We start from the raw sequence: 57671 nt of genomic DNA, 5'->3' as shown, positions 1-57671 counted from the left end.
ATGCCGCTGGTCACCGCCCTGCTGGGCGTGGGCCTGACCGTCGCGCTGATCTTCGGGGCGACCGGCTTCGCCACCGTCTCCTCGACCACCCCGCTGCTGGCGCTCATGCTCGGCCTGGCCGTGGGGATCGACTACGCCCTGTTCATCACCTCGCGCCACCGCGACCAGCTGCGCCAGGGCATGGACCCCGAGGAGTCGGTCGCCCAGGCCGTGGCCACGGCCGGCTCGGCCGTCGTCTTCGCCGGCATGACGGTGATGATCGCGCTCGTCGGCCTGTCGGTCGCGGGCATCCCCTTCCTCAGCATCATGGGCGTCGCCGCCGCCGTCGGCGTGGCCATCGCCGTGCTCATCGCCCTCACCCTCCTCCCCGCCCTGCTCGGGTTCCTCGGGGCGCGCCTGCGTCCCAAGGTCAAGCCCCCGGTGGAGGAGCAGGCGGCCGCAGCGGCCGAGCAGGCCTCCCAGTCGCCGGCCCGGGCGATGCGTCAGCCCCGCGCTGCCCGGGCCGGTCGGGCGGTGCCGACGAAGCGCCCGCGCGTCGGCCTCGGACGCCGGTGGGTGCGGGTCGTCACGCGCTTCCCGCTCGTCACCGTCCTGCTCGTGCTCGTCGCCCTCGGGGCGATGGCCTACCCGGCGAAGGACCTGCGGATCGCGCTGCCCAGCAACGGCACGGCCGACGCCGGTTCCCCGGCACGCGTCACGTACGACCTCGTCGCCGAGCACTTCGGCCAGGGCTACAACGGCCCGCTCATCGTGACCGCGACGATCGTCGGCTCCGACGACCCGCTCGGCGTCATGGACGGCATGGCCGACGAGCTGCGCACGCTGCCGGGCGTGGCCAGCGTCCCCCTCGCGACGCCGAACGAGGACGCCGACACCGGCATCATCCAGGTCATCCCGGAGGGCGCGCCGGACAGCCAGGAGACCAAGCAGCTCGTCCGCGACATCCGGGCGCTGGAACCGCACTTCCAGGCCGAGTACGGGGTCGCGACGGCCGTCACCGGCTTCACGGCGGTCGGCATCGACATCTCCGACCGGCTCGGGGCCGCGCTGCTGCCCTTCGGGATCCTCGTCGTCGGGCTGTCGCTGGTGCTGCTGACCATGGTGTTCCGCTCGATCTGGGTCCCGGTCAAGGCGACCGTCGGCTTCCTGCTCAGCGTCGGCGCCGCGTTCGGCGCGACCGCGATGGTGTTCGAGTACGGCTGGTTCGGCTCGGTGTTCAACGTCCACCAGACGGCGCCCGTGATCAGCTTCCTGCCCATCCTGCTGATGGGCATCCTCTTCGGCCTGGCCATGGACTACGAGGTCTTCCTCGTCTCGCGGATGCGCGAGGAGTACGTCCACGGCGTGGCGCGCGCGGGCGGCCCGTCCAGGGCCGTCGCCCGCTCAGCGGTCGAGGAGGGCTTCGTGGCCTCGTCCCGCGTCGTCGTCGCGGCCGCGGTGATCATGCTGTCCGTGTTCGGCGGCTTCGTCCCTGACGGCGAGGGGCCGATCAAGACCATCGGCTTCGGGCTCGCGGTCGGGGTGTTCGTCGACGCGTTCGTCGTCCGGATGACCCTCGTGCCCGCGGTCCTGACGCTGCTGGGCACCAGGGCGTGGTGGCTGCCGCGCTGGATCGACCGCCGGCTGCCGTCCTTCGACGTCGAGGGCGAGGGGCTGCACCACCAGGTCGCGCTCGCCTCCTGGCCGTCCGCGGACGACCACCACCTGGTGCTGGCCGAGGGCTTGCGGGTCGGCGGCTGGGAGGTGAGCACCGCGCTGCCGCCCGGCGAGACGCTCGTCGTCGAGGGCCCGGCCTCCCCGGGCCGCACGGCCCTGCTGCTCACCCTGGCCGGCCGGATGCGCCTGCCCGGGACGGGCGAGGGTGCCCCGGCGCGCGTCAAGGTGGCCGGGTTCGTGCTCCCCGAGCAGGCCGGACGGGTGCGGCGGCGGACCGCGTACGTGGACTGCGCCGCCACCGAGGACCTGGCCCGCGAGCTCGCCGCGCTCGGGCGCGCCACGCCGGACGTGCTGTTCCTCGACCGGCTCGACGCCCTCGCCGGCCCCGGTGCCGACCCCGACGCCCGGGCCGCCGTGGCCCGTGCGCTGGACGCCGTCGCCGCGGGCGGCACCACCGCCGCCGTGGTCGCCGTCGCCGACGCCGCGGCCCTCGACACCCTCCTGCGCGGCCCCCGCCGCGTCCTGGACCTGCGCCCCCGCCCGGCGCTCGCCCAGGCCTGATGCCCCGTACGACCTCGCTCAAGGGATCTCGCATGTTCTCGCTGGAACGCGCCGACGGCAGCCGCCGGGTCGGACTCTGGTCGCTGGTCGGGCTGCTGCTCGTCCCGCTCGTCCTGGCCGGCGGCTTCCTGGCCGCGACCTGGAAGTCCACCGACCGCCTCGACCGCGTGCAGGCCGCCGTGGTCAACCTCGACGAGCCGGTCAAGATCAACAAGCAGACCGTGCCGCTGGGGCGCCAGCTGGCCGGCGGTCTCGTGGACGGCAAGACCGGTGACGACACCGGCGACAAGGGCGACAAGGGCGAGGAGCGGGCCGCCGACACGAACTTCTCCTGGATCCTCACCGACGCCGACGACGCCCGCAGCGGGCTCGACTCCGGCCGCTACGCCGCGGTCGTCACCATCCCCAAGGACTTCTCGGCGCGCGCGACCTCCTACACCGACCAGTCCGGCGACTCCGCCGAGCAGGCCGTGCTCGACGTGCAGACCTCGCCGGTGAGCGGCATCTCCGACCCGGTCGTCGGCCAGGCCATCGCCAGTACGGCGACGCGGGTGCTCAACACGACCCTGACCGAGCAGTACGTGCAGAACGTCTTCGTCGGCTTCAACGACACCAAGAAGCAGTTCGCCAAGGTCGCCGACGCGGCCGGGCAGCTCGACGACGGCACGAAGCAGCTTGCCGACGGCCTCGGGCAGACCTCCGACGGCACGGCGAAGCTCTCCGACGGCCTCGACCAGCTCGACACCGGCGGCGGCCAGCTCGCCAGTGGGGCCAAGCAGCTGAGCAGCGGGCTCGGCCAGTACGCCGACGGCGTCGGTACGCTCGCCGACAAGACCGCGGCGCTGCCCAAGGGCGGGCGCCAGATCGCCGACGGCGTCGCCGGGATCGAGTCCGGGCTGAAGCAGTACCAGAAGGCCCTGCGCGAGCAGGCCGACAAGGCGGCGGCGGCGAAGGCGCCGAAGCAGCCGACCCAGGCCGACTTCGCCGCCGCGGCCGCCGCGCTGCCGCCGCCCAAGCTGACGCTGCCGACCTCCTGCGACGACATCGACAAGGGCCTGAGCGTGCCGCTCACCCCCGAGCAGTGCGGGGCCGTCCTCAAGACGGTCGGCCAGGCGGCGGGTGGTGGCTACCAGGCCGGCGTCGGCGGCGGCATCACGGCCGCGAGCACGGTGTTCGCGGGCTACCTCGAGCCGCTCGGGGTCTACGCGGGCAAGCAGGGGGCGGCCCAGGCGCTCGACGGCGCCGCCGGCGGGCTCAGCACCAAGGACAAGAAGACCGGTCAGAGCATCCTGTCCGGCACCGGGCAGCTCGCGGACGGCGCCGACCAGCTCGCCGACGGGCTCACGCCGCTCGCGGCTGGCATCAAGCAGCTCGACACCGGTGCGTCCAAGCTCGCCGACGGGGCGAGCGGTCTCAGCGACGGCGTCGCGCAGTACACCGGCGGCGTCCACGGCGTGGCCACGGGCGCCCAGCAGCTGAGCGGCGGCCTGGTCAAGCTGTCGGCGGGCGCCGACAAGCTGGCCGACGGCACGGGCCAGCTGGCCGACGGGCTCAAGTCCGGCGCGAAGCAGATCCCGACGTACGACAAGCAGGCGCGCGAGCGGCTCTCGACGGTCGTCGCGGCGCCGGTGACGACGCCGGACGTGACCTCGGTCTTCTCCAACGTCGCGACCACGACCCTGCTGGCCGTGCTCGCGCTGTGGGTCGGCGGCCTGTCCAGCTACCTCGTGCTGCGGGCCGTGTCGGCCAAGGCGCTGTCGAGCATGAAGTCGTCCTGGCGCCTGAGCCTGGAGAGCCTGCTCCCGGCGGCCCTCGTGGCCGCCGTGCAGTCGGTGGTCCTGACCGTGCTGATGGACGCGCTGCTCGACCTGACCGCCGGGCAGACCGTACGGTTCCTCGGCCTGAGCCTGCTCGCCGGGCTCGTGTTCGTGGCGCTCAACCAGGCCCTGGTGGCGTGGTTCGGCGGGGTCGGACGGTTCGTGTCGGTGGTGCTCGTCGTGCTGACGGCCGCCGCGGCTCTGACCTCGGCCGTGCCGGCGGTGTTCGACTCGATCACCCCGCTGCTGCCGCTCACCCCGGCCCTGCAGGGCATGCGCGCCGTGGTCACGGGCAACGGCGGAGGTGCCCAGGCGGCGCTGCTGCTCGCCTGGCTCGTCGTCGGGCTCGCCGCCGGCGTGCTGGCGACGGCACGGCGCCGGACCCTCCGCTCCACCGCGCTCGTCGCGTCACCCGCCCGCTAGCCGCGTCCCGCCCCGTACGCCCGCCCCCTGCTCTCGGCGGGCCGGGGGTGTGCCGGTTTCCCAAGAGGTCTTGGGGAACCGGCACTCCTCACGGCGGATACGCCATGAGCAGTGCAGGGTTCCCAAGACCTCATGGGAAACCGACAGAGCTCACGCAACGGCCGAGGGCCGGGGCCTGGGCCTCGGAGCCCAGGGGGGTGCGTCAGGCCAGGGCGCGCACGCACTGCTCGAGCTCGCCGAGGGCGTCGGCGAGCGGAACCTTCGGCGACCAGCCCCAGCCGCGGGCCCGGTCGGTCCGGATCTGGCCGGTCCAGGCCGGGCCGTCCTCCCACACGGGCTCGACGCCGAGGGCGCGGGCGACCGTCCCGAGGTAGTCGCCGATCGTGGCCGGCTCCCCGGCCACGTTCACCGCGGTGCAGCCGCCGGCGACGGGGCCGTGCGCGACGTCCTCGGCCGCCGGGATGCGCGCGGTGGCGAGGTCGGCGACGAGCGCGGCCAGGTCCTCGACGTGCACCCAGCGGAACGTCTTGCGGGCGATGTCGTGCCGGTCCTGCTCGTGGTCGCGGACCTGCTGCGGGCGCAGGGTGTTCCAGACCGAGGTGTCACCCGCCCCGAGGATGGCCGGCGGCCGCACGAGCACCCGGGTGATCCCGTCGACCGCGCAGACGGCGGCGTCGGTGTCGCGCTTGGTGAGGGGGTAGACGTCCGCGTCGTCCCCGACGAGCGGGAAGTCCTCGTCGATGTCGGAGCTGTCGTCGGGCTGGCCGTAGACCGCGCAGGTCGACAGGTGCACGACCCGGTCGACCCCGGCGTCGCGAGCGGCGCGCACGAGGCGGGAGGTGTCCTCGACGCCGACGCGGTGCTGGGTCTGGAGGTCGCTGCCCATCGGGTGCACGGTCGTGACCACGGCGTCTGCACCGGCCACGACCTGTGCCGCGAAGTGCGCGTCGCCGAAGTCGCCCACGCGCTCCTCGAGCCCGTCCAGCCGCGGGGCCGTCCCCGGGCGCCGGACCACCGCCCGCACGGTCGCGCCCCGGCGGACCAGCGCGTCGCTCACCCGCGCGCCCACCAGGCCGTTCGCGCCGGTCACCACCACGACGGGGCTGTGCCCCTGCTCTGACGTCATGCCGCCAGCCTGGCACCCGCGCCCTACGCCCCCGGCGCCGGCGGCGTCGGTCCGACCCGCGGACGGCGCGGTCAGGCCAGGGCGGCCACGAGCACGTCGCGCAGGGCGCTCAGCAGCGAACCGTCCGGGTCGTGCGAGGGGTTCACCTCGGTGACGACCACCGCCGCCAGCCCCACCCCCTGGGCCAAGGTGCGCAGGCACACGGACAGCTCGTCGAGGGCGAGGCCGTTGAAGTGCGGGAAGTTCGCGAGCGGGAAGGCACCGGTGTCCAGCACGTCGACGTCGACGTGCAGCACGACCCGGTCCGCCGCCCTGGCCAGGCGCGACCAGGCCGTCGACGCGCTCCCGGCCGGGTCGTCCCGTACCTCCGGTGCCGGCGTGGCCGACAGGCGCAGCCGGGTGAGCGTCGTCCACTGCTGCTCGTCGAGCTCGGCCGGGTCGAAGCCGAAGAGCTCGACCTCCTCGGGCCGCAGCAGGGGACCGTCCTGCCCGAGGTCGGCGAGCGCCGCGGAACCGCCGCCGAGCAGGTGGGTCGTGCCCATCGTGTCCAGGACGCCCGAACCGCTCAGCTCCGGACGGTTCAGGTCGACGTCCCCGTCGAGGTAGAGCAGCCCGACCCGGCCCGTCCGCCGCAGCCCGGCCACCACGCCCAGGGTGGTCGTGCAGTCCCCGCCGAGCACGAGCGGGACCTCGCCCGCACCGGCCACCCGTGCGACGGCGTCGGCCACCTCCAGGCACGTCGCGCGTACGCGGTCGGCGTCGCGCACGCCCTCGACCCGGGGGCTCGGGCGGTGGGTCCGCACCGCGAGGTCGCCGTGGTCGGTCACCTGGGCACCGGCCCGGCCCAGGGCGTCGACGAGCCCGTGCTCGCGCCAGGCCGCCGGCGCCCGCTCCTGCCCGGCGTTGTGCGAGCCCGCGCTGGTCGGGACGCCGACCAGACCGAAGGTGCGGCGGACGTCCTGGGCGGCCGGCGAGGTCACCGGCCGAGCGTAGGGTCCGGCGGTCCGCCGGCACCAGGCCCGGAGGCGGTCCGGCTCAGCGCGAGCCGGCTCCCAGCCGCCGCACCTCGTCGAGCACGCCGGGCATCGCCGCCTCGACGGCGGCGAGCGTGTCCTCGAAGCCCTCCGGGCCGCCGTACCAGGGGTCCGGCAGCCCGGAGCCCTCCGGCGCGGCGGGGTCGTGGTCGCTCAGCAGCGAGAGGTTGTCGGCCTCGGGCGCCATCCGCAGCATGCGGTCGACGTGCAGGGGCTCGGCGGCGATGACGAGGTCCGCCCCGGCGATCTCGTCGGGGGTGATCTGGTGCGCGGAGTGGCCGCCGGCGCGGTAGCCGTGGGCCTCGAGGACGCGACGCGCCCGCGGGTCGATCGGCTCGCCGAGCTCCTCGCGGCTCGTCCCCGCGCTCGTGAACCGCACCTGGTCGGACAGGCCGGCCTCGGCGGCCATCTTCTCGGCCACCCGCTCGGCCATCGGGGAGCGGCAGATGTTGCCCCAGCAGACGAAGACGACCTCGACCGGGCGCCCGCTCACGCGCGGCCGTCCTCGGGGCCGTCGGCGTCGCCCGCCTCGCCGGGCGCGCGCCCGGACTGCCACCAGCTGCGTACGCGGCTGGCGGCCGCCCCGCCAACGGAGCCGGCCAGGCCGCCGATCCTGCCGACCAGCCCGACAAGCGGGTCGGAGGAGGAGGTGAACGCCGTCGAGTACGACGCGGCGGCCTCGCGCACGTCCTCCGCGATCGGGGCCCCCGCCTCGTCGGAGCGGCGCAGGTAGTCCCCGGCCAGGATCGCGCGGTACTCAGGGCCGGCCGCCCACTGCTGCAGCTCGGCGGCGCGCAGCGCGGCCAGCGGGTGCGTCGACCCGGTCACCTGCAGCAGCCGCAGCACGGAGTCGCGCACGTCGCGGCTGGCCTGGTAGTCCTTGGCCTGGTCGAGGAACCCGGCCACGTCCATGTCGTCGGGGTCGAGCGCGCCGGCCATCGCGGCGTGCACCCGCAGCGCCGTCGTCGGGTCCTGCGTGCAGAGCAGGCCAGCCCGGTCGGCCGACAGCTCCGACTTGCGGAACCACTCGCCGAGCGCCAGCACGATCACCCGCAGCCCCCACGAACCGACGGGCAGCCAGGAGACCGACTGGCTCAGGCTCAGCAGCTGGAGCAGCAGCGTGCGGTAGATCGCGTGGCCCGACAGCACGTGGCCGACCTCGTGGCCGACGACGAACCGCAGGCCCTCGGCGTCCACCATCTGCAGCATCCCCGTCGAGAGCACGATCACGGGCCGGTCGAGGCCGATGGTGACCGCCTCCGGCACCGGGTTCATGGTCACGAACAGCTCGGGCACGGGGTGCAGGTCGAGCGTCGTCGCGCACTCGGCGACGATCGCGTGCAGCTCCGGGTACTGCCGCACCGACGTCCGGATCGAGGTCGCGAGGTAGAGGAGCCGGACGCTGCGCTCGCCGACCACGCCGGAGACCGCCCGCAGCACCGTGTCGAAGCCGGGCAGGGCCCGCAGCGCCACCACGGCGCCCCGGTCGGCCGGGTGCTCGTACGCCCGCGGGCTGATGTCGGGGAAGCGCATCCGGCCCGGGCGCAGGGTCCGCTCGGAGGCGTAGCTCATGCGAGGGCCCGGTTCACGCGCGGGTGCCGCGCAGGCGGCGCGCCGGCTGGTTGCGGTCGGGGAGGAACGCGTTGAGCACGAAGCTGACGACCGAGACGATCACGGCGCCGAGCAGCGCGGTCCAGAAGCCGTCGACGGACCAGCCGATCCCGATCTTGTCCGCGACCCACGAGGTGAGCAGCAGCATCAGCGCGTTGATCACGAGCAGGAAGACCCCGAGCGTGATCAGCACGACGCAGGCGGTGACCGCGGTGAAGATCGGCTTCACCACGGCGTTGACGACGCCGAAGATCAGCGCGACGACGAGCAGCACGAGGACCTTGTCGCCGGTGCCCTGCGCGGTCAGCGTGATGCCGGACAGCAGCCAGGTGGCGACGGCGAGGGCGGCCGCGTTGGCGACGAGCCGGAGGAGGAAGCGCACCGTTCCAGTGTCCCAGCCGCGGGTCCTTCTGCGGACCCGCGGCGTCCCGGCTGCTCCGGAGGTCTTCAGGCGACCTCGTCGTGCGCCCGCTGCGAGGCCGAGACGTCCTCGAGGTGGGTGATCGCCCACTCCTGCAGCGCCCGCAGCGGCTCGCACAGGGTGCGCCCGGCCTCGGTCAGCGCGTACTCCACGCGCACCGGGACCTCCGGGTGGACGGTGCGGCGCACCAGGCCATCGCGCTCGAGCCCCCGCAGGGTCTGGGTCAGCATCTTCTGCGAGACGCCCTCCACGCGGCGGGCCAGCTGCGAGAACCGGGCGTCGCCCTCGGCGAGCACGCCGACGACGAGCACCGTCCAGCGGTCGCCGATGCGGTCGAGGATGCGCCGGGTCGGGCAGTCGGCGCGGTAGGGGTCCCCGAGCAGCGGCACGGGACCCGGAGCGGAGGAGGTGGTTACCACGAAGTGCCTACTTCCCAAAGGAGAGTTGCAAACGTACGGTGATCAGCGTGCGCCGTCCGGCGCCGTCTGTCCAGCACGAAGGGTCGCGCAGTGTCACGCATCGTCGTCATCGGAGGAACCGGGTACGCCGGGTCCGCCATCGCCACCGAGGCCGCCCGTCGCGGCCACCAGGTCACGGCGCTCAGCCGGTCGCTCCCCGAGGAGCCGACGCCCGGGGTCGAGCACGTCCAGGGCGACGCGCTCGACGAGGCCACCCTCGCCTCCGTAGTCGACGGCGCGGAGGTCGTCGTCGCCGCGCTCTCCCCGCGCGGGGCGATCACCGACCGGTTCCGCGAGGTCAACCGGACCATCGCCCGCCTGGCCGACGAGGCCGGTGCGCGGCTGTTCGTCGTCGGCGGCTACACCTCGCTGCGGCCCGCGGCGGGCGCGCCGCGCTTCGTGACCGACGTGAGCCACGTGCCGGAGGCGATCCTGCCCGAGGTGCTGACCGGGGCGGCCCAGGTCGTCGAGGACCTGCCCGCGACGCCCGACAGCCTCGACTGGGTCTTCGTCAGCCCGGCTCTGGCCTTCGGCGCGTACGCCCCGGGCGAGGCGACCGGGGCCTACCGCCTCGGCGACGAGGTGGCGCTCAGCCCCGAGGACGGCGGCGCCATCTCGGCGCCGGACTACGCCCTCGGCTTCGTCGACCTGATCGAGGCCGGCCAGCACCACCGCCAGCAGGTCAACCTCGCGGTCTGAGCGCGCGTCGAACGCCCCCAGAGCGCGTCGAACGCCCCCTGAGCTCGTCGAACGCCCCCTGAGCTCGTCGAAGGGCCTCGTCAGAGGTCGGCTCCTCCCACGCCGACCACTGCGTGGCCCTTCGACAAGCTCAGGGGGCGTTGCCGCGCTCGTGGTGCGGTGCGCCCGCGGGGGCCGCGGCCGGAGGTGGCAGGGTCTGGTGCATGCACATCGTCGTCACGGGTGGTTCGGGCAAGCTCGGCGGGGTCGTGGTGGAGCACCTGCTCTCCCTCGGCCACCGCGTCACGAACGTGGACTCCAAGCCGGTGCCCGAGGGCGGCCTCGGCGCGGGCGCGCGGTTCCTGCGGATCGACCTCACCGACTACGGGCAGGTCGTCGAGGCGCTCACCGGGATCGACGACGCGTACGACGCCGTCGACGCGGTCGTGCACCTGGCCGCCATCCCCGCGCCGGGCCTGACCGCCAACGCGGCGACCTTCGGCAACAACGTGCCCTCGACGTTCCACGTCTTCCAGGCCGCCAAGCTCGCCGGCATCCACAAGGTCGTCTGGGCCTCGAGCGAGACCGTCCTGGGCCTGCCCTTCGACACCCCGCCCGCGTACGTCCCGGTCGACGAGGCGGTCCACGAGCCGAACTCGACCTACTCCCTCGGCAAGGTCGTCGAGGAGGCGATGGCGGCGCAGTTCTGCCGCTGGGACCCCGAGCTGTCGATGGTCGGCCTGCGCTTCTCCAACGTCATGCGCGTCGAGGACTACGCCGCCTTCGGCGACTACACCGCCGACCAGCGCCGCTTCAACCTGTGGTCCTACATCGACGCCCGCGACGCCGCCCAGGCGGTGGAGCTCTCGCTGGCGTACGAGCCGCGCGGCATGGAGGTGTTCGTCATCGCGTCGCCCGACGTCGTGCCCCACGTCCCGGTCGAGCAGCTGCTGCGCGAACGGTTCGGCGAGGTCGAGCACACCCGCGAGCTCGGTGAGTACGAGTCGCCGCTGAGCATCGACAAGGCCCGGAACCTCCTCGGCTACGACCCGCAGCACAGCTGGCGCGACGAGGTCTGAGGTCGGCGGGGGCCGCGCGCGCCGCCGCGCGGCCCGCATGGGGTAGGCAGGACCCATGGACTACGTGAAGCTCGGCAGCACCGGACTCGACGTCTCCCCGGTCTGCCTGGGGTGCATGACGTACGGCGACCCCGCGCGGGGCGGCCACTCCTGGTCGCTGCCCGAGGACGAGGCGCGCCCGTTCTTCGAGCGGGCCGTCGAGGCCGGCATCAACTTCTTCGACACCGCCGACGTCTACTCCGACGGCTCCAGCGAGGAGATCACCGGCCGGGCGCTCAAGGAGCTGATCCCGCGCGAGGACCTGGTGCTGGCCACCAAGGTCTTCAACCCGATGCGTCCGGGCCGACCCAACGGCAAGGGCCTCTCGCGCAAGGCGATCCTGACCGGGATCGACGCGTCGCTCACCCGGCTCGGCATGGACTACGTGGACCTCTACCAGATCCACCGCTGGGACTACGGCACGCCGGTCGAGGAGACGATGGAGGCGCTGCACGACGTCGTGAAGTCGGGCAAGGCCCGCTACATCGGGGCCTCGTCGATGTACGCGTGGCAGTTCCAGAAGGCGCAGAACGTCGCGATCGCGAACGGGTGGACCCCCTTCGTGACCATGCAGGACCACTACAACCTCCTCGCCCGCGAGGAGGAGCGCGAGATGCTGCCGTACTGCGTCGACTCCGGCGTCGGCGTGATCCCGTGGAGCCCGCTGGCCCGCGGCCGCCTGACCCGGCCCTGGGACTCGAGCACCAACCGTTCCGAGACCGACGAGTTCGGCAAGAACCTCTACAACGACGGCGACGCCCAGATCGTGCAGTCGGTCCTCGACGTCGCGCAGGCCCGCGGCGTCGCGGCGGCGAGCGTCGCGCTGGCCTGGGTGCTGCGCCACCCGGCGGTGACCGCACCGATCGTCGGCGCCTCCAAGCCCCACCACCTCGACGACGCCGTCGCCGCGATCGACCTCGAGCTCACCGACGACGAGGTCGCCCAGCTCGAGGCGGCGTACACCCCGCGCGAGAACGCCGGGTTCCAGTGACCCGCTGACCCTTCTGAGCGCGACCGCGCGCGCACGGCGCTCACGCGCGGGCCGCCGTCCGCGATCGCGCGATCTTGTGTCGATCGCGCGTGTTGCAACACGCGCAGACGCACTGAAAGCGAGCAGACGTACGGGCGGCGGTCCGAGTCAGGTGGACCTTCGCGTCACGCCGGCACGGGGCGACCCCGGCCGAAGGCCCGCTCGAGCCGCGCGAACCAGTCCCGAGGGTTCTCCAGGTCGGCCCAGACCCAGCGCACGACCTGCCAGCCGAGGTCGCGCAGCCGGTCCTCGCGCAGCTTCTCGCGCCAGAGCGCTTGGGCGGGGTCCTGGTCGGGTGCGAGGTCCAGGCCGTACTTGATCCTCCCGTCGAACTCGCCGATCACGCCGAGCGAGGGCCACGCGAAGTCCACGCGGGCCACGACAACACCCCGCGCGTCCCGGACGCGCAGCTGCGGCTCCGGTGCGGGCAGTCCGCGTTCGAGCATGAGCACGCGGCTGATCGACTCGCCGTAGCTCTCGCTGCGCCCGTCCAGCAGCTCGAGCGCCCGCCGCGCTCGGCCGACGCCGTGCCGCGTCCCTACCCCCGTGAGAACGGCGGAAAGGTCAGCAGGGTGCAGCCCCAGGCGCAGCGCTCCGTCGCCGATCGCCACGCCGTCAGGGAGCGGCAGGCTGCACGCGAGGTCGACGACCGTGCGCGGCAGGGCGGTCGTCGGCACCCCGTCGACCGCAGCGACGTGCTCCTGCGGCAACGGCAGCCCGTGCACCCGCAGCCACTTCCGCCGCTGCCCGCCGCCGCGTCGGTCGCGGGTGAGGTGCACCGTGTCCAGCGCGACCTGCGGCACCTCGAGACCGTGCAGGACGGCGGCGGAGCCGTGACTCACGACCGCACCCGGGTGCCCCTGCCTGAGGGTCGCGGTGATCAACCGGCGGTGAACCTGGGTGAGGTCGTCGGCCCACTCGTCGGGGCCCACGTAAGCCCCCCGCCGCAGCCGACGAAGGCTTCCGTCGCCCACGGCGGAGCGGATGTCTCCTGCATTCAGCCCTCCGGCCACGAGCTCCCGGGCGAGTCGGATGTCGTCCACGAGGAAAGCCGACCACGGGTGCGAGCGTCCCTGACCCGTTGTGCACAGGGCCTGCTTTCGCGGGCCTCGCGGCCGACCCGGCGCGGCGTAGCCGTCCCCACCCGACTCTCGACTGCGTCTGCTCGACTTTCTGACGTTCGCGCGTGTTTGAACACGAGCAGACGTCACAAGATCGAGCGAACGCAGCCGAGGGGTAGGTCCTCGCCGTCGGGTCAGACGTTCGCGCGCTCGGCGCCGAGGGTGGTGTCGTCGCCGTGGCCGGTCTTGACGACCGTGTCGTCCGGGAGCACGAACAGCCGCTCCCGGATGGAGCGGACGAGCAGGTCGCGGTCGCTGAACGATCGCCCCGTCGCTCCCGGACCGCCGTTGAAGAGCGTGTCGCCGGTGAACACGACCCCGAGGTCGGGGGCGTAGAGGCAGACGCCGCCGGGGGAGTGCCCCGGCGTCGCGACGACCTCCAGGGTCGTGCCCGCCACGTCGATGCGCTGCCCGTCCGTCAGCGAGCCGTCCGGGTCCTGGTCGTGGGTGAGGTGCCAGACCTCGGACTCGGCGGGGTTCAGCAGGACGGGCGCGCCCGTGACGTGCCCGAGGTCCGGCGCGAACCGGACGTGGTCGTCGTGGCCGTGGGTGCAGAGCACGGCGACGACGCGGCGCTTCCCGACGAGCCCGAGGATGGCCTCGACGTCGTGCGGTGCGTCGACGACCACGCACTCCTCGTCGTCGCCGACGACCCAGACGTTGTTGTCGACGTCGTACGTCTGCCCGTCCAGGCTGAACGTCCCCGACGTGACCGTGTGGTCGATGCGCGCCGTCACGACGCGGCCTCGTCCGGGCCCGACGAGTTGGTGGTCCCGCCGATCGACACCGGTGGGGTGTCGTCGAGGACGACGACCGAGCGCAGCACGTCGCCCGTCTTCATCCGGCTGAACGCCTCCTCGACGTCGTCGATCCCGATCTCCTCGGTGACGAAGGTGTCGAGCGGCAGCCGGCCCTGGAGGTAGAGGTCGACGAGCATCGGGAAGTCGCGGCTCGGCAGGCAGTCGCCGTACCAGCTCGACTTCAGCGAACCGCCGCGCCCGAAGACGTCCAGCAGCGGCAGCTCGAGCTTCATCTCGGGCGTCGGCACGCCGACGAGGACGACCGTGCCGGCGAGGTCGCGGCCGTAGAACGCCTGCAGCCAGGTCTCCGGGCGGCCCACCGCGTCGATGACGACGTCGGGACCGAACCCGCCGGTGAGCGACTGCATCGCCTCGACCGGGTCGGCGTCACGAGCGTTGACCGCCTCGGTCGCGCCCAGCGCGCGGGCGACGGCGAGCTTTCGCTCGTCGACGTCGATGGCGATGATCGTGCTGGCACCGGCCAGCCGGGCACCGGCGACGGCCGCGGCGCCCACGCCGCCGCAGCCGATCACGGCGACCGAGTCGCCGCGGGTGACGCCGCCGGTGTTGATCGCCGCGCCGAGACCGGCCATCACGCCGCAGCCGAGGAGGCCGGCGGCGGCCGGGCGGGCGCGCGGGTCGACCTTGGTGCACTGGCCCGCGGCCACGAGCGTCTTGTCCATGAACGCGCCGATGCCGAGCGCCGGGGACAGCTCGGTGCCGTCCTCCAGGGTCATCCGCTGCGTCGCGTTGAAGGTGTTGAAGCAGTACCAGGGCCGGCCCCGGCGGCAGGCGCGGCAGGTGCCGCAGACCGCGCGCCAGTTGAGGATCACGTAGTCGCCGGGCTCGAGGTCGCGCACGTCGTCGCCGACCTGCTCCACGACGCCGGCCGCCTCGTGCCCGAGCAGGTACGGGTAGTCGTCGCCGATCCCGCCCTCGCGGTAGTGCAGGTCGGTGTGGCACACCCCGCACGTGAGGATCCGCACCACCGCCTCGCCGGGTCCGGCGTCCGGCACGACGACCGTCACCTTCTCGACCGGCGCACCCTTGCTCCGCGCGATGATCCCCTGCACCTGCTGAGGCACGTGACCTCTCCTTCCCGCTGTCGGACGGTCCGGTCATCGTAGGGCGGACCTCCCGCGCCGCCGGGCGGGAGCACGGCGCTCCGCGGGCGCCCGGCACCCCGAGTGTCCGCGCGCGTCGGACGCGCTGGGTCGAACCCGTCCCCGCCGCACCCGCGATCCCGTACGGTTCCCCGGACAAGAACGGCGCCGAGACCAGCGACACGATCAGCGCCGAGGCAGGACCGACGACAGGTCGAGGAGGGACGTGGGCGGCTTCCGGCGCGCGGGCGCGGCGGTCCTCGACGACGTCGTCATCCTCGTGCGCGACACCGTCGTGGTCCTGTTCCGGCTCCTGCCGCAGATCCTCGCCGTCTGGCTGCTGGGGTGGCTGGGCGACCGCCTCGCCCTGCAAGCCGCGTCGATCGTGGGCGACACGAGCGGCTGGGGTGCGGTCGTCATCTTCTCGACCAGCTTCCTCTTCGACCTCGTCGCCGTGGTCGTGATCCTCCGGCTCGTCGGCGAGGAGCTGGGCATCCAGGCCCTGGTGCCGACCTCGGGACCGGCGTCGGAGGGCGGCGAGGGCCGTACCAGCCTGACCCGGCTCGTCTCGGTCACGCTGCTGCCCTTCCTGGGTCTGTACTCCGCCTTCGGCCTGGTGAACGACAAGGCGTCCGCGCTGGCCAACGAGCAGTACTTCCGCAACGGGGTCTTCACGGGCGGTCCGACCGTGCTGAGCTCGGTGCGGGGGCTCGCGACGAACCACGCGGGGTGGATGCTGGCCCTGCTCGTCGGCCTCTACCTGCTGCGCCGCCTGATGGACCACCTCCACGAGCGCACCGGCGTCGGGCTGCTCGGCATCGCCACCGCCGTGGTCGAGTCCTTCTTCCTGCTCGTCGTGATCTACGGCGGGTTCGTGCTGCTGCAGCGCCCCCGGAACTGGCTGAGCGACCGCGCGTTCGTCGGCTGGGTCGACAGCGCGGGCGAGGCCGTGGAGCGTGCCCTCGCGTCCCTGGACCTGCACCTGCCGGAGCTGCTGCACCGCATCGGGGGCTTCCTGGCCGACCCGGTGTGGCCGATGTTCTGGACGGTGGTGTCGCAGCCGATCATCTGGCTGGCCGTGGCGGCGCTGGTGTACGGGTCGCAGGTCCTCTCGCTCGCCGACCTGTGGCGGCGCGGCCGCCCGGCGGCGGCCCGGGTGGTCGGGGCCTCGCGCTTCGACCGCCGCAGCGACAAGCGTGCCCTCCGGGCGGCGGCGCCGCGCGGGGTGAAGCGCGTCGGGAACGAGGTCCGCGAGGCGTTCCTCGGCGACATCGACGACAAGTACCTCCCGACCTTCCACTCCCTGCAGCTGGTGCTGCGGGCCGGCGTCAGCTTCCTCGGCGCCTTCGTGCTCGTCTACACCGCGGTCCTGGTCGGGCAGAACGAGGTCCGCCAGCTCTACCGCGCCGTCTTCGGCGGTCGCGACATCGAGTTCTGGTACATGGCCGACCCCTACGTCAGCCTCCTCGAGGGGCTGCCCTGGGAGCCTCTGCGCCTCTGCCTCCTCGCGGTCGCCTTCCGCCGCTGCCTGGAGCTCTTCCAGCGTCGTTCGCAGGCCGGGTCCGACCGGGCCGACGGGGCCGACGGGCCCGGTGCCGGTGAACCGGTCGCGCCCCGGTCGGACGCCGCGTACGCGGAGGTCCCCGCGTGAGCTGGACCGTCTCCCGGACGCGGCTCGCCTCGGTCGTGCTGGCGGTCGTCCTGGTCACCCTCGCCGCCGTCGCCTACCGGGTCACCGACTCCGAGAGCAGGTACGAGCTGGTCCCGGCCCCGCTGGACACCGACGTCTCGTACGAGTCGGGCTCGCTCCGCGTGAGCGACGTCCGGGTGGCCGACCAGATCCAGCTCGGCCGCGCGTTCCTGCGGACCCAGGGGATGTTCGTCGTCGTCCACGTCACGCTCAGCGCGAGCGGTCGCGACAGCCTGCTCATCAGCGACACCCGGGTGCTGAGCTCGAGCGGGACGACGTACGCCAGTGCGCTGTCCCTCGGGCAGGTGACCAAGGCCGAGCCCGGCTTCGAGACCTCGCGCGACTACGTCTTCGAGGTCGACCCGACCCGGATCGACGACCTGACGCTCGAGGTCTGGAACGTGGGCGTCCTCGCCGCGTACTACGAGCGCACACGCACGCCGCTGGGCATCACCGCCGGGAACGCCGCCCGGTGGGCGGAGGCGGGGAGAGGTCGCACCGTGCCGGTGCCCACGGACGAGGTCACGAGGGCCCTGCCGTGAGCGCGCACCAGCCGCAGACGCCGCCGGAGCCGCCCGGGTCGCTCGGGGTGCAAGCAGCTGCCTGGCCGCCGCCGGCAGGACCTCGGCTCAGGACGCGGCTCACGCCCGCCCGGCTGCGGGCGTGGCTGAACGCCCTCCTCGCCGTGCTGCTGGTCGCCCTCTACCTCGTCGCGCAGCACACCTACACGGCCACGCACCTGCCGCCGCCGCGGTTCCAGGTGCTGGCGCCCGGAGCGGTCGCGCACGGGACGTGGGCGGACTTCCGGCTGCTGTCGCTCACCCGCACCGATCGGTGGGGGACCGAGTCGGACGACGAGGCGGGCGAGCCGCAGCCGGGCGCGGAGTGGGTCGTCGCGCGCCTCGAGGTCACGCCCCGCCACCGGCAGGACATCGAGCTCTGCCAGCTGCTGCTCGCCGTCACCGACGGACGCACCTGGGAACCGGCGTCGTTCGACACCCCGACCCACGAGGGTCTGTCCTGCGTGCCCGAGGAACCGCCCGCGCAGACGGGGGTGACCTACCCGGTCGTGGTCGCCTACGAGGTGCCGTCCGTCGACGTCGACGACGTCGCCGGGCTCGCGCTCGACCCCTTCAGCTGGCGCCGCTACCAGCTCCTCCGGCCGCCGGCCTGAGCCGCGCTCAGTCCTTCAGCTGCTCCACGGGCAGGGTCATGGTGCTGGCGTCGCGGCCCGGTCGCCAGGCCTTCTCGTCGCCGAAGATGTACGGCGTCGTGTACTCCTGCTCGAAGACGACGACGAGCAGCGCGTCCCCCGGCGGCTGGGCGAAGGTGAACGACATCGTCCACGGCACGGGCGGCAGCCCGGGGGTGAGCACCGAGACGTCCGACAGCGCCCCGCCCGCGCCGACGGTGGCCGACTGGTACTCCTGGACCTCACGCGTCGCGACCGAGCGCGCGTAGACGAAGGCCGACCCGCCCGAGCCGGGCCGGATGCTCTCGGTGCCGGTCGTGCGGGCCGTCCCGGTGACCTCGACCCGCCACCCGTCGTCGAAGGAGCTGCGCCGCGCGGTGGCCCGCTCGACGGTGACGACGTACGGGCCGGTCTCGATCGCCGAGCCGACCGGCACCGGGGTGATGGCGTCCTGGCGCCGCTCGAAGCCGCCGAGCAGGGCCACGGCCGCGACGAGGGCGACGACGACGAGCGCGACCACGGCGGTCAGGAGCCGGCCGCGACGCAGCAGCTCGGCCTCGGCCTGCTCCTCGTCCCCGGTGCGTTCGCGGGGCCCGGCGTCCGCGGGGGTCGTCACGGCGGCGAGTCTACGGTCCGCGCAGGTCGCGCGCCGAGGGTTCGACGAGCGATGTGCGCGGCTCTCCGCGACCGGCCGTCGCCCCCGTACGGGGACCCCGGACGAGGGGTCGGTCGCCTCCTGGACGCCCTCACGGGCCGCTCCCGCGGAACCGGGTCGCGGGTCGCGGCCCGCCGGGACCGGTTCGGCTGGGGTGTGCGGGTAGACTGTGAACCGTTCAAGGACGTCGTCGGCGGGGCCATCAGGCCCGGCCCGGCTCGTCCGCCGCGACGTCGCTGAGCGAGCCGGTCCTCCCAGGCCGGCCAGGCCCACGCGCGCCCGCGGCACCCTCCGACCCAGGGAGACCAACGCCTGTGCCCGATCAGCAGGACTCGACGCCCGAGCAGACCCAGCCCGGCCAGCCCGGTGAGAGCGCCGACGGCGCGTACGTCCTGCCCCCCGAGGACAGCGCGCCGCTCGACGACGACGTCACCGGCGGCCTGAGCGGCGACGAGGAGGGCATCGCCGGCGTCCCGCACGCCGACGAGGTCGCGGACGACGCGCTCTCCGAGGGCGACATGGCGCGCCTGCGCGCCGCCAACGTCGAGGCCGGCGTCTACGACTCCTCCTCGATCACCGTGCTCGAGGGCCTCGAGGCCGTGCGCAAGCGCCCCGGCATGTACATCGGCTCGACCGGTGAGCGGGGCCTGCACCACCTCGTCTACGAGGTCGTCGACAACTCCGTCGACGAGGCGCTGGCCGGCTACTGCGACACCATCGACGTCGCGATCCTGCCCGAGGGCGGCATCCGGGTGATCGACAACGGTCGCGGCATCCCGGTCAAGGAGCACCCGACCGAGAAGATCCCCGCCGTCAGCCTCGCGCTGACCGTGCTGCACGCCGGCGGCAAGTTCGGCACCGGCGGCTACAAGGTCTCCGGCGGCCTGCACGGCGTCGGCGTCTCCGTCGTCAACGCGCTGTCGTCGCACCTGACCGTCGAGGTCCGCCGCGACGGCTACCGATGGAGCCAGTCCTTCTCGCTCGGCGTGCCCGACGGCCCGCTCGAGCAGCACGAGGCGACCGACGAGACGGGGACCACGGTCACCTTCTACGCGAGCCCGGAGATCTTCGAGACGACGTCGTACACCTACGACACCCTCGTCGCCCGCTTCCGCGAGATGGCCTTCCTCAACAAGGGCCTGACGATCACGATCCGCGACGAGCGGCCGGACCGCGTCGACGAGGACGGCAAGCCGTTCTCCGACACGTTCTGCTACCGCGACGGCCTGATCGACTACGTCAAGTACCTGACGGGCAGCAAGGAGACGCTCAACCCGTCGGTCATCGCGCTCGAGGCCGAGCGCGAGGAGGCGGGCATGAGCCTCGAGCTGGCCATGCAGTGGAACATGTCGTACCAGGAGTCGGTCCACACCTTCGCCAACACGATCAACACCCACGAGGGCGGCACCCACGAGGAGGGCTTCCGCTCGGCGCTGACCAACACCGCCAACAAGTGGGGCGAGACCTGGGGCCTGATCAAGAAGCGCGAGGACCGCCTCTCCGGCGACGACATCCGCGAGGGCCTCACGGCGATCATCTCGGTCAAGCTCTCCGACCCGCAGTTCGAGGGCCAGACCAAGACCAAGCTCGGCAACACCCCGGTCCGCTCGTTCGTCGTGCAGGAGGTCAACGACAAGCTCGGCGCGTGGTTCGAGGAGAACCCGACCGAGGGCAAGATCATCGTCCGCAAGGGCCAGGCCGCGGCGATCGCTCGGATCGCGGCCCGCAAGGCGCGCGACGCCGCCCGCGACCGCAAGGGCCTGCTCGGCCGCAGCGGCCTGCCGGGCAAGCTCTCCGACTGCTCCTCCACCAACCCGGAGGAGTGCGAGGTCTTCATCGTCGAGGGCGACTCGGCCGGTGGTTCCGCGAAGGGCGGGCGCGACCCGCGTACGCAGGCGATCCTGCCGATCCGCGGCAAGATCCTGAACGTCGAGAAGGCCCGCATCGACCGGATCATGCAGAACAACGAGGTGCAGGCGATCATCTCCGCCCTCGGCACGGGCGTGCACGACGACTTCGACGTGGCCAAGCTGCGTTACCACAAGATCGTCATGATGGCCGACGCCGACGTCGACGGCGCCCACATCCGGACGCTGCTGCTGACGCTCATGTTCCGCTTCATGCGGCCGCTCATCGAGGGCGGGTACGTCTACCTCGCACAGCCCCCGCTGTTCAAGATCAACTGGACGAACGCGACGGCGGAGCTGGCGTACGACGACAACGAGCGCGACGCGCTGCTGCGGGCCGGCCAGGAGGCCGGGCGCCGGCTGCCCAAGGAGAACGCGATCCAGCGCTACAAGGGCCTCGGCGAGATGAACCCCGGCCAGCTGTGGGAGACCACGATGGACCCGGACCACCGGATCCTGCTCCAGGTGACCCTCGACGACGCCGCGCGTGCAGACGAGATGTTCTCGATCCTCATGGGCGAGGACGTCGACCAGCGCAGGACGTTCATCCAGCGCAACGCGAAGGACGTCCGATTCCTGGACATCTGAGCTCGGCTCTTCGTCCGGTCGCGCCGGTCGGTCGATGCCCCGTCCCGCCCTCGGCGCTGCACTCCGCTAGCGCTCCGTGCGGCGCCAAACGCCCGACCCACCCGGACGGGGCATCGACCGCCCGCCGCTCCCTCGTCTCCTCGGTCAGGTGTGCGGGTCGAGTCGCGCGTGCGGGCAGGACGCTCCCTGAGCTTGTCGAAGGGCATTGCTCGCGCTGGGTTGTGACCCATCCGGGCGGGGTCGCGCGCCGCCCCACGCCGACTGCGCGCGAAACGGGCCGACACGCCGGCGAGTCGGCCGATCTCCGCGCACTCGACGCCAGGTCGACCGCACCCGACGGGCCGACCCACGGCGCACCCGGCTCCCTCGTTGCTGCGCTTGTCCTCCCGGCCACGCGCCCGACCGCACCCGCACCCCGTACGCACCGGGCTCGCCGCCGGCCCGCCCCCCTCACGAACCACCTCGTCCCGACCACAGGAGCTGACCGATGACCGAACCGCCCCAGGTGTTCGACCGGCGGGAGCCGGTGGACCTGCAGGACGAGATCCAGAAGTCCTACCTCGACTACGCCATGAGCGTCATCGTCGGGCGGGCGCTGCCGGACGTGAAGGACGGGCTCAAGCCCGTGCACCGCCGGATCCTCTACGGCATGTACGACGGCGGCTACCGGCCGGACCGCGGCTGGAACAAGTGCGCGCGGGTCGTCGGCGAGGTCATGGGCCAGTACCACCCGCACGGTGACGGGGCGATCTACGACACCCTCGTGCGCCTCGCGCAGCCGTGGGTGATGCGCTACCCGCTCGTGCTCGGGCAGGGCAACTTCGGCTCGCCGGGCAACGACAAGGCCGCGGCCATGCGCTACACGGAGTGCCGGATGGCGCCGCTGGCCATGGAGATGGTCCGCGACATCAACGAGAACACCGTCGACTTCAAGCCGAACTACGACGGCAAGGCGCAGGAGCCGGTCGTCCTGCCGAGCCGCTTCCCGAACCTGCTCGTCAACGGCTCGACCGGCATCGCCGTCGGCATGGCGACGAACATCCCGACGCACAACCTGCGCGAGGTCGCGTCGGCGGTGCAGTGGTCGCTGGAGAACCCCGAGGCGTCGGCCGAGGACCTGCTGGAGGCCTCGCTCGCACGGATCTCCGGCCCCGACTTCCCCAACGGCGCCCTGATCGTCGGGCGTCGCGGCATCGAGGACGCGTACCGCACGGGCCGCGGTTCAGTGATCATGCGCGCGGTGGTCAACATCGAGGAGGAGCGCAACGGGCGCACCTCGCTCGTGGTGACCGAGCTGCCGTACATGGTCAACCCGGACAACCTGTCGCTCAAGATCGCCGAGCTGGTCAACACGGGCCGGCTGAACGGCATCGCCGACATCCGCGACGACACCTCGGCCCGTACGGGGCAGCGGCTCGTGATCGTGCTCAAGCGCGACGCCCAGCCGCGCGTGGTGCTGAACAACCTCTACAAGCACACGCAGCTGCAGGACACCTTCGGCTGCAACATGCTGGCCCTGGTCGACGACGTGCCGCGCACGCTCCGCCTCGACCAGTTCATCTCCTACTGGATCGCCCACCAGATCGAGGTCATCCAGCGCCGGACGCAGCACCGCCTGGAGGACGCGGAGGCCCGCGCCCACATCTACCGCGGCCTGGTCAAGGCGCTGGACGCGCTCGACGAGGTCATCGCGCTGATCCGGCGCAGCCCGAGCACCGACGAGGCGCGGGAGGGTCTGAAGTCGCTGCTGGACATCGACGACCTGCAGGCCACCGCGATCCTCGACATGCAGCTGCGCCGGCTGGCCGCCCTCGAGCGGCAGCGGATCGTGGACCAGCTGGCCGAGTTCGAGCGGATCATCGCCGACCTCGAGGACATCCTGGCCAAGCCGCAGCGGCAGCGCGACATCGTGCGCGACGAGCTCGCGGAGATCGTCGAGCGTTACGGCGACGAGCGGCGTACGAAGATCATCGCGGCCGACGGCGACCTGTCCGACGAGGACCTCGTGCCCGACGTGCCGGTCGTCGTGACGATCAGCCGCGGCGGCTACGCCAAGCGCACGACGACGGACCAGTACCGCGTGCAGAAGCGGGGCGGCACGGGCGTGCGGGGCGCGACCCTGCGGGCCGACGACGAGGTGGGTCACCTCTTCGTCACGACCAACCACCACTGGATCCTGTTCTTCACCAACAAGGGCCGGGTCTACCGCGCGAAGGCGTGGCAGCTGCCTGAGGCGGGCCGCGACGCCCGCGGCGGGCACGTGGCCGGGCTGCTGTCGTTCCAGCCGGACGAGGAGATCGCCCAGGTGCTGGCGGTGCGCGACTACGGCGCCGCGGACTACCTGCTGCTGGCGACGCGGCGGGGCCTGGTCAAGAAGACCGAGCTGAGCCTGTACGACTCGCCGCGCCAGGCCGGCATCATCGCCGTGAACTTCCGCGACGACGACGACGAGCTGATCGGCGCCGACCTGTGCGGCCCGACCGACGAGGTCCTGCTGATCTCGACCAAGGGGCAGGCGATCCGGTTCCCGGCGGACGACGAGGAGCTGCGCCCGATGGGGCGGGCGACCTCGGGCGTGACGGGGATGAAGTTCCGTCCGGGTGACGAGCTGCTCTCCATGTCGGTGATCCGGCGCGGCGAGTCGGAGGACGACCGCTACGTCTTCACCGTCACCGACGGCGGCTTCGCCAAGCGGACCACGGTCGCGGAGTACCGCCAGCAGGGCCGCGGCGGCCTCGGCATCAAGGCCATGAAGCTCGCCGAGGACCGCGGCTCGCTGGTCGGCGGCGTCGTGGTCAACGAGGGCGACGAGGTCATCGCGCTCAAGGCGAGCGGCCAGGTCACCCGGAGCCCCGTCGCCGAGGTCGCGGTCAAGGGCCGCGACACCATGGGCGTGAAGTTCGTGGGCGTGCGTGACGGCGACTCGGTGGTGGCGATCGCGCTCTACCCGGAGGTCACCGAGGCCGAGGTGGAGGCCGTGGAGGCCGAGGTCGAGGCCGAGACGGGCGGCCCGGACGTGGTGAGCGAGGCCGCGGAGTCCGGTGTCCCCGAGCAGGTGCTCGCGGCCGAGGAGAGCCAGGTCGGCGACCAGGCGGCGGAGTCCGCCCTGCCCGACGAGACGAGCGACGACCCGGCCGAGGACGACTCGATCGACTGAGCCCTCGCACCCTGAGCTCGTCGAAGGGGTCCGGAGCCGGGGTCGGCGTGCTCGGTGGAACGCTCCCTGAGCTCGTCGAGGGACCCGGAACCGGTCGGCGTTGGTCGTCGATGAGGACGCCGACCGCTCCGGGCCCCCTTCGACAGGCTCAGGGCACCGCCTTCGACAGGCTCAGGGCACCGCCTTCGACAGGCTCAGGACACCGCTTCGACAGGCTCAGGGAGCGGGACGGTGCTGCGGCACCGCGCCGACACCGGAGTCCTACGCGGAGTCGTACCTGGGTCTCGGCTGAGCACCGACGGGCCCTCGCTGTTTGGCTGTGCCGCGCCGGTGACCGATGATGAGAGGGTCGGGTGCCCCTGCAGGGGGTGCGTGGCGGGTCGGGTGCCGCGCGGTTCCGGGCCTGGGCCGCGTCGCCGTGCCACGATGGAAGAGCACGGCAGGACCCGGTCACCGCTGGCCTCACCGGAGGGCCGACGGACCACGGACGACACGGTCCTCGCGACGCCGACGGGCGCGACGAGGACCAGGAGGATGGTCAGCGTGAGCGAAGGCACGCCGGGACGCGGTCCCGACGCCGACACTCGGACCGACGCCGGAGCAGAGCAGGGCGCGGCCAACGGCCGCCCCGCGTCGGAGCCGGTGCGCTACGGCCCGCGCAACGGCAGCCCGCGGACCCCGAGCAACGGCAGCGCCCCCTCGGGCCGCCCGGCTCCCAGCTCCCCGCAGCAGTACCGCTCGCCCCAGCCGACGCAGCCGGCCCAGCCCTCGGGCGCGCCCGCGAACGGGAACGGTGCGCACGCGGCCGGCACCAACGGCAACGGCACGAACGGCACGGGTGCGAACGGCAACGGCACGAACGGCGCGAGCACCAGCTCCAACGGCGCGAGCACCAACGGCACGAGCGGCAACGGCTCCAACGGAAACCGCGCCAACGGCAGCGGCACGAACGGCACGCAGGGCCCCGCGTCCTACACCCGTCCGCGTCCCGCAGCCCGGCCGACGCCGACCGAGCAGGACCGCGCCGTCGCCGACGCGCGGACCGCGGCGGCGGCCCGCAACGCCAGCGCCAACAAGGTCCGCGGCGGTTCAGCCCTCCTCGGCGGGTCGAAGCCGGCCGACGACCGGACCGACGCCCGCCCGCAGACCGGCCCCGCCGCCACTGCTGCCGCCGCTGCCGACGACACCGCGGTGACGCCCGTCGTCCGGGACGACGTCGAGGACCGCAGCACGGCCGCGGCTCCCGGCGACGCGTCGACCGAGACGCCCGCGGCCGGCTCCGCGTCGGAGAAGACCGCGGGCCTGCGCGGGCTGTTCCGCGAGCGCCGGCCGAAGAGCGCTCCCGCGAGCGCCGCCCCGGCGGCGGCCGCCGAGGCCACCGCGACGACCACGCCGAGCAGCCCGGCCGCCTCCTCGACGCCGTCCCCGACCACCGCGTCGGCCGCCGCCCCGGCGACCAGCCCCGCCGAGGTCGAGCAGGGCGCCGGCAGCCGTGCGGCCGACGCCGAGCCCACCACCGACACGGTCGAGACCACGCAGGAGCGTCCGCTCACGTGGCGCGACCGGCTCGGCATCACCCCCAAGGCGCCCAAGCCGCAGCCGGTGGTCGTGCCCGACAGCGGGCCGGGAGTTCCCACCGCCGCAGCGGCGGCCGCGGTCGCCGCGAGCGTCGCCGCCGGCTCCGCGCCGCCGGAGACGAAGGCCTCGCCCACCGGTCCGACGACCCCGCCGGACGTGACCCAGCTCCGCGCGCCCGCCACGCCGGCAACGCCCGTGCCGGCGACGTCGGACACGGTCGTGATCCCGGCCGTCGAGGCCGGCGCGGTCAGCCCCAGCGCTCCCGCCGCCGCAGCGACGGCCCAGCCGCTGGTCGCGGCCAAGGCGAAGGTCGGGCTCGCCCGCCGTACGCGCAAGGCGCGCCTGCGGCTGTCGCGCGTCGACCCCTGGTCGGTGATGAAGACGGCGTTCCTGTTCTCGATCGCCGCCGGGATCATCCTCGTCGTCGCGACGTACGGGGTCTGGTCGGTGCTCAACGCGTCCGGGCTCTTCGAGGCGGTGAACGACATGGTGAAGAGCGTCGTCTCGACGCCGGGTGACACGACGCCGTTCCGCATCGAGGAGTACGTCAACACCCAGAAGGTGCTCGGGCTCGCGGCGATCATCGCCGTGATCGACGTGCTGATCTTCACCGCGCTCGCGACGCTGGGGTCCTTCCTCTACAACCTCGCGGCCACCGTGCTCGGCGGCCTCGAGGTCACGCTCGCCGAGGACTGAGGCCGGGAGCCCGACGCCCGGCCGGCGTCGGGCACGGCTGAGGCCGTCGGGCTCGACCTGCGACCACGTCGCGCTGCGTCGCGGCTGGTCACGAGTTGGGCCGGACGCGTCGATCCGCTAATGTTGTCCCTCGTGCGCGGCTCGGCCGCGGACCCCTCTCGGGCCTATAGCTCAGTCGGTTAGAGCGCTGCCCTGATAAGGCAGAGGTCGGTGGTTCAAGTCCACCTAGGCCCACCCTCCTGTCCCCGAGCGCTCCGGTCGAGCGCCAGGCTCAGCCCACGGGAACGACCGGGCTGTAGCGCCGCTCCGGGCGTCCGACGGCGCCGTAGCGCAACCCGACCGCCACCGTCCCCTCGGTGACGAAGTGCTCGAGGTAGCGGCGCGCGCTCACCCGCGAGATCCCGACGAGCTCCGCGCACTCCTGCGCCGAGAGCTCGCGGCCGGCCGAGACCAGGGCGTCGACGATCGCCGCCGCCGTCTCCTGGCTCAGGCCCTTGGGCAGCGGTGCCGGCCGGCTGCGGTCCGGACGGCCGAGCAGCGCGTCGACGGCGGCCTGGTCGGTCAGGCGCCGGCCGGGCGAGGAGGTGCGGCTGTCGCGGTAGTGCAGCAGCCGGTCCACCAGGTCCTGCTGGGTGAAGGGCTTGAGCAGGTAGTTGACGACGCCGAGGCGCACCGCCCGCTCGACGGTCTCGGCGTCGTTCGCGGCGCTGATCACGATCGCGTCGCCCTCGACGCCGCGGACCCGCATGCGGTTCAGGGCGGTCAGGCCGAACATGTCCGGCAGGTAGAGGTCGAGCAGGATCAGGTCCGGACGCGCCGCGAGCGCACGGCTGATCGCCTCCTCGCCGCTGTGGGCGACGCCGACGGTCCGGAAGCCGGCGACCCGGTCGACGAACGCGCTGTGGATGCGGGCCACCCGGAAGTCGTCGTCGACGACGAGCACGGAGATCACGAGGCCACCGGGTCCTCGGCCCGGCCGCCGACGTGGGCCGCGCGGGCCTCGACCGCGGGAGCCGGTTTGACCGTCATCCAGGCGGCGAACTCGGCGCCCCCCTCCGACGCGCGGACCTCGACGTCGCCACCCCGGGTGCGGCAGATCCGCCGCGTCAGGGCCAGACCGATGCCGCGCTCGCCGTCGCGGGCCGCCTTGGTGGTGAAGCCGTGCTCGAAGACCTCCGACGCGGTCGTCGACGCCAGCCCCGGCCCGGAGTCGCGCACGACGATCTCCACCACGTCCCCGGTCTGGTGGAGGTCCACCTCGACCCAGCCGGCCCCGGGGGCGCCGCCGGCGGCGCTGACGGCGTCGACCCCGTTCTGCACGAGGTTGCCCAGCACCGTCGCGACGTCGAAGGACGAGCGCGGCTCGAGCGGGCGCATGGCCGAGCCGGGACCGACCCGCAGCTCGACGCGCCGCTCGGCGGCCTGGGCCGACTTCGCGACGAGCAGCGCGGCGACGGAGGAGTCGCGGACCCGCTGCGTGATGGTGAGGTCGACGGCGGCGCGGCTGTCGGACAGGGCCTGGACGTAGCCGACGACCTCGTCGTAGTCCCCGATCTGGATCAGCCCGGCGATGGTGTGCAGCTGGTTGGCGAACTCGTGGGCCTGGGCCCGGAGCAGGTCGGCGGTGCCCTGGTACGCGCCGAGCTCGCGCTCCAGCTCGGCCAGCTGCGTCCCGTCCCGCAGCGTCGTCACCGAGCCGAGGTGCCGGCCCTCGTGGCTGACCGGCATCCGGTTCAGCACGAGGACCCGGCCCGAGCGCAGGACGACGGCGTCGCGCTCGGCACCGTCGACCCCGGTGAGCACGTCGCGCAGCCGCCCGCGGATCCCCAGCTGGTCGAGGTCGAGACCGACCGGGTCGGTGGGCAGCGACAGCAGCGTCGTGGCCGGCTGGTTGACCAGCGTCACCCGCTGGGCCGGGTCGAGGGCGATGACGCCCTCCGCGATGCCGGCGAAGATGGCCTCGCGCTGCTCCACCAGCCCGGCGATCTGGGCCGGCTCCATGCCGAGCGTGCCGCGCTTGATCCAGCGGGCCAGGGCGAGCGAGCCGAGCAGCCCCAGGAGCAGGGCCGCGCCCAGGTAGGTGAGCAGGGCGGGCGCCGCGCTCGCCAGGGCCTGGGTGCGGGTCGGCCTGACCTGCCCGACGAGCGCGATCCCGACCTGCTGCACCGGGGAGCCGGACGACAGCACCGGGGCCGCGGCCAGGACGTACGCCTGCCCGTCGAGGGTGACGGCACCGCTGTGCGAGCGCCCCGGTGCGGCGAGCAGCTCGGGCCAGGGCAGCTGGTCGCCGAGCAGCAGGGGGTCCGTGCTGGCGACGACGATGCCGGTCGGCGTCGCCGCTGCGACCAGGTCCACCCCGGTGACGGTCTGCAGCTGGGCCACCGCGGCGGGCAGGACGGCGCCGGTCTGCCGGACGTCGGGGGAGCGGACCACCGGGTTGGCCGCCAGGTTCTCGGCCAGCGTGAGGGCGCGCCGTCCCTCGTCGCGGGCGAAGCCGAGCCGGGTGATCTCCACCGACACGGCCGAGACGCAGACGAGGACGGCCAGGATCAGGGCGAGCTGCACCGCCACGAGCTGCTGCGCGAGCGGGAGCCGGGGGCGCCGTACGGCCACGGGGCCCACCTCCGTCCACGACACCGCTGTCGAGCACACCTGTCGGACCACATTGTGGTCCTTCGACGCGTCGGCGCCATCCGGGCGTGACCGCAAAGACCACAACGACCACGATGGCCGAAAACTAGCCGTCGACGACGCCGGGGGCCAGAGTCGTGCCGCGAGGGGCCGTGACCGGCTCCGACGACGAGACGGCTCTCCAGCTGTCCCCACGACGACGTGAGAGGACGACGATGTTCGACCTGACCAAGAAGCTGAGGTTCGCGGCCGCGATCGGCGCGGCCGCGCTGCTCATCACCGGGTGCGGAGCCACCGCGAAGCAGTCGGAGTCCGGCGGGGGCGGCAGCGACGGCCAGCCGCTCAGCGGCACGCGCTTCATGGTGCCGAACACCCCGGGTGGCGGCTACGACACGACGGCCCGCGCCGCGGCGAAGGTGATGGACGACATCGGCGTCACCCGCAGCACCGAGGTCTTCAACCTCGCCGGGGCCGGCGGCACGGTCGGCCTGTCCCGGACCGTGTCCGAGGAGGGCAACGGCAAGCTGATGATGATGATGGGGCTCGGCGTCGTCGGGGCCCAGTTCACCAACAAGTCCGAGTCCAAGCTCGACAAGACCACCCCGATCGCCAAGCTGATGGAGGAGTCGGGCGCGATCGTCGTGCCCAAGAGCTCGCCGTACAAGAGCATGGCCGACCTGGTCGCGGCCTGGAAGGCGGACCCGTCCAAGCTCGCCGTCGGCGGCGGCTCCTCGCCCGGCGGCCCGGACCACCTGCTGCCCATGCAGCTCGCGCAGGCGGTCGGCATCGAGCCCAAGCAGGTCAACTACGTGGCGTACGACGGCGGCGGCGACCTGCTCCCGGCGCTCCTCGGCGGCAAGGTCGCGTTCGGCGCGTCCGGCTTCAGCGAGTTCCTCGACCAGGTCGAGGCCGGTGAGGTCCGCGTCCTCGCGATCAGCGGGCCGGCGCGCGTCGACGCGATCGACGCCCCGACGCTCAAGGAGTCGGGGATCGACCTGGAGTTCACGAACTGGCGCGGCATCGTCGCCCCTCCGGGCATCTCCGACGCCGACAAGGCCGCCCTGGCCAAGGCCGTCGACACGATGCACGCCAGCCAGGAGTGGAAGGACGTCCTGACCAAGAACGGCTGGACCGACGCCTACCTCCCGGCCGACCAGTTCGGCCCCTTCCTCACCGCGCAGGCCACCGGCGTGGAGGAGACCCTGACGAAGCTCGGGCTGGCGTGAGCACGGCGCCCTCCGTGGCGCAGCCGGCGGCGGCAGGTCCCGCCGCCGGTCCCCGCCGCGACCTGGCCCAGGTCGGCGTCTGCGCGTTCCTCCTCGTGCTCGGCGTCGTGGTCACCGTCCAGGCGCTCGAGCTGACGAACCAGACGAGCATCGACCCGCTCGGCGCCCGGGCGGTGCCCCTCGTGGTCGGGATCGCGCTGGTCGTCCTCGCGGTCGTGCTCCTCGTGGCGGTGCTGCGGGGGAGCCGGCCCGAGCAGGAGGCCGGCGAGGACGTCGACCTGCAGCAGCGGATGGACCTGCGGACGGTGCTGCTGCTCGTCGGGGTGTTCGCCGCGAACATCGCCCTCATCGACCTGCTCGGCTGGGTCATCTCGGGCTCGCTGCTCTTCTACGGCTCGGTGATCGCGCTGGGGAGTCGGCACTTCGTGCGCGACCTCGCGGTCGCGGTCGTCATGGCCCTCGTGACGTTCTACGGCTTCGCCATCGGTCTGGGGGTCGGCCTGCCGGCCGGCATCCTCCAGGGAATCCTCTAGGGGCGGGCGATGGAGAGCTTCGGATTCCTCCTCGACGGCTTCGTCACGGCCGCCACACCGCTTAACCTCCTGCTCGCCCTCATCGGCGTCGTCGTCGGCACCGCCGTCGGCGTGCTGCCGGGCATCGGGCCTGCGATGACGGTCGCCCTGCTCCTCCCGGTCACCTACGGCCTGGAGCCCACCGGCGCGCTGATCATGCTCGCGGGCATCTTCTACGGCGGCATGTACGGCGGGTCGACGACGTCGATCCTGCTGAACACCCCCGGCGAGTCGTCATCGGTCGTCACCGCGATCGAGGGCAACCTCATGGCCAAGGCCGGCAAGGCCGCGCCCGCCCTGGCCACGGCGGCCGTCGGGTCGTTCGTGGCCGGAACGATCGGCACGCTCCTGCTTGCCTTCTTCGCCCCGGTCGTCACCCGGTTCGCGGTCTCGCTCGGCGCCCCCGAGTACTTCGCGGTGATGCTGCTGTCCTTCATCGCCGTGACCGCGGTGCTCGGCACCTCGCGGCTGCGGGGCTTCATCTCCCTCGCCGTGGGACTGACGATCGGCCTGGTCGGGATCGACTCGGTCAGCGGCCAGTCCCGCCTCACCTTCGGCGTCCCCCAGCTCGGCGACGGCATCGACGTCGTCGTCGTCGCGGTCGGCATCTTCGCCGTGGGCGAGGGCCTGTGGGTCGCGGCGCACCTGCGGCGCAAGGCCGCGGAGGTCGTCCCGGTCGGACGCCCCGGCATGAGCCGCGAGGACTGGAAGCGCTCCTGGAAGCCGTGGCTGCGCGGGACGGCCTTCGGGTTCCCGTTCGGCGCGGTGCCCGCGGGCGGCGCGGAGATCCCGACCTTCCTCTCCTACATCACCGAGAAGCGGCTCTCCAAGCACCCCGAGGAGTTCGGCAAGGGGGCGATCGAGGGCGTCGCCGGCCCGGAGGCGGCGAACAACGCCAGCGCGGCCGGCACGCTCGTGCCGATGCTGTCGCTCGGGCTGCCCACGAACGCGACGGCGGCGGTCATGCTCGCGGCCCTCACCTCGTACGGCATCCAGCCGGGCCCTCTGCTGCTGCAGCGCGAGAGCGGCCTGGTGTGGGCGCTGATCGCCAGCCTGTTCATCGGCAACCTGCTGCTGCTGGTGCTCAACCTCCCGCTCGCCCCGGTGTGGGCCCGGCTGCTGCGCCTGCCGCGTCCGTACCTCTACGCCGGCATCCTCTTCTTCGCCTCGATGGGGGCGTACGCGGTCAACGGCTCGTCGTTCGACCTGATCCTGCTGCTCGGGCTCGGGCTGCTCGGCTTCGGCATGCGCCGCTTCGGGATCCCGGTCCTGCCGCTGATCGTCGGGGTCATCCTCGGGCCGCGGGTGGAGCAGCAGGGCCGCCGCGCGCTGCAGCTGTCCTCCGGCGACGCGAAGGGGCTGCTCGGCGGGGTCGACGTCGCGACGGGCGAGTTCGTCCTGTCCGCCATCGCCATCACCGCGTACGCGATCATCGTCGTCGTCCTGCTCTGGCCGCTGATCTTCGCGCTCGTGCGCCGGGTCCTGCCGACCCGGGTGGAGGCGGCCGTCGGACGGCTCGAGGAGGAGCTCCACACCGACCTCGACCTGGACGCCCCCCCGGGCGGCACCGACGACCGCGTGCCGGAGCCGAGCCTCTCGCGCTCCTCCGGCAGCCCGGACGCCCCGACCGGCCTGGACACCACGGACAGCCCGGACAGCTCGACCACCTCGAAGAAGGAGTTGCGATGACGATCGTCGTCGGGTTCAGCGCCACCCCGCCCGGGCGGGCCGCCCTGCTCGCCGCGGCCGACGAGGCCAGGCTGCGCGGGACGGACGTCCTGGTGGTGAACTCCTCGCGCGGCGACGCGTACGCCGACCCCGGTTACGCCCAGCCCGCCGACCTGGCGTGGGCGCGGGCGACGCTCGACGACGCCGGGGTGACGTTCGACGTGCGCCAGGAGGTCCGCGGCCGGGAGGCGTCGGAGGAGATCGTCGACGTGCTCGAGGAGGTCGGTGCCTCGCTGTGCGTGATCGGTCTGCGGCGCCGCAGCGCCGTCGGCAAGATGCTGATGGGCAGCAACGCGCACCGGATCCTCATGGAGTCGCCCTGCCCCGTCCTGACGGTCCGACCCGAGGAGCACTGACATGGCGACGACGCAGCCGCAGGCGACCGCCGACCTCGTCGACGAGCACGGTGACGCGCTGGCCAGCCTCCCGCTCCAGCTGCGCAGCTTCGGGCAGCACCGACGGTTCGCGGGACCGGTCGTCACGGTGCGCTGCCACGAGGACAACGCCCTGCTCAAGCAGACCCTGGCCGAGCACCCCGACGCCGAGGGGAGCGTGCTCGTCGTCGACGGCGGTGGTTCGCTGCGCTCCGCCCTCGTCGGCGACGTCATCGCCGGCATCGCGGTGGAGCGCGGCTGGGCCGGGCTGGTCGTCCACGGCGCGATCCGCGACAGCGCCGCGATCGACGCGCTGCCGATCGGGGTGAAGGCGCTGGGGACCAACCCGCGCAAGAGCACCAAGACCGGGGCGGGCGCCGTCGACGTCGAGGTGGAGATCGGCGGGGTCCGCTTCGTGCCCGGCCGTGTCCTGCACTCCGACGAGGACGGGGTCGTGCTGCTGCCCTGACCCGTGGCGAGGGGTGGCACCGCCCACGTCCAGCCAGCACCAGCAGCAACTCCTGTGGCTCCGGCCGCAGGAGTTTCCTGCCTCCGGGCCCGGGTAGGGGTGGGGCGGCCGCACAGCAGAGCGCGGCTCCGCCCCACCGCCCTTGGAGGACCCCGTGTCCCAGAACGTCTCACCCGGCGCGCGCGTCGAGACCCGCCGCAGCCACGTCCAGAAGGCCGCGACCGTCGTCGGCGTCGTGTTCCTCGCCGTCGGGGTGCTGGGGTTCGTCCCCGGCATCACCACGAACTACGACAGCCTGTCCTTCGCCTCCCACCACTCCGACGCCCGCCTGCTCGGCCTCTTCCAGGTGTCGGTGCTCCACAACCTCGTGCACCTGCTCTTCGGCGTCGCCGGACTCGCGTTCGCGCGGACCGTCCACGGCGCGCGCCGCTACCTGGTCGTCGGCGGGATCATCTACCTGGTCCTCTTCGTCTACGGCCTGCTCGTCCCCATGGACTCCTCGGCCAACTTCGTCCCGGTCAACGCGGCCGACGACGTGCTGCACCTGCTCCTCGGGATCGGGATGATCGCCCTCGGCGTGGTCCTCACCCGCCGCAGCACCTCGGGCACGCGCGCGGACGTCTGAGCCGTACGGGCTCCCGGGGGAGGGCACCACGCCCTCGCCCGGGAGGCCGGCGCCGACCTCGTCGAGGCCTCCTTCGACGGGCTCAGGACACCGCTTCGACAGGCTCAGGGAGCGCTCCCGCTCCCAGGCCTCTGGGGTCGTTATCGCACCGTGATCTGTGGCAGACTCCGCGGCGCGACCTCAGGGGGTTGGCGGTCGCGCCGTCCCGCCGGCGGTCCCGTGCCGGCTCGAGTCCCGAGGTCCAGCACCGATGCCACGAACGACGCCTGCCCGTCCGCGTCCCACCGCCGCCGCCGTCCGGGGGCTGGTCGCCCTCCTGCTGTCGCTCGTCGCGGTCCTGGCCGCGCCGCCCACCGCGGCGCTGGCGGCGGACACCACGAAACCGGTGCTCAGCGGCCTGACCGTCAGCCCGACGTCGGACCGGGCCACCGTGCGCTGGACCACGAACGAGCCCGCCACGGGCCAGGGCGTCTTCGGCACCACCACCGCGTACGGCCGCACGACGACCAAGGCCACCTCGCTGACGACCTCGCACACGCAGACGCTGACGGGCCTGAACGCCGGCACGACCTACCACGTGCAGGTGCGGTCGACCGACGGTGCGGGCAACACCGGCTACTCGGCCGACGCGGCCTTCACCACGCCGAGGACGAGCACGTTCAACCCCGGGAACACCTCCGGAACCGTCGCGGTCCCGTCGGGCATGGGCCTGGAGGACGTCAGCAGCCCCAACCGCGTCGTCGGTGACGGCACGCCGTCCAGCTGCACGAGCGCCGCCGTCGTGGCCGCCGTGAACGCGGGCGGGGTCGTCGTCTTCCGCTGCGGCGCCAACCCGGTCACCATCACGCTCACGCAGACGCTCAAGGTCCGCAACAGCACCGCCAGGCTGGTCCTCGACGGCGGCGGCAAGGTCACCCTCTCCGGCGCCGGGGTGCGTCGGATCCTCTACGTCGACACCTGCGACACCGCGCTCGGCAGCGTCTCCGGCAACTGCCTCTACGCGCCGAACGGCCCCCGGGTCACCGTCCAGAACCTCACGCTCGCCGACGGCAACGCGACCGGGGCCACGTACGTCTCCCCGGGCGACAGCGGCCAGGGCAGCAACGGGGGTGGCGCGATCTTCCAGCTCGGCGGTCGCCTCAAGGTCGTGCGCTCGGTGTTCGTCCGCAACCGGTGCGCGACGACGGGTCCCGACCTGGGCGGCGGCGCCATCCGCGTGCTGGCCCAGCACTCGCCCACCCCGAACGACCTCGACAGCTCCTACGCCGCGCGCAACCAGGAGCCGGTGGCGATCGTGCAGAGCACCTTCGGCGGCGTCAGCGGCCAGGGCAACACGTGCTCGAACGGCGGCGCGATCAGCGGCCTGCGCACGCCGATCACCGTCGTCAACAGCCTCGTCACCGACAACAGCGCCGTCGGCTGCTGCGCCAACCCGCCGCACCCGGGGACGCCGGGCGGCGGCAGCGGCGGGGCGGTCTACACCGACGGCACGAGCTACGACCTCAAGGTCCTCGGCAGCCGGATCGAGCGCAACAGCGCGAAGGCCGGGGGCAGCGCGATCTTCTACGTCAGCAACGACCTCACCGGCCATCTCGCGGTGCAGCAGTCGGTGAGCCGGAACAACGTCTACAGGGCGAGCGGCTACAGCCCCAGCGACCAGCACTTCGAGACCTACCCCGGCATCTTCTACCGGGGCAGCGGCTCGCCGAGCTTCACGGGGTCGACGATCCAGTGACGCGGTCGAGGAAGTCCTCGTAGGAGCCCGGGGGTCGGCCGGTCAGCTCCTCGACGCCGTTGCTCGTCGTCGCCGCGTGCCCCGCGCGGATCGCCGCGTAGAGCTCGACGATCCCCTCCACGAGGAACCCGGGCACGCCGTTGCCGCGCATGGCCCCGGCGAGCTGCTCGGGCGGCAGGTCGACGTAGGCCACCTCGCGCCCGAACGCCTGCCCGTACGCGCGCGCGGCCTCGGGCACGGTGATCGCCCGCGGCCCGGTCACCTCGAGCGCGCCCTCGACCGGGTGGCTCGACGCCAGCACGTGAGCCGCCACGTCCGCCACGTCGCGGGCGTCGACGAAGGCGTGCGCGCCGTCGCCGCTCGCGCCGTACCAGCGACCGTCCGCCGCCCCGCCCGGCGGGACGAGATGGACCTGCATGAAGGCCGTCGGGCGCAGCAGCGTCACGCCGAGGCCGGAGGCCCGGAGGTGCTCGTCGACCTCGCGGTGCCAGCGGGCGAACGTCGAGGGGGAGGCGGCGTCGGCGCCGACGACCGACACGGCCACGACGTGACGCACGCCGGCGCGGACGGCTGCGTCGACGAGGGCGCTCTCGCGGCGGACCTGGTCGGGGTGCGCCGGCGTGAGCAGGAACAACCGGTCGCAGCCCTCGAGGGCGGCCGCCACCGACGCGGGGTCGTCGACGTCGCCCTCGACCACCTCGGCGTCCGCCGTCCGCAGCGCGACGCCGCCGGCGTGGACCAGGCAGCGCACGTCGAGGTCGCGCTGCACGAGCAGCGGCACCAGCTCGCGGCCCACGTTCCCCGTGGACCCGGTCACCAGGATCATCGTGACGCCCCTCGTCGTCCGGAACGGCTCCCAGCGTCCTCGCCGCGCGGCGGCATGGTCAACGCATGCAGCGGCCGGGCCCGCGCGCCGGTGGGGCTACTGGATCCCGCCCCGGACGGCGGTGATGCGGGAGGTGTTGAAACCCAGCCAGTGCATGCGCCCGACGTAGCGGGCGTGCTCGACCTTGAGGCAGCGGTCCATGATCACCGTCATGCCGGCCTCGGTCGCCGTGCGCGCGGCCTCGAGGTCGATCACACCGAACTGGCACCACAGCGCGCTCGCGCCGATCTCGATCGACTCGGCCACGATGCCCGGCAGCGCGTCGGGCGCGCGGAACACGTCGACCAGGTCGATCGGCCCGACCGCGTCGCGGGCCGCCCGGAGGCTCGGGTAGCTCCTCTGGCCGAGGATCTCGGTCTCGCGCGGGTTGACCGGGACCATCCGGTAGCCGTGCCGCAGGAGGTAGTAGCCGACGAAGTGGCTGGCCCGCAGCTCGTTCTTCGACAGCCCGACCACCGCGATGGTGCGCGTGGAGTGCAGCACGCGCTGGATGTCGGTCGTGTCCTGGTACGCCGTGAGGTCCGGCGTCGTCGCCCCCGCGGTCACCGGGCACCCGCCGGGGCGCCGTGGCCGGCGGCGACGAGGGCGAACGCCTGCTCGAGGTCCCAGATCAGGTCGTCGACCGACTCGAGGCCGACGGAGAGCCGTACGGTCCCGGCGCCGACCCCGCCGGCGGCCAGCTCGGAGTCGCTCAGCTGGCGGTGGGTGGTGCTGGCCGGGTGGATGACCAGGCTCTTGGCGTCGCCGACGTTGGCCAGGTGCGACCACAGGGTCAGCGCGCGGATCAGGTCCTGCCCGCCCTCGCGCCCGCCCGCGCAGTCGAAGGAGAAGATCGCCCCGGCGCCGCGCGGCAGGTACTTCTCGACGAGCGGCCGGTACGGGCTGTCCGGCAGCCCGGGATGGCGCACGTTGCTGGCCAGCGGGTGCGCCTCGAGGAACTCGGCGACACGCAGCGCGTTGGCCACGTGCCGGTCCATCCGCAGCGAGAGCGTCTCGAGCCCCTGGAGGAAGAGGAACGCGTTGAACGGCGTCATCGCCGCGCCCAGGTCGCGCAGCGTCTCCGCGCGCAGCTTCATCAGGTAGCCGTACGTCCCGAACGTCTCGTGGAACTGCAGGCCGTGGTAGGCAGGCGAGGGGTCGGCGACGACCGGGAACCGGCCGTTCGACCAGTCGAACGTCCCGCCCTCGACCACCACGCCACCGAGCGACGTCCCGTGGCCGCCGATGAACTTGGTCGCCGAGTGCACCACGATGTCGGCGCCCCACTCGAGCGGACGGACGAGGTAGGGCGTGGTGAACGTGCTGTCGACCATCAGCGGCAGGTCGTGCTCGTGCGCGATGGTGGCGACGGTCTCGATGTCGAGGACGTTGCCGCCCGGGTTGGTGACCGTCTCGCCGTAGAAGACCTTGGTGCTCGGCCGCACGGCGGCCCGCCACGCGTCGGTGTCGTCCGGGTTCACCCAGGTCACGGTGACGTTCATCTTGCGCAGCACGTGCTTGAACTGGTTGACCGAGCCGCCGTAGAGGGCGGACGAGGCGACGACGTGGTCGCCGGGCTCGAGCAGGGTGAACAGGGCGGCGTGCTGCGCCGCGATCCCGCTGGCGAACGCGACCGCGCCGGCCCCGCCCTCCAGGTTGGCCATGCGCTCCTCGAAGACCGCGACGGTCGGGTTCATGATCCGCGAGTACGTGTTGCCGTACTCCTGCAGGTTGAAGTACGCCGCCGCCGACTCCGGGTCCTCGAACACGTAGCTGGTGGTCTGGAAGATCGGCACCGCCCGGGCGCCCGTGTTCGGGTCGGGCCGCTGGCCGGCGTGCAGCTGGCGGGTCTCGAAGCCGAAGTCGTGGTCGGCCTCGATCCGGTCCTGGCCGTGGCCGTTCGTGCTGCTCATCGGTTCTTGTCTCCCAGCCGGTCGGTGTCGAGGAAGTCGCGGATGATCGGCGTCTGCCGGGCCTCCTCGAGGAGGAAGCAGTCGTGGCCGTACGGCGCGTCGATCACGTGGAGCTCGCTCGACCTCCCGTTCGCGACGAGGGCGTCGTGGACCTGCTGCGACGCGGTCGGCGGGTAGAGCCAGTCCGAGCTGAACGCGATCAGCAGCGTACGTGCGGTGACGGCCTCGAGCGCGCGCGCCAGGTCGCCCTTCCCGTGGTCGCGGGCGAGGTCGAAGTAGGTGAGCGCGCGCGACGTGTAGAGGTAGGTGTTGGCGTCGAAGCGGCGCACGAACGAGTCGGCCTGGTGGCGCAGGTAGCTCTCGACCTCGAACTCCGGTTCCGTGACCGTGTAGCGCACGGCGTCGCCGTGCTGGAGCCGGCGGCCGAACTTGCCCTCGAGGGCCGGCGCGGACAGGTAGGTGACGTGGCCGACCATCCGGGCGACGCCCATGCCGGCGACGGGGGCGCGGCCGGTCCCGTGGTAGTGCCCGCCCTGCCAGTCCGGGTCGCGCAGGATCGACTCGCGCGCGATCGCGTTCCAGGCCATGCCCTGCGGCGCGAGCGCGTGGGTGCTGGCGATCGGGATGACGGCGTCGACCTGGTCGGGGTGGGTGACCGCCCACTCCAGGGCCTGCATGCCGCCGAGCGAGCCTCCCGCCACGGCGGCGAGGCGCGCGATGCCGAGCGCGTTGAGGAACGCGCGCTGCGTCCTCACCATGTCCGCTACCGTGATCACCGGGAAGTCCGAGCCGTACGGGCGTCCGGTCGCGGGGTCGGTCGACGACGGGCCGGTCGTGCCCTTGCAGCCGCCGAGCAGGTTCGTCGAGACGACGAAGAAGTGGTCGGTGTCGAAGGCCTTGCCGGGCCCGATCATCCCGTCCCACCAGCCGAGGGTCTTGCCGCGGGCGCCGTCGCGCTCCTCGGCGGCGAACCCGTCGCGTGTCCCCTCGACCGCCCAGGCCGGGGCCTCGCCCGCCGCGTGCGCGTCCCCGCTCAGGGCGTGGCAGACCAGGACCACGTTGTCGCGGGCCTCGTTGAGCGTCCCGTACGTCTCGTAGGCGACGCGGACCCCGGTCAGGGTGCGGCCGCAGTCGAGCGGCAGCGGCTCCTCCAGGTCGAGGTGCTGCGTCTCCACGTGGCCGACGGAGCGGACGACGGCCGGTCCTGCCCCGGTTCCAGACGCCATGAGGGGGAGCGTATCCCCGCCCGGCGGCGGTATTCTCGGCCATCCCGCTGGGGAAGCGGGGGTTGACCAGGAGGGGGGCCACCCATGACGGTGACCGAGAACAGCCAGCAGGACGGCAGGACGGCGGACAACGGCGTCGACGTGGAGGCGCTGCTCGGGGCCCGCGAGGTGCTCAAGGGCGCGCCCGAGGCGGCGCAGTTCACCTGGCGCGCGACGTCGACGTGGACGCACGGCGTGCACAGCACCTCGAGCATCGAGAACTACTTCGGGCTCGGCGAGGAGCAGCACCACAAGACCCGGACGACGTTCGACATCGACCACCCCGAGGTGTTCGCGGCCCCGGACAACGGCATCACGCCGATCGAGTTCCTGCTCGTCGGCCTGGCCGGCTGCCTGACCGCGGGCGTGGCCTCGGTCGCCCAGAACCGCGGCATCCAGCTGCGCTCGGTCGAGGCGACGGTCGAGGGCGAGCACGACATCCGCGGCATCCTCGGCGCCGACCCGGACGTCCGCAACGGCTTCAACGACGTCAAGGTCACCTTCCACATCGACGCGGACGCGTCGAAGCAGGAGATCGAGGCCCTGGTCGCCCAGTCGCAGAAGCGTTCCGCGGTCTTCGACGCCCTGACCAACCCGACGAACGTGAGCGTCGAGGTCGCCTGACCGAGGACGTTCCCGAGGCCCGGCAAGGGTTCTCGGAACGCTCCCTGGGCTTGTCGAAGGGCCTCGGAACGCTCCCTGGGCTTGTCGAAGGGCCTCGGAGCGCTCCCTGAGCCTGTCGAAGGGCCTCGGGACGCTCCCTGAGCCTGTCGAAGGGCCTCGGAGAGGTCAGCGGTCCACCACCACGAAGGACGCAGCATCGAGCACGTCACCACGGTCGTCGTCGGGGCCGGTCACGCCGGCCTGGCCGCGAGCCACCACCTCAGCGCGCGCTCGATCGACCACGTGGTCCTCGAGCGCGGGCAGGTGGCGAACTCCTGGCGCACCGAGCGCTGGGACTCGCTGCGCCTGCTCACGCCCAACTGGCTGAACCGGCTGCCGGGCCTGCCCTACGACGGGCCGGACCCGGACGGCTACCTCGCCATGGGCGAGGTCGTCGCGCTGGTGGAGCGGCTCGCGTCGGTGACGGCGGCGCCGGTCCGCACGGAGACCGCGGTGACCTCCGTACGGCGGACCGACGGCGGCTACCGCGTCACCACCGACGCGGGGGAGATCGAGGCCGGCACCGTCGTCGTCGCGAGCGGGGCGTTCAACCGCCCGGCCGTGCCGCCGCTGGCCGCGGCCGTCCCCGCGTCCGTCCTGCAGGTCACGCCGTTCGCCTACCGCCATCCCGCCGAGCTGCCCGACGGCGGCGTGCTGGTCGTGGGGGCGTCGGCGTCGGGGGTCCAGCTGGCCGCCGAGCTCGCGCGCTCCGGCCGGCCCGTCACGCTGTCCGTCGGCGAGCACGTCCGGATGCCGCGCACCTACCGCGGGCGCGACGTCCTGTGGTGGATGGACGCGAGCGGGGTCTGGGACGAGCGCTTCGACCAGGTCGACGACCTCGACCGCGCTCGCCGGCTGCCGTCCCCGCAGCTCGTCGGCACCCCGGCGCGGGCGACGCTCGACCTCAACGCCCTCGCCGACCTCGGCGTCGAGCTGGTCGGGCGCCTGGCGATGGTGCGCGACGGGAAGGCGCTGTTCTCCGGGGGCCTCGCGAACGTCTTCGCCCTCGCCGACCTCAAGCTCGAGCGCCTGCTCGACGCGTTCGACTCCTGGGCGGTCGGCGCGGGCGTGGAGGACGAGGTCGGGCCCCCCGAGCGCTTCGCCCCGACGCGCGTCCCCGCGTCGCCGCGCTGGCAGCTCGACCTCGGCAGCGGCGCGATCCGTACGGTCCTCTGGGCCACCGGCGGGCGCCCGGACTACTCCTGGCTCGACGTGGACGTGCTCGACGCCAAGGGCCGGCTGCGCCACGAGGGCGGCGTGGTCGACAGCCCCGGCCTGTACGCGCTCGGCCTGCCGGTGCTGCGCCGGCGCCGCTCGACGTTCCTGCACGGGATCGACGACGACGCCCGCGCCGTCGTCGAGCACCTCGCCGGCCACCTCGGCTGAGCGCCGCGCACCTGCGCGAACCAGCCATGGCGGACCACGCCCGGCGGTGGCAGGGTCGACCGCGTGGGCGACCTCGTCGGACGGGCCCTGGAGCTGTGGGGCCGGCCGCTGCCGCAGGGTGGTGCGGCGCTGGAGGCGTTCCGCGGCGTGTACGACGACCCCGTCACCGTGAACGGCGTGCCGACCGCGCTCCAGGTGCTCGTCGACCGGTCCCGGATGCTGCAGGCCGCGCTCGCGGACCTGCGCCACACGGTGCTCGCGTCGGTCGAGGCGCCGGGCCGTCGGGCGTTCGCGTTCCGGCTCTCGGGGCGGTTCGTCGGCCCGCTCGAGACGCCGCTCGGCCTGCTCGCCCCGACCGGGCGGCCGGTCGAGGTCGCGGGCCAGGACCTCTTCGTCGTCGACGAGCAGCGTGACCGGGTGACGGCGCTCTGGGCGCAGGCCGACCTGCTGTCCCTGCTGCTGGACGCCGGCGCGGTCGCCCGGCTCGACCGGTGACCGGCCGACCAGGAGGCCCGCGGTGACGCTCGAGCTGCGGCTGCTGGGGGACCCGACGGTCCTGCGTGACGGCGTCCCCGCGCCGCTCAGCGGGCGCAAGCCCTGGGGGTTGCTCGCGTTCCTCCTCCTCGAACCCGAGCCGACGCGCCGCGAGGTCGCCGCCCGGCTGGTGCCCGAGGCGAACGACCCGCTCGCGGCGCTGCGGTGGCTGCTGCACCAGGTGCGCCGCGCGCTCGAGCCCGAGGCGACGGTCGAGGAGCACGAGGGGCGGCTCCGGCTGCGTCTCGACGACGCGGTGCGGGTCGACCTGGCCGAGCTGCTCGCCGTCCCCGACGACGTCGACGCCGTGGAGCGGCTCGTCCGCGGCGAGCTCCTGGAGGGGATGGACTTCACCGACGCCCCGGCCTTCGACCTCTGGCTCTCGCTGCAGCGCACCCGCGTGCACGACGTCATCGCGGAGGCCCTGTGGTGGGTCGGGAGCCGGCTCGGCAGCAAGGACCCCGCGCGGGCCCTGCGGATGACCGAGCGGGCGCTGCTCTTCGACCCCTTCTGCGAGACCACGAACGAGCTGCTGCTCGACCTGCTGGTGCAGAGCGGCAACGCGCCCGTCGCGCGCGAACGGTTCCGCATGATCGACCGGCGGTTTCGTCAGGAGCTCGGCGTGCCGCCGGCCGAGACGGTCGCGCGTCCGCTCCGCCGGCCGCGGGTCGCGTCGACGGTGCCGGCCCGCGTCTCCGCCCCGGTGCTCCTCGAGGCCGCGGCGGCGCGGCTCCGGGCGGGCGAGCTCGACCGGGCCGTCGAGACCTCGCGCCGTGCGGCCGACGTGGCGCTGGCGCTGGGCGAGCCGGCGTACGAGCTGGCGGCCTTGCTGATGCTCGCCCGCACCCTGATCCACAGCCACCGCGGCCGCGACTCCGAGGCCAAGGGGCTGCTGAGCCGGGCGCTGCAGTTGGCCTGCGACGTCGACGACCTCGGTGCGCAGGCCGAGGTCGAGCGCGAGATGGGCTTCGTCTTCGCGATGGAGGGCACCGGTGCCCTGGCCGAACCCGTGCTGGCCCGCTCGATCGAGCACGCCCTGACCGCGGACGACGAGGGGCAGGCGGCCAGGGCGCAGACCTACCTCGGCATGTGCCTGTCGGACCGGTGCGCGTACGCGGCGGCGACGAGTGCGCTGACCGCTGCGGTCGGCCGCTTCGACGGGCTGCGCCAGCGGGGCTGGCAGGGCTACGCGGAGGCGATGCTCGCGCGGGCGCTGGAACGCTCCGGTGATCCACGGGAGGGTTCGGTGGTCGCGGCGCGCGGGCTCGACCACGTCCGCCGCAGCGGCTGGCGCGCCGCGCTGCCCTGGGCGGTGCTGGCGTCCGCCTCGTGCGCCCTCGCCGCCGGCGACCGGGGCGCCGCGTCGCCGCGGTTCGCGGAGGGCCTCGCGCTGGCCACCGAGATCGACGACCCCTGCTACGAGGCGTACGCGCTGCGCGGGCTCGCGCTCGTCGAGGCGGGGTCCGACCGGGAGCGGGCCGTCGCGCTGCTCGTCGACGCCGACGCCTGCACGCGCCGGTTCCGCGACGTCTACCCGTGGGTCCGCGCGGTCGCGCTGACCGACCTCGTCGAGCTCCAGGAGGGCCGCGACCGGCGGGTGCTCGAGGAGGCGGCGGCGCTGGCGGCGCTCGGCCCGCTGCCCGACCTCGCCGAGCGGCTCGCGCCGTACCGGCGGGTGACCGACCCGGGCACCGCGGAGAGCGGCTCGGCAGGACCTCCGCGGCAAACGCTCCTCCAAACGGCCGCTCCCTAGCGTCGGCCACGACCCGGACGACGAGCGTCCGGGCGTGAGGAGAGAGAGGCGTCATGCCCCTGTTCATGGATGTCCACCGCAGCCTGCCCGAGGGCGCGACCTTCGACGACGTCGCGGGCGCGCACGAGGCCGACCTGGCGACGCAGGAGCGTTTCGGCGTGAGCTACCTGCGCTACTGGGTCGACGAGCGCGCCGGCCAGGTCTTCTGCCTGGTCGACGCGCCCAGCGCGGAGGCCGCGGCCGACGTGCACCGCGAGGCCCACGGCCTCGTGGCGGACGAGATCTTCCCGGTGCGGGAGGGTTCCTAGCGGCCTCGGGCCTCGACCACCTGCCGTCGACCTGCGCACCGGCTCCCGGTGCGCGGGTCGACGGGCGTCGGCAGCGGGACCCGTCAGAACGCGTGGTGCCGGCGCAGCTCCGTCAACCACTCCGTCACCCGTGGCAGCTGCCACTCCTGCGCCAGCCGGAGGGCGTGCTCGGCGTGGGCCGCGGCGGCCTCCCGCTCGTCGAGCGCGGCCGCCGCCAGCGCCAGGAACGCGGCCACCGGGCCGATCGCGAAGCTCGAGCCCCAGGACGCCATCATCTCGGCGTACGGAGCCAGCCGGGGGAGCACGTCGGCGGCCAGCGCCCGGTCGCCGAGACGCAGGGCGACCTCGGCGGCCAGGCCCCAGTTCACGAGGGACGCCGGGTCGTCGCGGTCGGTCCGGACCGGGTGCTCGGCCAGCAGCCGACGGGCGGCGTCGGGCCTGCCGCTGCGCAGGAGCAGGGCCGCCGCGGTGCTCGCCAGGGGCAGCTGCGGGCCGTCGGCGTCCGCGAGCTCGGCGACCACGGCGGCGACGGGGTCCTCGTGGCCGGGTTCCTCGTGGCCGGGGTCCGCCGCGCCGTCGGGCTCGGGCGTGCCCTGCCACAGCAGGAGCGCGAGCTGCGCGGCGCCGACGGCGTCGTCGCCCTCGTGCAGCGCCATCCGCTCCTGGAGCGCGGTGATCGAGGCCAGCTGCTCGGCCGCGCGGCCGACGTCGGAGGCCATCGCGGCCCACGGCAGCGTCGTGCTCTCCAGCACCAGCAGCCCGAAGGGGATGTGCAGCCGTTCGGCCAGGTCCGCGGCGGCGCGTACGGCGCTCCACAGGGCGTCGGCCCGGCCGAGCTCGCCGAGGGCGACGGCGCGCATCGTCGCCGCGACCACCTGGGCCTGCTCGGCCCCGAGGGTCGTGGCCAGCGCGACCGCCTCCTCGGCCCAGGCGAGGCGGCGCTCCGCCGTGCCGGGGCGCCAGGTGGCGGCGAAGCCGACCAGGTTCGCGTCGAGCCGGAGCGACCAGTCGTCGAGCCGCCGCGCCATCGCGTGCGCCTCGTCGACGATGGCCTCGCGCTCGGCGGGCGGGGTGTCCTCGAACTGCTCGTTGGCCAGGCTGAGCAGCACCCGGCAGCGCTCGGGCCCGTCACCGGCGGGGAGCAGCTCCAGGCAGCGCTGCAGCGCGTCCACCACCGCGGACCGCAGCGGGCCCGACGGTCCGGACCGGCCGATGGCGCCCACCGTCGGCGCGGTCGCCGCCCGCGCGAGGCGGACGACGTCGCCGGCGGCGTCGGCGAGCCCGATCGCCTCGACGACGGTCGGCACCAGGCGGGCCCAGTCGTTGGTCCACCGGTAGGCGTCGACGAGGTCGAGCAGCGTCTCGTACCGCTCGGTCCACGTCGCTGCGGGGTCGCCGGCCTGCGCCGCGACCGCGCCCAGCAGCAGCTCGACCCGGGTCTCGTGCGCGTTCAGCGCCCGGACGCTGGCGGCGGCGGCCACGCCCGAGCGCCAGGCCTCGGCCGCGTGCGCCGGCCCCGACCGCGCCCAGTGCCGGGCCGTCTCGACCTCGCGACCGGGCCGCCCGGCCACCGCGACGGCGGCCCGGGCGTGCCAGCGCGCCCGGCGCGACGCGGGCAGCCCGCCGTAGACGACGTCGCGCACGAGCGCGTGCCCGAAGCGGAACGCGTCGATCCCGGCCTCGGCGACCAGGTCGGCCGCGAGCGCGGGGTCGAGCGCGTCGAGGACCCCCTCCTCGCTGCGGCCGAGGACGCGGCACAGCGTGCCCAGGTCGAACTGCCGCCCGAGCACGGCCGCCGGGCGCAGCACCTCCTGCGTCGCGTCCGGCAGCCGCGAGAGCCGCCGGCCGAGGACCTCCTGGACGGCGGCGGGCGGTTCGGCGTCGACCAGCAGCGCGGGGTCGCCGCGCTCGGCCGCCAGCCGCGCGTACTCGACGACGAAGAAGGGGTTGCCACCCGTGCGGACGGTCAGCTCCGCCACGGCCGACTCCGGGACCGGGCGGCCCGCGGCCCCACCGAGCCCGGCGACGATCCGGCCGACCTCGTCCGGCGTGAGCCCCTCCAGGTCGATCCGGCGGGCGTGGGCCCGGGCCAGCATCTCGGCCGCGTCGGCCAGCGCGCCCTCGGGCGGTGGTGAGGCGCGCCAGGTGCACAGGACCATCAGGGGTACGGTCCGCGGGCTCTCGGCCAGCAGCCGCAGGACGCGCAGCGTCGCGACGTCGGCCCAGTGCAGGTCGTCGAGGACCACGAGGGTGGGGCGGTCCTGCGCGGTCCGGCGGACGGCGTCGACGATGCCCTCCCAGACCGCGAAGGGCGACCCGTCCTCGGAGGACGTGCGGTCCACGCCGTCGACCTCGCCGACCCCGTTCACCGTGCCGGCGGCGGCGAGCACGGTGCGCCACGGCCACAGCGGCGGAGCGCCGTCGTCCTGCGAGCACCGCCCGGGCAGCACCCGGACGCCCCGGGACGTCGCGGCCGCGGCGACCTCCTCGGCCAGCCGGGACTTGCCGATCCCGGGGGCGCCGACGAGCGCGACGAACGTCGTGCGCCCGGCCAGCGCCTCCTCGAGCGCGGTCAGGGCCTCGGCGAGCTGCGGGGCCCGGCCCACCAGGGGCCAGGCGGGCGCCGCCGCACCCTCGAGGGGTGACGCGGCCGGCGGCGGAGCGGTCGTCCGGGGGACGACCGGGACCGCTTCGGGAGCAGGCGGTGCGGCGAGCGCGTCCTGGGTGAGGATCGCCTGCTGCAGCGACCGGAGCTCCGGGCCCGGCTCGAGACCGAGCTCGTCGTCGAGGACCGTGCGGACGCCCTGGATCAGGGCCAGCGCGTCGGCCTGCCGCCCCGAGCGCGCCAGGGCCAGCGCGGCGAGCGCCCAGAGGTGCTCACGGAGGGGGTGGGCCGCGGCGAGCGACTCCAGCTCGGCGGCGACGGTGGCGTGCTGCCCGAGCCGGATCCGGGCCAGCGCACGGTCCTCGAGCGCGACGAGCCGGAGCTCGTCGAGCCGGGCGCGCTCGGCGCGGGCGTCCTCGGCGTCGGCGAGGTCGGCGTACGGCTCCCCGTGCCACAGCCCGAGCGCCGTGCCGAGCTCGTCGACCGCGGCGGTGAGCGTGCCGGCGTCCGTACGGGAGGGTGCGGTCACCGAGGAGGTCGGGCCCAGGCGGCGGTGCACGGCGGTGACGGCGTCGGCGAAGCGGGCCGCGTCCAGGTCGGTCGGCGGCAGCCGGAGCGCGTAGCCCGTGCCCGAGGTGACGACGACGGTGGCCGGGGCCCGCGGGGCCCGATCGGGCTCGAGCGCCTTGCGGAGCCCGGCGACGTAGGTCTGCAGCGTGGCCACCACGCCCGGGGGCGGGTGCTCGCCCCAGAGCAGCTCCACGATCGTGTCGACCGGAACCGTGCGTCCGCGGTGCAGGGCGAGCGCCGCGAGCAGGGAGCGCTGCTTGCGCACGCCGAGGGTGACCGGACGGCCGCCCTGGTCGGCGCCGCTGGTCACCCGACACGGGCCCAGGACCTCCACCTGCACGGCAGCAATGTAGGGCGCCGCGCCGTGTACGTCGGCAGGGCCTCGGCGGTCGCCCGAGCCGGCCCGAGCCGACCCCAAGCCGACCCCAAGCGCCTCGCGGGACTGTTCCGTCACCGGGCCGAGAGCGGCCCGCCCGGAACCACCCGGGACGACCTCAGGAGACACGATGACCACCCTCACCGCCCCCGCCGCCACCCCCGCCGCCAAGGCCCTCCCGACCCTCTTCCCGACCCTGCCGGCGAAGCCCGCCCGCGGCGCCGCCGACGACCTCGCCCTGCGGGTCGACGCCTTCCGCCGGCTCTGCGCCGACGGCGTCGGCACCTGGGTGCACCTGCCCGGCGACGCCGGCTACGACACGGCGCGCACCCCCTGGAACCTGACCGACCAGCGCCCCGCGGCCGTCGCCGTCCCCCGCGACGCCGACGAGGTCGGGCTGGTTGTCAGCGCGGCCGCGGCCGCCGGCCTGCGGGTCGCGCCGCAGAGCACCGGCCACAACGCCGGCCCGCTGGCGGCCTCCGGGCTGGCCGACGTCGTGCTCGTCCGCACCACCGCGCTGCAGGAGGTCGTCGTCGACCCCGGGCGCCGCCGCGCCCGCGTCGGGGGCGGGGTCGAGTGGCAGGCCGTGGTCGAGGCCGCTGCGCCGCACGGTCTGGCCTGCCTGCACGGCTCCTCGCCGAACGTCGGCGTCGCCGGCTACTCCCTCGGCGGCGGCATCGGCTGGTACGCCCGCCAGCTCGGCCTGGCCACGAGCCACCTGACCGCGGTCGAGGTCGTCCTCGCCGACGGCCGGATCGTCACCGCCGACGCCGAGCACCACGCCGAGCTCTTCTGGGCCGTCCGCGGCGGCGGCGGCAACTTCGGCGTCGTGACCGCGCTCGAGCTCGAGCTGTTCGCGATCCCGACCGCGTACGCCGGCATGATGATCTTCGACGCCGGCCGGACGCGGGAGGTCCTGACGCGCTGGTCGGCCTGGGCCGTCGACGCGCCCGACGAGGTGACGACGTCGTTCCGCGTCCTGCACCTCCCGCCGCTGCCGGAGCTGCCGCCGTTCCTGTCGGGGCGCTCGGTCGTGATCGTCGACGGGGCCGTCCTCGCCGACGACGCGCGCGCCGCCGAGGTCCTGGCGCCGCTGCGCGACCTGCAGCCCGAGGTCGACACCTTCGGCCGGGTGCCCGCGGCCGCCCTCACCCGGCTGCACATGGACCCCGAGGACGGGATGCCCGTCGCGTCCGACTCGCTCATGCTCGCGTCCCTGCCCGCCGAGGCGGTCGAGGTCGTGACCCGTGCGGCGACGCAGCCCGGGTCCGCGCTGATGATGGTCGAGCTGCGCCAGCTCGGCGGCGCGCTGGGCCGCCACCACCCCGGCGGCGGCGCGGTCGACCGCTTCGACGGGCAGTTCCTGGCCTTCGCCGGTGGCCTGGCCCTCGACGCGGCGATGGGCATGGCCACCCAGGCGGAGGCGCTGGCCCTGACCGGGGCGCTCGCGCCGTGGGCGAGCGGTTCGGCGTACCTGAACTTCGTCGAGACCGAGGGCGACGCCTCCGGGGCCTTCACCGACGCCACCTGGGAGCGGCTCCGCGCGGTGCGCTCGGTGGTCGACCCGGACGGGCTGTTCCTGGCCAACCACGTCGTGCCGCGCCTCGGCGAGGGCGGCTCGACCGAGTGCTGACCGCTCGCGTCCCTGAGATCCGACCTCTCGATCGGCCGACCGCTCGCTCTCACGCCCAGCGCGAGGTGGCCCGGCCGATCGAGCGGTCGTTCCTCAGGGAACCCGCGTCGGACCAGGGCTCACAGAGGCGTGACGTACGCCCCGCTGATGCCGCCGTCGACGAGGAACGTGCTGGCGGTGACGAAGCTCGACTCGTCCGAGGCGAGCCAGAGCACCGCGTTCGCGATCTCCTCGGGCTCGGCGAAGCGGCCCATCGGCACGTGGACCAGCCGGCGCGCGGCGCGCTCCGGGTCGGAGGCGAACAGCTCCTGCAGCAGCGGGGTGTTCACCGGACCCGGGCACAGCGCGTTGACGCGGATGCCCTGCCGCGCGAACTCCACGCCCAGCTCGCGGCTCATCGACAGCACGCCGCCCTTGGAGGCGGAGTAGGAGATCTGGGACGTCGCCGCGCCCATCACCGCGACGAACGACGCGGTGTTGATGATCGACCCGCGGCCCTGCTCGACCATGTGGCCGAGCGCGGCCTTGCAGCACAGGTAGACCGACGTCAGGTTGACCTCCTGCACGCGGCGCCAGGCGTCGAGCCCCGTGACGAGGATCGAGTCGTCGTCGGGCGGGGAGATGCCCGCGTTGTTGAAGGCGATGTCGACCGACCCGTACGTCTCCTTGGCCGCCCCGAACAGGGCGTCGACGTCGTCGGGGCTGGTCACGTCGCAGCGCACGAAGAGCCCCCCGAGCTCGTCGGCGACCTCGGGCCCGCGCCGCTCGTCCAGGTCGCCGACCACCACGTGCGCGCCCTCGTCGGCCAGCCGGCGCGCGGACGCCAGCCCGATCCCCGAGCACCCGCCGGTCACGACCGCCGTACGGCCCTCGACGCGGCCCTCTCGTTCCACCACTGCTTCGTTCCCTGCTCTCGTGTCGGTCGTGCGGGTCAGGACTGGCTGATGAAGACGTTCTTGGTCTCGGTGAAGGCGTCGGCGGCGTCGGGCCCGAGCTCGCGGCCCAGGCCGGACTGCTTGTAGCCGCCGAAGGGCGTCCAGTAGCGCACCGAGGAGTGCGAGTTGACGCTGAGGTTGCCGGCCTGGACGCCGCGGGCGACGCGCAGCGCGCGGCCGACGTCGCGGGTGAAGATCGAGCCGGACAGGCCGTAGTCGCTGTCGTTCGCCAGGGCGACGGCCTCGGCCTCGTCGTCGAAGCCGAGCACGGCGACGACCGGTCCGAAGACCTCCTCGCGCCAGACGGCCTCCTGCGTCGAGCGGGCGAGCACGACGGTCGGCGGCACCCAGAAGCCGGGGCCGTCGGGGGCGGACCCGGTGAACGCGACGTCCGCGCCGTCGAGGTAGCCCCGCACGCGGTCACGCTGGCCGGCGGAGATCAGCGGGCCCATCTGCGTGTCGTCGGAGCGCGGGTCGGCGACCACGAACGCGTCGACCGCAGCGGCGAAGCGCTCGAGGAACTCCTCGCGGACGGAGTTCTGCACGAGGATCCGCGACCGCGCGCAGCAGTCCTGCCCGGCGTTGTCGAACACGCCGCCGGGCGCGGCGGCCGCGGCGGCGGCCACGTCGGCGTCGGCGAACACGATGTTCGCGGACTTGCCGCCGAGCTCGAGCGTGCAGCGCTTGACCTGCTCGGCGCAGCCGGCGAGCACCTGCTTGCCGACCTTCGTCGACCCGGTGAACGTCACCTTGCGCACGAGCGGGTGCGTGACGAACCGCTCGCCGACGACCGGGCCGCGCCCGGGCAGCACCGTGAACACGCCCTCCGGCAGGCCGGCCTCGCGGGCCAGCTCGGCCAGCCGCAGGGCCGAGAGCGGCGTCAGCTCGGCCGGCTTGAGCACGACCGTGCAGCCGGCGGCGAGCGCCGGGGCGAAACCCCAGGAGGCGATGAGCATGGGGAAGTTCCAGGGGACGATGATCCCGACGACGCCGACCGGCTCGTGGAACGTCACGTCCACCCCACCCGGCACCGGGATCTGCCGGCCGAACTGCCGCTCCGGCGTGCCCGCGTAGTACTCGAGGACCCGGGCGACCTGGTCGGCCTCCCAGCGCGCGTTGCCCACGGTGTGGCCCGCGTTGCTGATCTCGAGCTCGGCGAGCTCGTCGACGTGGGCCTCGACGACCCGGGCGAACGCGCGCAGCAGCCGCGCGCGGTCCCCGGGCGCGACGTCGCGCCACGCCTCGTACGCCGTGTGCGCCCGCTCGATCGCGGCGTCGGTCTCGTCGAGGCTCGCCAGGTCGACGGTGGTGATGACCTGCTCGGTCGCCGGGTCGACGACGTCCCAGCGGTCTCGGGTGGTGGTGCTCACGGTTCTGACGTCCTCACATGCGTTCGAAGCTGCGGCGCAGCTCCCAGTCGGTCACGGCGGCGTCGAAGGCCTTGAGCTCGACGTCGGCCATGTTCGTGTAGTGGTCGACGACCTCGTCGCCGAAGCAGGCGCGGGCCACGGCCGACGCGTTCCAGCGGTCACGCGCGTCGCGCAGCGTCGTGGGGATCTTCGGCAGGGCTGTGTCGGACGGGTCGTACGCGTTCCCGACCAGCGCCGGCGGCAGCTCGAGCCCCTCGTCGATGCCGTGCAGCCCGCCCGCGATCATCGCGGCGATCGCCAGGTAGGGGTTCACGTCCCCGCCGGGCACGCGGTTCTCGAGGCGGGCGCTCTTGCCGTGACCCACGAGCCGGACGGCGCAGGTCCGGTTGTCCTCGCCCCAGGCGATGGTCGTCGGTGCGAAGGACCCGGCCGCGAACCGCTTGTAGGAGTTGACGTTCGGCGCGTAGAGCAGCGTGAAGTCGGCCATCGTCGCCAGCAGGCCGGCGATGAAGGAGTCGTACTCCTTCGTCCGCCCGCCCTGTCCGGAGCCCGAGGAGTCCCAGAAGGTCGTCGACCCGTCGGCGCCGCGCAGCGACAGGTGGACGTGGCAGGAGGACCCCTCGCGCTCGTCGAACTTGGCCATGAAGGTCAGCGACTGGCCGCGGTTGGCGGCGATCTGCTTGGCGGCGGTCTTGTAGACGGCGTGGTTGTCGGCGGTCGTGAGCGCGTCGGCGTAGAGGAAGCCGATCTCGTGCTGGCCGAGGTTGCACTCGCCCTTGGCGGACTCGACGTCCATGCCCGCGGCGTACATCGCGTTGCGGATCTCGCGCAGCAGCGGCTCGGCCCGGCCGCCACCGAGGATCGAGTAGTCGACGTTGTACTGGTTGACCGGCACCAGGTCGCGGTAGCCGGAGCGCCACGCGTCCTCGTACGAGGTCTGGAACGCGATGAACTCCAGCTCGGTGCCGGCCAGGGCGACGAGGCCGCGCTCGGCGAGGCGGTCGAGCTGGGTGGTGAGCATGGTGCGCGGCGAGGGCGCCACGGGGGAGTGGTCGAGCTGCACCATGTCGCACTGGACCATCGCCGCGCCGGGCTCGTACGGCAGCCGGCGCAGCGTCGCGAGGTCGAGCGCGAACTCCAGGTCGCCGTAGCCCGACGCCCAGGACGTGAGGGCGTAGCCGTCGACGGTGTTCATCTCGACGTCGACGGCGAGCAGGTAGTTGCAGCCCTCCGTGCCCTGCTCGAGGACGTGCTCGAGGAAGTACGCCGCGTGCATGCGCTTGCCCTGGAGCCGGCCCTGCATGTCGGTGAAGGCGACGACCACCGTGTCGATCTCGCCGCGCGCCACCTCCGCGCGCAGGGCGTCGACGCCGAGGTAGCGCTCGTTCGGCGCCTGCCTGGTCGTGGTGCTCATGCGGCTCGTTCCTCTCGCTCTCGCCTCACCGGTGCGTTCACCGCAGCAACCCTCGCAGCAGGGCCGCGGTGTCGTCGCAGTGCTCCTCCATCGCCCGCCGGGCCCGCTCGGGCTCGCCCGCCACGACCGCCGCCACGACCTCGGCGTGCTGGGCGTCGGAGTGCTCGATGTTGACCGCCAGCACGGGGATCGCGAGCAGCATCTCGTGCACCGCGGCCTGGACCTGCGTCACGGCCGCGACCAGCGACGCGGAGCCGGTCAGCCCGGCGAGGGCCAGGTGCAGCCGGGCGTCGGCCTGGCGGTGCTCGGCCGGGTCGACGGCCTCGCGGACCTCCGCGTGGGCCGCGTGCAGCCCCTCGAGGCCGGCCGTGGTCAGCGGGGTCGACGCGGCCACGAAGCAGGCGCCGGGCTCGACCACGCGCCGGAAGACCAGCGCGTCGAGCAGCTCGGGGCGCCGCGCCTCGGGGGCCGCCGCGGCCCTGCCCGGCGTGGTCGGCTCCAGGTCGACGACGCTGCCGCCGCCGCGCCCGCGCGTGGTCCTGACCATGCCCGCGGAACGGAGCGCGCTGATCGCCTCGCGCACCGTGGCGCGGGAGACCCCGAGCAGGACCGCGAGCTCGCGCTCCGGCGGCAGCATGGTCCCGTACGGGTAGACGCCGAGCCGGATCGCCGTGGCCAGCCGTTCGACGCAGCCCTCGAACGTGTGCCGCCCGCTGCTCGCGGTCGGGGCCAGGACGTCGGGGGCCACCCCGTCGACGAGGTCGTTCACGCAGTGCCAGAGGTCGGCCGTGCGGTGGTGGCGGGCGGCTCGGCCTCGGAGACCGGCGGGCCGTTCATGAAGTTCTTCTTGCCGCTGACGTGCCAGCTGACGAAGGCGAACGCGAGCACCACGACCACCGCCACCGGCGCGTAGTTGAACGTGCTGACGTCGACGGGGGCGACCGGCGGGAGGACGAACAGGATGCAGATGATCACCACCCAGACCACCGCGACCCAGCCGATCAGGCCGCTCCAGCGGCCGAGGTTCCACGGGCCGGGGGTGAAGTCGCGGTTGAGCCGGCGCAGCAGGACCGGGATGACGTAGGCGATGTAGAGGCCGATGACGGCGATCGAGGTGACGGCGAAGTAGGCGGTCAGGCTCTTGAGGGCCGGCAGCGCCAGGATCACCGAGAGGGTCACGCAGAGCCAGATCGAGTTCGTCGGGGTGCCGGTGCGCGGGTTGACCTTGGCCCAGAGCCGCGAGCCCGGCAGCGCGTTGTCGCGGGAGAAGGCGTACGACATGCGCGAGTTCGCGGTGACGGAGGCCATGCCGCAGAAGAACTGCGCGACGCAGACGATGAACAGCAGGAACTTGGCCACGCCGGGGCTGTTCAGGGAGTCGAGGAAGATCTGCGCGGGCGGCAGCCCGGTGGCCGACTCCGACAGCTTGGCCAGGCCCTCCTCGCTGCGGTCGGTGATCGCGGCGGTGATCGAGTAGAGCAGGACGAAGCCGCCGATCACCGAGACCAGCACGCTGGTGACGATGCCGCGCGGAGCGGCGCGGGAGGCGTTCTTGGTCTCCTCCGCGACGTGGGCCGAGGCGTCGTAGCCGGTGTAGGTGTACTGGGCCATCAGCAGGCCGAGCAGGAAGACGTACGGGGTGAAGGTCCAGCCGGTCTCGTTGTGGAAGCCGGTCAGCGTCCAGGACACCGACTGGTGCTTCTCGGGCAGGATCCACAGCGCTGCGACGATGATGGCGACGCCGACGAGGTGCCACCAGGCGGAGACGCTGGAGAGCAGGCTCACCAGGTTGACGCCGAAGACGTTGAGCAGGGCGTGGACTCCGATGATGCCGACGAAGAGCAGGAAGGTCCGGCCCGGAGTCGCCTCGACGCCCCACACGAGGTTCATGAAGGCCATCCAGGTGGTGGCGCAGCCGAAGTCGATGGCCGCGGTGACCGCGACCTCGCCGAGGAAGTTGAACCAGCCCGTGAACCAGGCCCACTCGCGACGGTTCTTCTTGGCCAGCCGCCCGGCCCAGAAGTAGAGGCCGCCGGCCGTCGGGTAGCGCGAGCAGACCTCGGCCATCGCCGCCGCGACCGCCAGCACCAGCACGCCGACGATCAGCCAGCCCAGGACCAGCGTCGACGGGCCGCCCGAGCGCAGCGCGATCCCGTACGAGGTGATGCAGCCGGCCAGGATGGAGATGATCGAGAACGAGACGGCGAAGTTCGAGAAGCCGGACATCCCCCGGTGGAGCTCCTGGGTGTAGCCCAGCTCCGCCAGCGCTCTGGCGTCGTCGTCCATCGCCTCGTCGAGGTGGGCGTCGGCCTGCTTCTCGCTCGGCGTGCTGGGCGTGCTCGTCATGGGGCGGCTCCGTCTCGCGTCGGTCAGGGCGAGCGCGATCCTGTCGGAGGTCGAGCGTCGGCGTCAATGGTCTGACCTCAGGCCTTTACACGCCGTTACACACGCTTGCTGACAGCGGGTCGCCAGATCGTGGTCCGCCGACGCGCTGAGCGGGGCCCCGAGCCGCGAGGACGATCTGGGGACCCCGATTCAGCGGCGGGCGTCAGGCGCGGGGCGCCGGCTCACCGCGGTAGGACCCGAACGACCAGTGGTTGCCCTCGGGGTCGGTCATGGAGAACTCGCGCCCGCCGTAGCCGGGGTCGTCCGGCTCCCTCGTGATCCGGACGCCGGGCGCCGCGCTGACGCGGGCGTGCACCGCGTCGACGTGGTCCGTGACGACGTAGAGGCCTGCGGTCCCGGGCCTCGGGCCGTCGTCGTCGCGGTCGCTGCCGAGCATGATCGCCCCGCCCTCGGGCCAGTCGAGCTGGGCGTGCGCAACCCTGCCCGCCGCGGCGTCGCCGTCGGGGTAGACCGCGGTGCGGCGGAAGCCGACGACGTCGACGAGGAAGTCGATCAGGGCCGGTGCGTCGGACGCGCGGAACGCGGGCCAGACGCTCGGCGGACGGGACGGGGTCTGCGGTGCGGGGTCGGTCATGGACTCAACCCTCGCCGTTGCGGTGGCCGCCGGCTTGGATGTTCCGGTGCTCCTCGGCCAACCAGGCGGTGGGGCTGGTGCCGAGGTGGTCACGGAACTCGCGGTCGAGGTGCGACTGGTCGGCGTAGCCGCGCGCGGCGGCGAGCGCGGCGAGGTCCGTACGCCGGCCCGCAGCGGTCGCGCGCGTCAGGCTCCGGGCCGTCGCGTCGAAGCGGACGAGCCGGGCCACCCGCTTGGGGGGCAGGCCGACCTCGCGCGCGAAGAGGGTCGTCAGGTGCCGAGGGCTCAGGGCGACGTGCGTCGCGAGCCCGTCCAGACGCCGCCGCCCGTCGCTGCGCAGCAGCCAGCGCCAGGCCTCCGCCAGCTCGGGGCGTACGAGGGTCGAGCGCGGGGCGCTCTCGAGGCGTCCGCGCAGGAAGGTCTGCAGGAGCGCGAACCGCTCCGGCCAGGAGGCTGTCTCGACCAGGCGCTGACGCAGGGCCTCGGCCGGGGCGCCCAGCACGTCCGGGCCGGTCACCCCGCGGGACGCCAGCTCGGCCGGGCTCGCGCCGAGCAGCCGGCGGGCCTCCAGGGGGTGCACGGCCAGCTGCAGGCCGGCCTGCCGGCGGGGCAGGCGGACAGCCGTCGCCCGCGTGTGGAGGGCGCTCACCAGGACCGACTCGCGACGTTCCGCCCCGGTGCCGATCCCGTCGAGGTCCTCCGACCACGCGATCGGCCCGTCCAGGCTCAGGATCACCGTCAGCCAGGGCGAGGGGACGCCGCGGTGGAGCCGTTCCTCGCTCTCGACGCTGGCGTAGCCGACGGTGCTCGCGACGACGCCCGGCAGCAGGTCGGCGTGGACGTACGCGGGCGCGGGGGCCGGCTCGTCCGCCACGTCGGGCACGACCCGATCCTGCCGCGCGGCGGGCCCGGCTGCCAGCCCCTGCGCCGGCTCGACCCTCAGCCCGGGAGCGACCGGTCCGCGAACCGCACCTCGACCAGGCGGACCGGGACCCGCGGCGGCTCGGCCGCCACCCGGATGTTCCGCGCGCGCAGCACCGGGCCGACGGCGGGGTGGACGACCGCCTCGGTCGCGGCGTCGCACGCCTCCTCGGACTCCCAGACGTCGAGGTACTGCAGGTGCCCGTCCTCGGCCTCGAGGGCGAGGTGGACGACCAGGCCGGGCATGGTCGCGCCCTCCATGCGGGCGGTGATGTCGGCGTACGCGTCGGTGCCGATCGGGACGTCCTGCCTCCAGGCGTAGAGCGCCACGGGTCCTCCTGAACAATTGGTCCGAAGGAACATCGGACGAATAGTGCTAGGGTGCTCCGTGATGAGCGAC

General features: G+C 73.8%; 50 protein-coding genes and 1 tRNA gene (2 of these 51 cut by a window edge). 26 read left to right on the top strand and 25 right to left on the bottom strand.

From position 1 onward, the window contains the following. Together BMY04_RS03795 and BMY04_RS03790 are read left to right on the top strand one after the other, a co-directional pair. Positions 1-2217: the 3' portion of an MMPL family transporter gene (locus BMY04_RS03795; protein ID WP_198409911.1), read on the top strand. 612 nt of this gene lie to the left of the window's left edge; the window shows 2217 of its 2829 coding nt (coding positions 613-2829); its start codon lies beyond the left edge, outside the window; its stop codon occupies positions 2215-2217. 32 nt (positions 2218-2249) lie between these two features. Further along, positions 2250-4457, top strand: coding sequence for a YhgE/Pip domain-containing protein (locus tag BMY04_RS03790; protein ID WP_170853970.1), 2208 nt, complete (start codon positions 2250-2252; stop codon positions 4455-4457). Positions 4458-4659: 202 nt separating this feature from the next. Here the strand turns inward: BMY04_RS03790 and BMY04_RS03785 are convergent, their stop codons facing one another. From BMY04_RS03785 to BMY04_RS03760, 6 genes are all read right to left on the bottom strand, one after another. Further along, positions 4660-5583, bottom strand: a complete 924-nt coding sequence (locus tag BMY04_RS03785; protein WP_091177723.1) for an NAD-dependent epimerase/dehydratase family protein — start codon at positions 5581-5583, stop codon at positions 4660-4662. Between the two features lie 71 nt (positions 5584-5654). Then, positions 5655-6563: an arginase family protein gene (locus BMY04_RS03780; RefSeq protein WP_091177722.1), complete on the bottom strand. Its 909-nt coding sequence runs from the start codon at positions 6561-6563 to the stop codon at positions 5655-5657. 55 nt (positions 6564-6618) lie between these two features. After that, on the bottom strand, positions 6619-7110 hold the full coding sequence (locus tag BMY04_RS03775; RefSeq protein WP_269766188.1) for a low molecular weight protein-tyrosine-phosphatase: 492 nt from the start codon (positions 7108-7110) through the stop codon (positions 6619-6621). Continuing rightward, positions 7107-8189 carry a M48 family metallopeptidase gene (locus tag BMY04_RS03770; protein ID WP_091177721.1) on the bottom strand — a complete coding sequence of 361 codons (1083 nt, stop codon included), beginning with the start codon at positions 8187-8189 and terminating at the stop codon, positions 7107-7109. The genes BMY04_RS03775 and BMY04_RS03770 overlap by 4 nt, the downstream gene beginning before the upstream one ends. Positions 8190-8202: 13 nt before the next feature. Further along, positions 8203-8610 (bottom strand): phage holin family protein, encoded by a 408-nt coding sequence (locus tag BMY04_RS03765; RefSeq protein WP_091177720.1) that lies wholly within the window; start codon positions 8608-8610, stop codon positions 8203-8205. A gap of 65 nt (positions 8611-8675) precedes the next feature. Further along, positions 8676-9038 carry a winged helix-turn-helix transcriptional regulator gene (locus BMY04_RS03760; RefSeq protein ID WP_232506075.1) on the bottom strand — a complete coding sequence of 121 codons (363 nt, stop codon included), beginning with the start codon at positions 9036-9038 and terminating at the stop codon, positions 8676-8678. A 120-nt stretch (positions 9039-9158) separates the two neighbouring features. Here BMY04_RS03760 and BMY04_RS03755 point away from each other — a divergent pair, with 120 nt between their 5' ends. The 3 genes from BMY04_RS03755 to BMY04_RS03745 all read left to right on the top strand — a co-directional run bounded on the left by BMY04_RS03755 (position 9159) and on the right by BMY04_RS03745 (position 11894). Then, positions 9159-9806, top strand: a complete 648-nt coding sequence (locus BMY04_RS03755) for an NAD(P)-dependent oxidoreductase (protein WP_091177718.1) — start codon at positions 9159-9161, stop codon at positions 9804-9806. A 203-nt stretch (positions 9807-10009) separates the two neighbouring features. Further along, positions 10010-10864, top strand: a complete 855-nt coding sequence (locus BMY04_RS03750; RefSeq protein WP_091177717.1) for an NAD-dependent epimerase/dehydratase family protein — start codon at positions 10010-10012, stop codon at positions 10862-10864. Positions 10865-10919: 55 nt separating this feature from the next. Then, positions 10920-11894 (top strand): aldo/keto reductase, encoded by a 975-nt coding sequence (locus BMY04_RS03745; protein ID WP_091177716.1) that lies wholly within the window; start codon positions 10920-10922, stop codon positions 11892-11894. 164 nt (positions 11895-12058) lie between these two features. Here the strand turns inward: BMY04_RS03745 and BMY04_RS03740 are convergent, their stop codons facing one another. From BMY04_RS03740 to BMY04_RS03730, 3 genes are all read right to left on the bottom strand, one after another. After that, positions 12059-12775 carry a hypothetical protein gene (locus BMY04_RS03740; protein WP_139209732.1) on the bottom strand — a complete coding sequence of 239 codons (717 nt, stop codon included), beginning with the start codon at positions 12773-12775 and terminating at the stop codon, positions 12059-12061. Between the two features lie 413 nt (positions 12776-13188). Further along, the gene (locus BMY04_RS03735) at positions 13189-13791 is read right to left on the bottom strand and encodes an MBL fold metallo-hydrolase (protein WP_091177714.1); all 603 of its coding nucleotides are present in this window, start codon (positions 13789-13791) and stop codon (positions 13189-13191) included. Next, positions 13788-14939 (bottom strand): S-(hydroxymethyl)mycothiol dehydrogenase, encoded by a 1152-nt coding sequence (locus BMY04_RS03730; RefSeq protein ID WP_091177713.1) that lies wholly within the window; start codon positions 14937-14939, stop codon positions 13788-13790. The genes BMY04_RS03735 and BMY04_RS03730 overlap by 4 nt, the downstream gene beginning before the upstream one ends. 244 nt (positions 14940-15183) lie before the next feature. Here BMY04_RS03730 and BMY04_RS03725 point away from each other — a divergent pair, with 244 nt between their 5' ends. The 3 genes from BMY04_RS03725 to BMY04_RS03715 are packed head-to-tail and all read left to right on the top strand — an operon-like array spanning position 15184 to position 17821. After that, entirely contained in the window at positions 15184-16608 is a 1425-nt protein-coding gene (locus BMY04_RS03725; RefSeq protein ID WP_091177712.1) for a hypothetical protein, read from the top strand. Then, positions 16605-17189 carry a hypothetical protein gene (locus BMY04_RS03720; protein WP_091177711.1) on the top strand — a complete coding sequence of 195 codons (585 nt, stop codon included), beginning with the start codon at positions 16605-16607 and terminating at the stop codon, positions 17187-17189. The genes BMY04_RS03725 and BMY04_RS03720 overlap by 4 nt, the downstream gene beginning before the upstream one ends. Continuing rightward, the gene (locus BMY04_RS03715; protein ID WP_091177710.1) at positions 17186-17821 is read left to right on the top strand and encodes a hypothetical protein; all 636 of its coding nucleotides are present in this window, start codon (positions 17186-17188) and stop codon (positions 17819-17821) included. The genes BMY04_RS03720 and BMY04_RS03715 overlap by 4 nt, the downstream gene beginning before the upstream one ends. A gap of 7 nt (positions 17822-17828) precedes the next feature. Here the strand turns inward: BMY04_RS03715 and BMY04_RS03710 are convergent, their stop codons facing one another. After that, positions 17829-18455 (bottom strand): hypothetical protein, encoded by a 627-nt coding sequence (locus BMY04_RS03710; RefSeq protein ID WP_091177709.1) that lies wholly within the window; start codon positions 18453-18455, stop codon positions 17829-17831. A gap of 557 nt (positions 18456-19012) precedes the next feature. On the opposite strand from BMY04_RS03710, the gene gyrB reads away from it, so the two are divergent. The 4 genes from gyrB (at position 19013) to BMY04_RS03690 (ending at position 26654) form a co-directional block, all read left to right on the top strand. Continuing rightward, positions 19013-20989 (top strand): DNA topoisomerase (ATP-hydrolyzing) subunit B, encoded by a 1977-nt coding sequence (gene gyrB, locus BMY04_RS03705; protein WP_091177936.1) that lies wholly within the window; start codon positions 19013-19015, stop codon positions 20987-20989. Between the two features lie 487 nt (positions 20990-21476). Next, on the top strand, positions 21477-24146 hold the full coding sequence (gyrA, locus tag BMY04_RS03700) for a DNA gyrase subunit A (RefSeq protein ID WP_091177708.1): 2670 nt from the start codon (positions 21477-21479) through the stop codon (positions 24144-24146). 543 nt (positions 24147-24689) lie between these two features. After that, positions 24690-26420 (top strand): DUF3566 domain-containing protein, encoded by a 1731-nt coding sequence (locus BMY04_RS03695; protein ID WP_139209731.1) that lies wholly within the window; start codon positions 24690-24692, stop codon positions 26418-26420. 160 nt (positions 26421-26580) lie between these two features. Next, a tRNA-Ile gene (locus tag BMY04_RS03690) sits at positions 26581-26654 on the top strand. A 37-nt stretch (positions 26655-26691) separates the two neighbouring features. Here the strand turns inward: BMY04_RS03690 and BMY04_RS03685 are convergent. Continuing rightward, entirely contained in the window at positions 26692-27372 is a 681-nt protein-coding gene (locus tag BMY04_RS03685; RefSeq protein WP_091177706.1) for a response regulator, read from the bottom strand. Then, positions 27369-29033 carry a sensor histidine kinase gene (locus BMY04_RS03680; protein ID WP_091177935.1) on the bottom strand — a complete coding sequence of 555 codons (1665 nt, stop codon included), beginning with the start codon at positions 29031-29033 and terminating at the stop codon, positions 27369-27371. Before BMY04_RS03680 ends, BMY04_RS03685 begins: the two co-directional genes overlap by 4 nt. Positions 29034-29266: 233 nt before the next feature. Between BMY04_RS03680 and BMY04_RS03675 the strand changes: the two genes are divergently transcribed. The 7 genes from BMY04_RS03675 (at position 29267) to BMY04_RS03645 (ending at position 35780) form a co-directional block, all read left to right on the top strand. Beyond that, the gene (locus BMY04_RS03675) at positions 29267-30277 is read left to right on the top strand and encodes a Bug family tripartite tricarboxylate transporter substrate binding protein (protein ID WP_091177705.1); all 1011 of its coding nucleotides are present in this window, start codon (positions 29267-29269) and stop codon (positions 30275-30277) included. Then, positions 30274-30810 (top strand): tripartite tricarboxylate transporter TctB family protein, encoded by a 537-nt coding sequence (locus BMY04_RS03670; protein ID WP_198409910.1) that lies wholly within the window; start codon positions 30274-30276, stop codon positions 30808-30810. Before BMY04_RS03675 ends, BMY04_RS03670 begins: the two co-directional genes overlap by 4 nt. A 9-nt stretch (positions 30811-30819) precedes the next feature. Then, on the top strand, positions 30820-32538 hold the full coding sequence (locus BMY04_RS03665) for a tripartite tricarboxylate transporter permease (RefSeq protein WP_091177704.1): 1719 nt from the start codon (positions 30820-30822) through the stop codon (positions 32536-32538). After that, positions 32535-32933: a universal stress protein gene (locus tag BMY04_RS03660; RefSeq protein WP_091177703.1), complete on the top strand. Its 399-nt coding sequence runs from the start codon at positions 32535-32537 to the stop codon at positions 32931-32933. The genes BMY04_RS03665 and BMY04_RS03660 overlap by 4 nt, the downstream gene beginning before the upstream one ends. A 1-nt stretch (position 32934) precedes the next feature. Continuing rightward, positions 32935-33420 (top strand): ribonuclease E activity regulator RraA, encoded by a 486-nt coding sequence (gene rraA / locus BMY04_RS03655; protein ID WP_091177702.1) that lies wholly within the window; start codon positions 32935-32937, stop codon positions 33418-33420. A gap of 154 nt (positions 33421-33574) precedes the next feature. Continuing rightward, positions 33575-34045, top strand: a complete 471-nt coding sequence (locus tag BMY04_RS03650) for a DUF4383 domain-containing protein (RefSeq protein ID WP_091177701.1) — start codon at positions 33575-33577, stop codon at positions 34043-34045. Between the two features lie 250 nt (positions 34046-34295). After that, entirely contained in the window at positions 34296-35780 is a 1485-nt protein-coding gene (locus BMY04_RS03645) for a fibronectin type III domain-containing protein (RefSeq protein ID WP_198409909.1), read from the top strand. Here BMY04_RS03645 and BMY04_RS03640 read toward each other — a convergent pair. The 4 genes from BMY04_RS03640 to metX form a co-directional block, all read right to left on the bottom strand. Further along, positions 35758-36597, bottom strand: coding sequence for an NAD(P)H-binding protein (locus BMY04_RS03640; RefSeq protein ID WP_170853969.1), 840 nt, complete (start codon positions 36595-36597; stop codon positions 35758-35760). The two genes, BMY04_RS03645 and BMY04_RS03640, sit on opposite strands and share 23 nt — an antisense overlap. 105 nt (positions 36598-36702) lie before the next feature. Beyond that, complete coding sequence (locus BMY04_RS03635) at positions 36703-37212, bottom strand: CoA-binding protein (protein WP_091177699.1); 510 nt, start codon at positions 37210-37212, stop codon at positions 36703-36705. Then, positions 37209-38558 (bottom strand): O-acetylhomoserine aminocarboxypropyltransferase/cysteine synthase family protein, encoded by a 1350-nt coding sequence (locus BMY04_RS03630; protein WP_091177698.1) that lies wholly within the window; start codon positions 38556-38558, stop codon positions 37209-37211. The genes BMY04_RS03635 and BMY04_RS03630 overlap by 4 nt, the downstream gene beginning before the upstream one ends. Then, the gene (metX, locus tag BMY04_RS03625; protein ID WP_091177697.1) at positions 38555-39784 is read right to left on the bottom strand and encodes a homoserine O-acetyltransferase MetX; all 1230 of its coding nucleotides are present in this window, start codon (positions 39782-39784) and stop codon (positions 38555-38557) included. The genes BMY04_RS03630 and metX overlap by 4 nt, the downstream gene beginning before the upstream one ends. Positions 39785-39868: 84 nt before the next feature. On the opposite strand from metX, the gene BMY04_RS03620 reads away from it, so the two are divergent. The 5 genes from BMY04_RS03620 (at position 39869) to BMY04_RS03600 (ending at position 44467) form a co-directional block, all read left to right on the top strand. After that, positions 39869-40447, top strand: coding sequence for an OsmC family protein (locus BMY04_RS03620; RefSeq protein WP_091177696.1), 579 nt, complete (start codon positions 39869-39871; stop codon positions 40445-40447). Positions 40448-40642: 195 nt separating this feature from the next. Continuing rightward, positions 40643-41872, top strand: coding sequence for an NAD(P)-binding domain-containing protein (locus BMY04_RS03615; RefSeq protein WP_091177695.1), 1230 nt, complete (start codon positions 40643-40645; stop codon positions 41870-41872). A 63-nt stretch (positions 41873-41935) separates the two neighbouring features. Next, a complete protein-coding gene (locus BMY04_RS03610) occupies positions 41936-42367 on the top strand; it encodes an ester cyclase (RefSeq protein WP_091177694.1) in 432 nt (143 codons plus the stop codon). A 22-nt stretch (positions 42368-42389) separates the two neighbouring features. Next, positions 42390-44159: an AfsR/SARP family transcriptional regulator gene (locus BMY04_RS03605; RefSeq protein WP_091177693.1), complete on the top strand. Its 1770-nt coding sequence runs from the start codon at positions 42390-42392 to the stop codon at positions 44157-44159. A 53-nt stretch (positions 44160-44212) separates the two neighbouring features. Beyond that, positions 44213-44467 (top strand): DUF4242 domain-containing protein, encoded by a 255-nt coding sequence (locus BMY04_RS03600; protein WP_091177692.1) that lies wholly within the window; start codon positions 44213-44215, stop codon positions 44465-44467. 83 nt (positions 44468-44550) lie between these two features. Here the strand turns inward: BMY04_RS03600 and BMY04_RS03595 are convergent, their stop codons facing one another. Then, positions 44551-47982, bottom strand: a complete 3432-nt coding sequence (locus tag BMY04_RS03595; RefSeq protein WP_170853968.1) for an ATP-binding protein — start codon at positions 47980-47982, stop codon at positions 44551-44553. 166 nt (positions 47983-48148) lie between these two features. Between BMY04_RS03595 and BMY04_RS03590 the strand changes: the two genes are divergently transcribed. Beyond that, complete coding sequence (locus tag BMY04_RS03590) at positions 48149-49651, top strand: FAD-binding oxidoreductase (protein ID WP_091177690.1); 1503 nt, start codon at positions 48149-48151, stop codon at positions 49649-49651. Between the two features lie 119 nt (positions 49652-49770). Here BMY04_RS03590 and BMY04_RS03585 read toward each other — a convergent pair whose 3' ends face one another. From BMY04_RS03585 to BMY04_RS03550, 8 genes are all read right to left on the bottom strand, one after another. Then, positions 49771-50544, bottom strand: a complete 774-nt coding sequence (locus tag BMY04_RS03585) for a 3-oxoacyl-ACP reductase (RefSeq protein ID WP_091177689.1) — start codon at positions 50542-50544, stop codon at positions 49771-49773. Positions 50545-50582: 38 nt separating this feature from the next. Continuing rightward, positions 50583-51956: an aldehyde dehydrogenase family protein gene (locus BMY04_RS03580; protein ID WP_091177688.1), complete on the bottom strand. Its 1374-nt coding sequence runs from the start codon at positions 51954-51956 to the stop codon at positions 50583-50585. Positions 51957-51969: 13 nt separating this feature from the next. Continuing rightward, positions 51970-53370 carry a glutamine synthetase family protein gene (locus tag BMY04_RS03575; protein ID WP_091177687.1) on the bottom strand — a complete coding sequence of 467 codons (1401 nt, stop codon included), beginning with the start codon at positions 53368-53370 and terminating at the stop codon, positions 51970-51972. A 37-nt stretch (positions 53371-53407) separates the two neighbouring features. Next, positions 53408-54139 carry a FadR/GntR family transcriptional regulator gene (locus tag BMY04_RS03570; RefSeq protein WP_091177686.1) on the bottom strand — a complete coding sequence of 244 codons (732 nt, stop codon included), beginning with the start codon at positions 54137-54139 and terminating at the stop codon, positions 53408-53410. Further along, positions 54136-55716 (bottom strand): amino acid permease, encoded by a 1581-nt coding sequence (locus tag BMY04_RS03565; protein WP_232506074.1) that lies wholly within the window; start codon positions 55714-55716, stop codon positions 54136-54138. Before BMY04_RS03565 ends, BMY04_RS03570 begins: the two co-directional genes overlap by 4 nt. A gap of 202 nt (positions 55717-55918) precedes the next feature. After that, a complete protein-coding gene (locus tag BMY04_RS03560) occupies positions 55919-56350 on the bottom strand; it encodes a VOC family protein (protein ID WP_091177685.1) in 432 nt (143 codons plus the stop codon). A 4-nt stretch (positions 56351-56354) separates the two neighbouring features. Then, on the bottom strand, positions 56355-57233 hold the full coding sequence (locus BMY04_RS03555) for a helix-turn-helix domain-containing protein (protein WP_198409908.1): 879 nt from the start codon (positions 57231-57233) through the stop codon (positions 56355-56357). 56 nt (positions 57234-57289) lie between these two features. Further along, positions 57290-57601 (bottom strand): hypothetical protein, encoded by a 312-nt coding sequence (locus BMY04_RS03550; protein WP_091177684.1) that lies wholly within the window; start codon positions 57599-57601, stop codon positions 57290-57292. Between the two features lie 61 nt (positions 57602-57662). Here BMY04_RS03550 and BMY04_RS03545 point away from each other — a divergent pair, with 61 nt between their 5' ends. After that, on the top strand, positions 57663-57671 hold the beginning of the coding sequence (locus BMY04_RS03545) for a TetR/AcrR family transcriptional regulator (protein WP_091177683.1). 663 nt of this gene lie beyond the right edge of the window; only the first 9 of its 672 coding nucleotides appear in the window; it begins with the start codon at positions 57663-57665; its stop codon lies beyond the right edge, outside the window.

The sequence above is a fragment of the Microlunatus flavus genome, assembly GCF_900110855.1.
Lineage (GTDB): Bacteria > Actinomycetota > Actinomycetes > Propionibacteriales > Propionibacteriaceae > Microlunatus > Microlunatus flavus.
The sequence above is the reverse complement of the archived record's forward strand: the minus strand, read 5'-3'. Positions and strand labels throughout refer to the sequence as shown.

Coding starts and splice junctions, on each gene's coding strand:
- BMY04_RS03645 (WP_198409909.1), top strand. CDS start 34,296: ATGCCACGAACGACGCCTGCCCGTCCGCGTCCCACCGCCGCCGCCGTC.
- metX (WP_091177697.1), bottom strand. CDS start 39,784: ATGGCGTCTGGAACCGGGGCAGGACCGGCCGTCGTCCGCTCCGTCGGC.
- BMY04_RS03770 (WP_091177721.1), bottom strand. CDS start 8,189: ATGAGCTACGCCTCCGAGCGGACCCTGCGCCCGGGCCGGATGCGCTTC.
- BMY04_RS03560 (WP_091177685.1), bottom strand. CDS start 56,350: ATGACCGACCCCGCACCGCAGACCCCGTCCCGTCCGCCGAGCGTCTGG.
- BMY04_RS03675 (WP_091177705.1), top strand. CDS start 29,267: ATGTTCGACCTGACCAAGAAGCTGAGGTTCGCGGCCGCGATCGGCGCG.
- BMY04_RS03750 (WP_091177717.1), top strand. CDS start 10,010: ATGCACATCGTCGTCACGGGTGGTTCGGGCAAGCTCGGCGGGGTCGTG.
- rraA (WP_091177702.1), top strand. CDS start 32,935: ATGGCGACGACGCAGCCGCAGGCGACCGCCGACCTCGTCGACGAGCAC.
- BMY04_RS03785 (WP_091177723.1), bottom strand. CDS start 5,583: ATGACGTCAGAGCAGGGGCACAGCCCCGTCGTGGTGGTGACCGGCGCG.
- BMY04_RS03665 (WP_091177704.1), top strand. CDS start 30,820: ATGGAGAGCTTCGGATTCCTCCTCGACGGCTTCGTCACGGCCGCCACA.
- BMY04_RS03590 (WP_091177690.1), top strand. CDS start 48,149: ATGACCACCCTCACCGCCCCCGCCGCCACCCCCGCCGCCAAGGCCCTC.
- gyrB (WP_091177936.1), top strand. CDS start 19,013: ATGGCGCGCCTGCGCGCCGCCAACGTCGAGGCCGGCGTCTACGACTCC.
- BMY04_RS03660 (WP_091177703.1), top strand. CDS start 32,535: ATGACGATCGTCGTCGGGTTCAGCGCCACCCCGCCCGGGCGGGCCGCC.
- BMY04_RS03630 (WP_091177698.1), bottom strand. CDS start 38,558: ATGAGCAGCACGAACGGCCACGGCCAGGACCGGATCGAGGCCGACCAC.
- gyrA (WP_091177708.1), top strand. CDS start 21,477: ATGACCGAACCGCCCCAGGTGTTCGACCGGCGGGAGCCGGTGGACCTG.
- BMY04_RS03745 (WP_091177716.1), top strand. CDS start 10,920: ATGGACTACGTGAAGCTCGGCAGCACCGGACTCGACGTCTCCCCGGTC.
- BMY04_RS03600 (WP_091177692.1), top strand. CDS start 44,213: ATGCCCCTGTTCATGGATGTCCACCGCAGCCTGCCCGAGGGCGCGACC.
- BMY04_RS03565 (WP_232506074.1), bottom strand. CDS start 55,716: ATGACGAGCACGCCCAGCACGCCGAGCGAGAAGCAGGCCGACGCCCAC.
- BMY04_RS03790 (WP_170853970.1), top strand. CDS start 2,250: ATGTTCTCGCTGGAACGCGCCGACGGCAGCCGCCGGGTCGGACTCTGG.
- BMY04_RS03575 (WP_091177687.1), bottom strand. CDS start 53,370: ATGAGCACCACGACCAGGCAGGCGCCGAACGAGCGCTACCTCGGCGTC.
- BMY04_RS03620 (WP_091177696.1), top strand. CDS start 39,869: ATGACGGTGACCGAGAACAGCCAGCAGGACGGCAGGACGGCGGACAAC.